The following is a 43,746-nucleotide window of genomic DNA, read 5'->3' on the forward strand; positions in this document are numbered from 1 at the left end:
AAAAGCTCCATGTTATAGCCGTATTTTTTGTATATCGCCATGATAAGCTTGAAGTGTATAGGAAGCATATCAGGTATAAGTATAGTGTATTCCTCACGTCTTGACTTGTCAAAATAAGACCTTTTCACTCTGTCCGAGCCTGCGTGTTTTATCTCTTTTTCAGCCATTACATTGCCTCCTTGTCCATTTTCTTCTCAGCATTTGCGCTGGCTTCTTTTTCCTCCAGTGCCGCCGCCAAAGACCTGAGTCTTATCTTAGCCGCACCGAGATTCGTTATCTCGTCTATCTTTAGCTGAGTGTAAAGCTTGCCCTTTTCTTCAAGTATCGCTCTTACCTCGTCTGTTGTAACAGCGTCGATACCACAGCCAAAGGATACAAGCTGAACGAGCTGCATATCATCATTCTCGCATACATACTCTGCCGCTCTGTAAAGCCTTGAGTGATAAGTCCACTGATTGAGTACGTCAAGTGGAGGTGTATCCACTTTCATCGCCACGCTGTCCTCGGTAATAACAGCAAAGCCAAGAGAAGCGATAAGCTTGTGTATGCCGTGGTTTATCTCAGGATCGATGTGGTAAGGTCTGCCTGCCAGAACGATTATTTTCTGACCCTTCGCCCTTGCCTCAGCGATTATCTCCTGCGCCTTAGCCTCAATATCCCTATGGTATCTCACCTGCTCAGAATAAGCCTTGTTAAGCACTCCAAGCACCTGCTTTGCAGTGATGTTATACTTTGAAAGCGCTCTTGCCATTGCCTTTGCAACGTGCTTTTTGATGTTTATGTCAAGATAAGGCATGATAAAATTATCATCATTCAGCTTGTCATTGTTAGCTTTAAGAAGCTCAGGATAATAAGCGACAACAGGACAGTTGTAGTGGTTATCCGACTGACCCTCGTCAGCATTGTAGCTCATGCAAGGATAGAATATAAAGTCCACGCCCTTGTCAAGGAGGCTCTCTATATGGCCGTGACAAAGCTTTGCAGGATAACATACCGTATCAGACGGAATAGTTTGCTGACCCTTGTAATATGTATCTCTCGTTGACTCCTCAGACAGCACCACCTCAAAACCAAGGCTTGTGAGCAGTGTTGAGAAAAACGGCATAAGGTCATAATAAGACAGTGCCAGCGGCAGTCCCACCTTTGCAATAGGTTTTGCAGGCTTGTTGTCAGCATAAGAGAGTATCTTGTTATACTTATACTCTATCATGTTTTCCGTTCTGTCGGTTATCTTTATGCCTGCACCCTTTTCACAGCGGTTTCCGGAAGTAAACCTTCTGCCGTCATTAAATTTTATTATAGTAAGGTTACAGTGCGCACCACAGCCTCCGCACTGAACGGCTCTTGAATTGTAAGCAAATTCTTCAAGTTGAGCCTTTGTAAGAACGCCTGACTTGCCGTCCCTGCCCTGAGATTTTTCTTTTGCGAAAAGCGCACAGCCGAACGCACCCATAAGTCCCGCAATGGCAGGTCTTATAACGTTTCTGCCAAGCTCCATTTCAAATGACCTGAGTACAGCGTCGTTAAGGAACGTTCCGCCCTGAACGACTATATTCTTGCCAAGCTCGTCAATAGACTTGGCTCTTATTACCTTGTAGACTGCGTTCTTGATGATAGACGAAGAAAGTCCTGCAGAGATATCCTCAACGGAAGCTCCGTCCTTTTGCGCCTGCTTTACAGATGAGTTCATGAACACTGTACATCTTGAGCCAAGCTCCACAGGTGCTTTTGCAAACAGGCCGAGCCTTGCAAACTCTGCAATGTCATATCCCATTGCACCTGCAAAAGTCTGAATGAACGAGCCACAGCCTGATGAACAAGCCTCGTTGAGCATAATGCTGTCGATAGCATTGTTTTTTATCTTAAAGCACTTTATATCCTGTCCGCCGATATCAATAATAAAATCAACGTCGGGACAGAAATAAGCCGCCGCCTTATAGTGCGCAACAGTTTCAACTATACCATAGTCAACTCCCAGACCTGCCTTTATAAGATCCTCACCGTAGCCTGTTACCGCAGAAGCCTTTATGTTAAGCTCAGGGGTAGCAAGATTGTATATCTCCTCCAGTTTTGAAGCGATTATATCCAGCGGCTGACCCTTGTTTGAGCAGTAGTGCTGATAAAGAAGCTTTCCGTCAGGTGTGATAAGCACAAGCTTTGTGGTTGTCGAACCTGCGTCTATGCCAAGATAAGCGTCGCCCTTGTAAGTTCTGATGTCTTCATATTTAAGGTCAGACTTCTTGTGTCTTTCCACGAAAGCATTATATTCCTCACGGCTTGCAAACAGTGGCTTGCCTACCACGATATTGTCAGTAGCCTTTGCGTTCACTATCTTGTCAAGGGCTTCGTCTATAGTCATTTCCTCCGCCAGCGTGTCAGCATGAAGTGCCGCACCGAAAGCCATATAGCATGAAGAATTTTCAGGAAGTATAGCGTGTTCCTCGTCAAGGTTCAAAGTAGTTCTGAATGCCTTTCTCAGTGCACTGAGATATGTAAGCGGACCGCCAAGGAAAAGCACCTGACCGCCGATCTTTCTGCCCTGTGCCAGACCCGAAACTGTCTGGTCAACAACAGCCTGAAAGATAGACGCAGATATGTCCTCTTTTCTTGCGCCCTGATTAAGAAGCGGCTGAATATCAGACTTTGCGAAAACACCACATCTTGAAGCGATAGGATAAGTCTTTTCAGCCTTAAGAGCAAGGTCGTTCATCTCGTCAGGGGTAACGCCCAAAAGTCCTGCCATCTGGTCGATAAAAGCACCTGTTCCGCCTGCGCAAGAGCCGTTCATACGCTGTTCAACGCCCCCTGTGAGGAAGATTATCTTAGCGTCCTCACCGCCAAGTTCAACCACAACGTCAGCCTTTGGATACTTCTTGTTTACAGCGATAAAAGCAGAAAAGACCTCCTGCACGAAAGAGATACCGCTTGCCTCAGCGATGCCAAGACCTGCCGAGCCTGTTATGGCTATCCTGAACTTGTCCTCAGGATAAAGCTCTCTGATAGCACGCAGCTGCTCAGCCACCGTTTCCCTGACCTTTGAAAAGTGTCTTTCATATTTGTTATAAATAAACTCGCCATCGTCAAGAATTACCGTCTTGACCGTGGTCGAACCTACGTCTATGCCTAAATCATAAATCTTGCCCATAGTAAAAACCTCACTGATTCTCGTTTGTACATTCTTAGTTATTATATCACACTTTTTCGCAAATTACAAGCTTTTTATATTAACAAATATGTATGCGTTCAGCTCAAAAGCCATTTAAAAACCAAAACGGGCGAACGTCCGTCACCCCCACTCTGTAGTAAAACATTGTAGAGGAGAACAGTGTTCGCCCGTGTGATATTCATTTTGTATCTATGCTTATTCCTGCTCTAAAAGGCAATCAGTAAGATTAAGGTCATAGAGATTGTTGTAGGTAGGCTGCTGAACAGGCTCACCTGCAAGTCTGTAGAACTGCTCTGAGCCGTACTTCTTGATGAAGTTTGTGGTGTGGCAATTTACTTTCAGCTCCTCGATAAACTTCTTCATAACATTGCTGTCAGCGCCATAAGCATTCTCAAGGAAGTCAAAAGCATATTTCAGACCATTCATAGACTGCTGTGTAACGTTGTTTGCGCCATGGAGCAGATTGTTGAAGGAGTTCTGCAAAATAACAGTACAGCGGTTTTTGTTATCTCTTCCCTCGTTCGTACACTTATCAAGATAAGCTTCAAGATTGTGAAGAATCCAGTGCTGTATCTTCTTGTTTGACGGCGAGATGTTTCTTGCTCTTACCGCCTTGTCAAGGCTCTTGTTGCAGTCCATGATGTGTTCACTGATTATCTGACGGCATGAAAGACCATTGTTTATCTTCACAAGGATATCTTCCATTCTCGGGTGGATAAGTCTTATCATCTTCTCCATTTGGATACAGCTTCTCATCGTGTATGTGATGCCGTCCATAAGCAGATTCATAAGAGCCACAGCCTCCTCAGTGCCTGCCGCTCTTGCGTCAGCAATGTTCTGAGCAGTTATGCCGCCCTCGAGGATAGCGTCAACGTCATATTTCTCACGATAGTAGTTGAATCTGTCATAATATTCCGCAAAGCCCTTTGAGAACTCTGGGTTCTGTACATACTGAGCAGCCAGAGCGTGGTCAACAAGGATACCGCTCTCCTCATAAAGCTGCATCATTTCAGAAAGGTCCTCCCAGCCACGGGCAGTAACAAAGCGGTAGTTGTTCTTATCGCTTGCGTCTACCATATAATAGTGGTCAGGGTGAAGCTCAAGATATGATATGATAGCAGGGTGAACGCCTGCATAGTAAGCATATTCCTTCCAAACGCCAAAATCAGGCTGACACTCGACTCTCTTAACACGGTCGAGAGTAACGATATCGAACTCAGAAACAGACTTGTTGAACTCAGGCGGGTTACCTGCCGTAACAACTACCCAACCTGCCGGAACCTGATGAAGTCCGAAAACCTTATACTGCAAAAACTGGAGCATTGCAGGAGCAAGGGACTCGGAAACGCAGTTGATCTCATCGAGAAAGAGAATACCCTCTTTAATGCCAGTGGCTTCGATAGTGTCATAAAGAGTAGCCACGATCTCACTCATCGTGTACTCGGATATCTGCACGTCAGCACCGGTGTAGTTTCTATGTACAATAACAGGAAGACCGAGGGCAGACTCTCTTGTGTGGTGGGACATCGAGTAGGTAACAAGGTTTACGCCGGTTTCCTGAGCTATCTGCTCCATGATAGCGGTCTTACCGATACCAGGTGCGCCAAGCAGGAACACAGGTCTCTGATGTTCTATGCTAATTCGGTAATCGCCAAATTCGTCTTTAATGAGATAGGCTTGTATTGCATTAAGTATCTGTTGTTTTGCGTCTTTAATATTCATAGTCATTTCTCCTCAGTGCAGTCTGAAGCTGTGAACAAAAAGCACTGCACAATTAAATAATCTTACCATTTTATTATAGACTATCTCCAAATTAAAGTCAATAGTCATCACAAGTTTTGTCAGCTTACACAAACAATTGAAAATATTTTAGTTATTCTGTATCAAAGTCATAAAATTTAACTGTTAAAATATTGATATCAGAACAGAATTTTCAACAGACTTTTAAATTTTTTCAAACGTTTTCGCCCATACCCAGCCGACCTCAAAACCTCACTGCTCACTTGGTTTTGACATCTCCCAAACAATGTGCTATAATAATAAGGTATAAAATTTTTCTCTCGGAGGTCTGATCTATGCTTTATGAAATAAAAAATGATAAACTCTCTGTCTCAGCCGACACTTTCGGTGCTGAGCTTCACTCTATCAAACTGGACGGCAAAGAATATCTCTGGCAATGTGGTGACGCTTGGAAACGCTACGCTCCTATCCTCTTCCCGTTCATATGCTCCCCTAAAGACCGCACCTACAAGGCAGGCGGTCAGGAATATCACATGGCTGCAAACCACGGCTTCGCCCGTGACAGCGAATTTGCTTTCTCAGGCAGCACAAAAAATTCACTGAGCTTTACCCTCAAAGACAATGACGTGACACTTGCTCAATACCCATATCACTTTGAGCTTGAAGTCACCTACTCCATAAAAGGTTCAAAAGTCACCGTCACAAACACAGTAAAAAACACTGATGAAAAGGCTATGTACTTCTATCTCGGCGGTCACCCTGCTTTTATCTGCGATATCCAAGGTGGCAAATGCACAGTTGAGTACGAGAAAAACGAGCATATAGTTCAGCCTATCCCAAACGGCGAGAGGACTATCCTTGACGGTGAAAAGACTATCACTCTAACAAGAGAGCTTTTCGACTATGACGTTATCATGAAAGACCACCCTGTTTCAAAGGCTATCACCCTGAAAAAGTCTGACGGCGGTTTCGTAAAGCTGTCATTCCCACATTCTGACTGCATTGCCGTATGGACTTCCACGGGCGACCCTAACGCTCAGTTTATCTGCCTTGAGCCTTGGACTAGCGTGCCCGTTTACGAGGACGACGCTTTCGAGGATATCGAAAACAAGCCTCACGCTATCAAGCTTGCACCTGATGCCGTTTACACCTACAGCTACACCGTGGAGGTGGGCTGATGAGAGCGGTAATACAGAGGGTCACAAGTGCAAAAGTTGAGGTCGAGGGCAAGGTCACAGGCGAGATAGAAAAGGGCTTTCTGATACTTTTCGGAGTAGGTCAGGAGGACACTGAGACTGACTGCGACAAGCTTGCAGACAAGATATCAAAGCTTCGCATTTTCGCTGACGAGAATGACAAGACAAATCTTTCTATAAATGATGTTGGCGGAGATATTCTTTGCGTTTCACAGTTCACCCTTTATGCAGATTGTCACCACGGCAACCGCCCGTCATTTATCTATGCAGGCAAGCCTGATGAAGCCAACAGACTTTATGAATACTTCTGCAAGGTCTGCGGTGAAAAAATTACAGGCAAGGTAGAAAAGGGCGTTTTCGGTGCAGACATGAAAGTTTCACTGCTCAATGACGGTCCTTTTACTATCATTCTTGAATGCAGAAACGGAGAGATAATCCCATGAACATACAGATATTCGGCAAGTCAAAATCCTTTGACACCAAAAAGGCCGAACGTTATTTCAAAGAGCGTGGAATAAAGTTCCAATCTGTTGACCTGCCTACAAAGGGGCTTAGCAAGGGCGAGCTTAACTCAGTGCTTGCGGCTGTCGGCGACATCGACAAGCTTATCGACCCAAAGGCAAAGGGAGAGCAGGCAATGCTCATAAAATATCTTGGAAGCACCGAGGAAAAGATAGAAAAGCTTCTTGACTATCCCGAGCTTTTTGCCGCACCTATCGTAAGAAACGGCAAGAAAGCCACAGTAGGCTTCTGCCCCGAGGTGTGGAAAAGCTGGGAATAGCTCTAGATGAAAATACTGTGAAAATTGCCGATATTCGTTGAAAGAGGCTTGAATTTGTGGTATAATACCATATGGAAAAGTATTTTCAGAAAGAGATGTTTTAAATGGTAATTGATTTTCACGTTCACGCCTTTAATCCAAAGGTAGCGGAAAAGGCTGTTGAAAAGCTTCAGGCTCAAAGCGGCATAACCCCTTTCACAAGAGGCACTGCGGAGGAAACTATACAGCGTTTTGACGAATGGGGCATTGACAAGGGCGTGCTGTTATCAGTGGCGACAAAGCCTGCTCAGCAGAGAGTTATAAACGATTGGTGTGCCCAACAGGACGGCGGAAGATTTATAAGCTTCGGTGGAATACACCCTGACGCTGAGGACTATGAGCAGGAGATAGCCCACATAAAGGAGCTTGGACTTCACGGCATAAAGCTTCACCCTGATTATCAGGGCTTTATGATAGATGATGAGCGCATGGACAAGATATATGACGCCATTGAAAGAGCCGACCTGCCTGTTATATTCCATTCGGGCTATGACTGCGTTTCCCCTGACCTTATCCACTCCACACCTGAGAGGGCGCTGAACATGATAAAAAAGCACCCTAAGCTCAAGGTCATTCTTGCACATCTTGGTGCAAACATGATGTGGGAGCAGGTGCGTGACGTTTTGGCAGGAGTTGACGGTGAAGTTTATTTTGACACCGCTTTCACAAGTATGTGTCCTGACGAGCTTATGCAGGCTATCGTTGAAAAGCATGGGGCTGACAGGATACTTTTTGCAAGCGACTGCCCTTGGGACAGTTCCTACCTTATAAAAGAAAAGATACTGCGCTTGAACATTTCCGAGGATAACAAAGATAAAATTCTCGGTGGCAACGCAGAAAGACTTCTTGGCTTAAAATAAAATTGTGTAAATTCTGAAAAGAGGATATAAAAAATGAGATCAAAACTGCTTGCGGCTGTGCTGGCTTGTTCTACGGTTTTCGGGCTTGCGTCATGTGGGGCAATGCTTCCAGAAAGCTCCTCCGAAACGGAGACCACCACGGGTACTGCCGCCCAGAGAGTTATAGAGACCACAAAGACCGCCACAATGGGTGACGATTATGACGAGGACGATGAGGATTACGAGGGCTACACCACCACCACTTCTGTGACGGCAGGCACACTTGAAAACCCTGACGTGAGCATTGACGAGGGCTACGACCCTGACATAATCGCAACGGCAACAAAGAGAACGACCACCACAACAACCACAACATCTGCCGAAACAAAGGCGACTAAAAAGACCACCACCACAAAGTTCAAAAAGGACGCACTTTTCCCTTTGGGCGATGATGTGAAATACCCTGATTCTATCCCATTTCTTGTAAAGTCAGACACCTCTTATCTTAATCTCAGATACGGTCCGTCAAAGAAATATGACGTGATAGAAAAGATACCTGACGGCAAGACCATAAACGGCTACGGCGAGAGAACAGACGGCGACGGAAACATATGGGTATATGTAAAATATAACAATAAAAGCGGCTGGGTAATGAAAGAGCTTCTCAGCGGCACTGAATAAACGGAGGACAAATAATGGACAGCTTCAAAGAACAAATAGTTCGCAAGATCCCCACAAAGAACGATAAGATACAGAAAATTTTCATCATGATAGCAAGCGTGGCACTTGCCGCACTGTGCTTCATTTTCCCATTCGGCACGCAGTTTTCTGTAATAGGCATTTTTCTTGCCGCCGCCGCACTTTATGGCGGTTATTATCTTACAACAAAACTCGATGTGGAGTATGAATACATTTTCACAAACGGAGAAATAGACGTTGACAAGATAACGGCTCAGCGTTCAAGAAAGCGCCTTATCACATTCCGTTGCGGCAGTGCGACAGATTTCGGCATTGCTGACGAGAATTTCTCTGTGCCAGAGGGCGCAACACAGGTCCTTGCCTGCGCTTGTGACGATAGCCTTACAGACTACTACATAACATTCAACCACAAAAATCTCGGGCTTACAACTGTTATCTTCACACCTGATGATGATATGCTGGAGCTTATGAAGCCTGCGCTTCCGAGAACACTGAGGAAATAAAAATGAAAATATTTGTCGGAACTGATCTTATTGAGATCGAACGCATAAAAAAAAGCTGTCAGAGCCGACGTTTCTGTGAAAGGGTTTACTCCGAAAAGGAGCTGACCCTTTTTTCACAGAAGAAAAACCCATACGAATCCATGGCGGCGAATTGGGCGGCTAAGGAAAGCTTCGCAAAGGCTTTAGGCACTGGGGTCGAGGGCTTCGCCTTGAACGAGGTGTCATGCTTGCGTGACGAGATTGGCTGTCCTTATCTGGAGCTTACAGGGAATGCGCTTTTGGCGGCTGAAAATAGGGGGCTGACCTTTGCGGTGTCACTTTCCCACATCAAGGATATCGCTTCGGCAGTGGTGATAGCTTATGAAAAGGAGGATAAAAATGGATAGGATATTGACAGTGGAGCAAATGACATTTTGCGAGCATGAGGCTGAAAAATATGGCGTGAGCCTTGCTCAGCTCATGGACAATGCGGCGGCACAGCTTGCGGAGGTCATTGCGAGCAACTCAACTGCGTCCTCAAAGATAGTACTTCTTATCGGCAAGGGCAACAATGGCGGTGACGGACTTGTGGCGGCAAATTTACTTGTGGAACAAGGCCTCAAGCCTGCGGTGTTCCTATGCTGTGGCGAGCCTGACACTGACCTTTCTTCGGCAGCGTATGCTAGGCTTGATAAGAGCGTAGAGGTGCTGAAAGCTGAAAATGCGCTGGATTTTATCGAGGGTGCTGACGTGCTTGTGGACTGCATTTTCGGAACGGGTTTTCATGGAAGCCTGCGTGAAAATATCCTGCCAGTGTTCAGAGCTTGTGAAAAATGTGAAGGCATGAAGATAGCCTGCGACCTGCCGTCGGGAGTAAATGCACGGAATGGTCAGGCTGACAAGCTGTCGTTCAAGACTGACGTGACAGTGACCTTTCATCGTGGCAAGCTGGGTCTTTATTTACAGCCTGCGGTGGACTTTTGCGGTGAAATTCTGGTAAAAGATATCGGTATTGACGAGCGTTGCGAGAATACCCTATACCCTGTTATAACGCCTTTTGACGTGGTAAAAGCAAGGGCGGCACTGCCTTTTAGACCTGCTGACGGACACAAGGGCACGTTCGGCAAGGTGGTGAGCGTGGCAGGCTCAGAGAGCTATATAGGTGCGGCAGGGCTTTCAGCAATGGCGGCAATGCGAACAGGCGTGGGACTTTTTGAGCTTTGCACTGCAAAAAGCGTAGTCAACTCCCTGTCGGCTGGTATGTATGAATGTACATACTCGGCAATGAAAACCGACAAGGACGGCTTTATGGTGGCTGAAAATGCGGAGACGATACTGAAAAAGTGCAAAAAGGCAAGCTGTTTGCTGATAGGCTGTGGGCTTGGTCACACGGCTCAGACCGAGAAGCTTGTGGCGGAGCTTATAGAAAATGCTGAGATACCTATAGTTTTGGACGCTGACGGAATAAATTCACTTTGTCCGAATATAGATGTACTGTTGAAGAAGAAAAGTACAGTTATCCTCACCCCTCACCCTGCGGAGCTTGCAAGGCTTTGTGGCGTGACTGTGGGCGAGGTCATGTCGGACAGACTTGGGTTTGCATATAGGCTGTCGGAAAAATATGGCGTGATGGTGCTTGCGAAGTCAGCTGACACCTTTGCGGTGGGCTGTGGAAAAGTTTATCTTTGCACCGAAGGCACAACTGCTCTTGCAAAGGGTGGCTCAGGGGATATGCTTGCAGGCATTGTTTCATCCTATGTAGCTCAGGGGTGCAACGCTCTCGATGCGGCGGCACTTGGGTCGTTCACACTTGGCTCGACGGCACTACTTGCAGGATACAAAAAATCTGAGCGTGGAACCATTGCAAGAGATGTTATTGACGCTTTGCCACGATTTTTGTATGACCTTGAAAATGCCGACTAGGCTGTACTAAAAACAAAGACCTTCTTCTTATGAAGAGGGTCTTTTCTAATGGAGGGCAAAATGAAAAGAACAAAGGCATTTTTTCTCACGATTTTGGCGGTAATGGGCTTATGCTCATGCGGTGAAAGCACCGAAGTCAAACCCGTAAAGCTGGCAGAGGATTACAAGACACCGGCTGAATTCACCATTGACGGCACGGAATACGTCGCAAGCTTCACCCGTGGGGGCGCAGATATGTGGGAGTGTGAGATAACTGCGCCAGAAACTGTCAGCGGTATGGTGATAACCTGCTCAGGAGAAAGCGCACGACTTGAATACAAGGGTTTGACCTACGAAACTGACCGAGGAAACATTCCCGAAAGCTCCGCTGTAACAATGACCGCCGCTGTGCTTGACAAGCTTATTTCGCAGAAAGGCGTGACGTATCTCAAAAATGACAAGGGAGAAATCACCGCCACGGGTCAGATAAAAGGGCAGGATTTTTCGGCTAAAATCAATGGCGGAAAGGTAAAAAGCTTGAAGATATCAGGGGAGGTAAGCGTAAAATTCACATAAAAAAAGGTGCAGAGAAAATCTGCACCTTTCTTATGTATGGAAATGAATTATTTACCAAAGTTTGCGCAAGCGATAACGTTACCGTCCTCGTCCTCAAATCTGAGGTCAGCAATGTAGAAATCAGCTTGGTTTGGAATGCCCCATCTCATAAGTGAAACATACTGTGGTTCAGTTGAGTTTACAAATGTAGCACCGTCCTTGATACCAGGTCTCATTGTAAGCTCATAGGAACCCCACTCAGATGTCCACTCAGCCTCGCCGAAGTCATAGAGGTCGTTCCAGCTGTTTTCGCCTTCACCTGTTGTAGGCTGTGTAACGAATGCGCCCATGAAGTTACCAGGAACGAGTGATTTTGTGCCGTCGTCACCAGTGAACTCGCCAACTGCCTTTGTAACTACGTCAGCCTTGATAGTGAAGATCTTCTCAAGATCAGCTTCATGACCCTCAAAGAACTTCTCCATGTGGAACTTGATCTTAGGGATCTTGTAGTTGCCATTATCCTGATCGAGAACCTCGACCTTGAGCATTGGAACACCTGCAAGTTCCTCAATAGAGAGATTTACATGAGACTCATCGTTCTCGTAATCCTTCTCAGCGAAAGGTTCAACGATAGAAGCAACGTCCATATCCTTCTTGAAATATACAGAAGCCTCTTCATAGTTCTTCAGAGTAGCTGGCATTTCGGAAATATCCTTTGCAGCCTCACCCTCAGACTCTGTGCCGGAAGCGGCTGTTGAATCAGCTGTTGACTCAGGAGCAGCTGTTGTTGTAGTAGCCTCTGTTGTTGTAGCAGCTGTAGTTGTTGTAGTAGTTTTTGCCTCAGCCTTTGATGAAGAAGAATCATCAGAGCTGCCGCAAGAAGCGAACATAGCACTTGTAAGTGTAAGTGCAAGAGCGCAAGCTAAAAACTTTTTCATTTTAATAACCTCCGTTTAATTGTCATGCTATACACATAGCCTGACCTATATTTACTTTTGTATTATAACACAATTGTCACATATTTTCAATATACTATTTGCACAATTTAAGCGCATGATTTCATATGTTTTGCACAGAAATCGTTTACAAATTAGTGCAGGTTACACAAACGAACAAAAAAACAGAGCCTTCCGAATGACAGAAAGCTCTGTATAAATTCACTTATTCAAGTGTGTTATCTGTGAGAGATTACTTTCTCTTAGAGATAACGATAGCTGCACCAGCAAGTGCTACGCCAGCGAGTGCAAGACCAGCTGTTGCGCCTGTAGCTGCTGTTTTGTCAGAAGCTGCTGCTGAAGAAGTAGCTGCTGTGCTTGTTGTGCCAGCCTTTGAAGATGTAGCTGCTGTTGAAGTAGCTGCTGCAGAAGATGTCTTAGAATCGTCCTTCTTGGAGTCAGTCTTAGAATCTGTGCCTGAAGCTGTTGAATCAGTTTTAGAGCTTGACTCCTCAGCTACTGGCTTCTTCTGAACTTCCTTCTTGTCCTTGTTAGAACCAGCCTCGTAGATAGCATTGCCGTCAGCGCCAAGAACCTTAACGCCTACAACGTCGATGCCCTTAAGGTCAGCTGCCCAGTTGTTGATACCAACTGCTGCATAACCCTTTTCCTCATCGTCAACTGCGTCAAAGAGAGGTGTCTCGCTCTTGTACTCAAGAACGTATGTACCTTCCTCGTCTGTTGTGTAGCAGAGTGTGTCCTTTGGCTTCTCATCGTCAACCCAAGAGCCGCCAGCCCAATCCTTAGCGTTCCAGCCGTTCTTTGTGTCGTTGAAGTTGATGGATCCGCCGCCGCCGATTGTGTTCCAGTCGTTGTTGTCAACCTTGATAGTGAAAGATGCACCGTAAACAGCTGTGATATCAGTGATACCGTCCTTAACTACGTTGCCCTCAGAATCATCGCCTCTAAAGAAAATTGCGAAAAGGTCATCCTGAGTCTGTCTGCCGATTGCAAGAAGGTCATCGCTTACGTTGAGCTTTGTGCCTGCTGCTGATGCTGGGATCATTGCCATAGAAGCTACGATAGCTGCTGCTGACATACCAGCGAGAATCTTAGAAATTTTCATCGTTAATCTCCTCCATATGAATATAGTTTTATGAATTGTCATTCAATTCTAGTCTTATTATAGCAGACTTTTTCCCTAAAATCAAGGGGTTTTCACGTTTTTTATTCCAAAAAGTGTTGAAATTTCTAACAATATTGTCACACTTCTTTTGTGCATTAATCACAGAAAACGTTATCATTTCTTGCTTTTTACAACAATTGTCAGTCCTATCTGTCATTGAATCTCTGCAAGAACTGCTTGGTTCTTTCGTTTTGCGTCTGACCGAAAACTTCCTCCGGAGTACCCTCCTCCACGATATAGCCATCGTCCATAAAGATAACATGGTTTGCCACATCACGGGCAAATGCCATTTCATGGGTGACGATAACCATGGTCATTTTCTCTTTGGCAAGCTCTTTTATTACCTTTAATATCTCCCCTGTAAGCTCAGGGTCAAGGGCGGAGGTCGGCTCGTCAAAGAAAAGTATCTGCGGTTTCAAAGCCAATGCTCTTGCAATAGATACACGCTGCTGCTGACCGCCTGAAAGCTCGCATGGATAAGACTTGCCTTTAGTTTCGAGTCCCATTTTTTTCAGAAGCTCCTCACAGTTGGCTTTTGCCTCGGCTTTTGGCTGTTTAAGGACATGGAGAGGGGCTTCCATTATATTCTGATTTACAGAAAAGTGCGGAAAAAGGTTGAAGTTTTGGAACACCAAACCGATCTTCAGCCTAATATCTCTCAGCGTTTTAGAAGGAGCGTACACCGCTTTGCCGTTTTCCGTTCGGAACATATTCACGCCGTCAACGTTTATCTCTCCGCCGTCTGCTTTTTCAAGCTGGTTTATACAGCGCAGAAGCGTTGATTTACCGCTGCCCGACGGACCTATTATTGCGACTACCTCGCCCACCTCAACGTTAAAAGAAATATCTTTGAGCACCCTAAGGCTGTCAAAGCTTTTGGAAATATTTTTCACTTCAAGAATAGCCATATGAGTTCTCCTTATTTATAATAGTCGAATTTCTTTTCTATAACGGCAAATGCTACCGTCACGATAGCGTTGAGCACAAAATAGAATGCGCCTGCGATAAAAAGCGGTGTTATTGAGCTATACAGGTTCATCTGCTGTTTTGCCTTCATTGTTATCTCAGCAAATGCGATAACGTTTGCGAGAGAGGTATCCTTTACAAGGACGATGACCTCATTCGATGTGGCAGGGATAACACGCTTTGTGACCTGCGGCAGAATTATCCTAAAAAATGTCTGCATTTTTGTCATGCCGAGCATTGAAGCCGCTTCGTACTGACCCTTTGGGATAGCCTCGATACCGCCTCTGAATATCTCTGCAAAATAAGCCGCATAGTTAAGGACAAATGCCGTAACAAGGGCGATAAACATATAGTTCTCGTTGTTTTTTATATTGGTAAGCACGTCATATACACCGCCTGTTTTGCCCTGCTTTGCGGCGCTTGCGATAATAAGCGGCACTGCATAGTAGATAGCGATTATCTGAAGCATGAGCGGCGTGCCACGCATGACAAGTATATAGAGATTTGTCAGCCACGAGATAGGCTTGAAGCGGCATTTTTTCAGCATTGTCACAAGCACTCCCACAGGTATGGATAGCACGATAGTCCATGCAAAAAGCTTCAGGGTATTAGGCAGGAACTCCAGCAGGATCTCCGTGACCTTTTTTACTTCCTCAAAAGTCATAAATATTCATTCCTTAACAAAATATTACGATAACACGTCACCGTATCAGCGTATTAATACATTATACTACATATTTTGCGACTTGTCAAACGGAAAGAGTGAGGAGTGAGGAATGAGGAGTGAGGAATGAAGGTATCGCCTGCGGCGATGATTTTTTTATTGCGAACTGCGTTCGCACAATTAACTCACCAACGTTCTTATTAACTTACCTCTTGGAGTATCTCAAACTACAGCTATGCTAATTCCTCATTCCTCATTCCTAATTCCTAATTCCTCATTTGTCATTCCTCACTCCTCACTTTAAATCAGTTCTCTTCGTTTTTCAAGGCAAGAACAGAATCACGGACTTTCGCCATAAGTTCCTCAGGGCTTTCCCCGTTTGGATATATCGGTTCGCCGTAAACGACTTTGACCTTATATTTGCTAAGACGCTTCCAGTTGAAAAGCCTTGGGAGCTTTCTGTCTGGCGGGAATATCTCGTGTCCGCCTTTGATGTAGGCTGGTACTATAGGTACATTGGCTTCGATAGCAAGAACGGCTGCACCGCTTTTGAACTTGCCCATTTCACCGGTTTTGCTTCTTGTACCCTCCGGGTGAACCAGCACACCCCATTTCTGACCAAGCTTTTTACGCAGAGCCGCCATTGTTTCATCTACTCTTCCGCCCCTGTCAACAGGCACCATACCGCCTACTCTTACAATAAGTCGGCTGGCTAAACTGCCGTTAAAAAGCTCTTTTTTCGCCATACAGCAGAATTTTGCAAAACGCTCGTATCTGAAATTCAGGGTGAGGAAGATAAAATCGAAGTTTGAAACGTGATTTGCACAGATTATATAGCCGTCCTTATCAGGTAGATTTTCCTCGTTTGCGACCTTGACCTCATAGAAGGCTGTCACAAGATTTCTGTAAAAGCGGTAAATACGATAGTCTATCTTTTTCTTGTCCAGAGGATAGAGCATTGATTTCACTGTCTGGGGCTTTATGCGGTTTGGGTTTTGAACGAGGGAGATAAGCTTGCCCACTGTCATGTTCTTATCCATACAGCCGTCAACACGCACACCACTGAACTCCTCTATCTCCAATGCAAGCTCGATAGCTGAGAGGGAGTCTATGGTGAACTCCTGCAAAAATTTTGTACTGAGCTTGACTTCATTCGGCTGAACGTGTGCTATTTTTGCCACGGCGTTTCTCACCATTGACGGGATATCCGACGGGTCGATACTATTTTTCGCCTGCTTTGTAAGGCTGTCAAGGTCATCCTCCATGACCATTTTCTTCAGCAGATAACGCTTTGGCTTGCCGATAGCCGTTCTTGGTATAGAATCCACAAAATGTATGCCGCTTAGCTTCATTGCCTGACCTGCGGAGGAGCTTATCTCTTTTAGCTTTTCTTCCGTCTGCTCACGCTTATCCTCAGCACAGACCACAAAGGCGTGCACCTCGTCATAGCTTCCCTCTTTCGCAGGCACTCCGCAGACCACAAGCTCGTCAACGCTCTCGATGCCCCTATAAACCTGTTCGATATCGTCAGGGGCGGCTTTTTTGCCTGTGGATAGTACGATATTTTCTTTGCATCTGCCGAGAATGACAATATTTTTATGCTTATCGAACTTTGCAAGGTCGCCTGACTTGAACCAGCCGTCAGGATTGAAAGCTTCATCTGTGGACTTTTTGTCGCCATAGTAGCCTATCATCATATAAGGTGACTTTATGAGAAGCTCACCGCTGCGGTCGATTTTAACTTTTATATCAGGATATGGCTTGCCGCAGGTGTCAGCATAGACGTGCTTGCCATATGTGCCGATAGTTGGTATGCTCGTTTCGGTCGCACCGTAGTTGTTCACAATATTAAAGCCTGTGCCATAGAAGAAATCAAATGTATCCTTTGACATCGGCGAGCCTGCGGAGCAGAGAAATCTAAGCTCACCGCCCAAGGCTTTGTGTATCTTTGCGAAGATCTTTTTGCCGCTGTTTATGCCGTAGATCTTACGCTGATGAAGTGCAACAGGAAACATTTTCTTGAAAAGTGCTGAAGATACTTTGCCCCCGTTGATCTGCTGCATTATCTGGGTTTTTAAAAGCTCATAGACCTTTGGCACGCCCGGGAAAACTGTAGGCTTGAAGTTTTGGAAGCCTGCGGAAAGACCATTTGCGGAGAGAGACTCAATAAAGCACACTGTTCCGCCTGTGAGGAGAGGGGCTAAGACCTGTGCAAAAAGTCCGTAGATATGGCTGTTTGGCAGTATTCCGAGATAGCGTTCGTTATCGGTTATGCCGTTGCACTCGCAGACCATTTTGCAGGAATTTATCTGAGAATCGTGGGTGTGCATTATGCCTGAGGCTGTCCTTGTCGTACCGCTTGAAAAGATTATCACTGCGATATCAGGATCGCCTACTTCACCTTGGCGGAGTATATTTTTCCCTGAACCGTCAAGTCTGTCAAGCTGGTTTTGGATATCGAGAACTGGGATATTTTTCACGCTTGTAAGCTTCTTTGCCGCCTTTTGAGAAGCGACAACGCACACGGGCTGTGACTTTTTCACCAGTGCGACAAGCTCTGCCGCAGGAAGTGAATAATCCAGAAGGACGGCTGTGGCATTTAGCTTTGCACAGGCGAGAAATGCGATATTCCACTCAGGTCTGCCCTCAGAGGCGATACAGACCCTATCCCCTGCCACAACGCCCATGGCTTTAAGGCGGCTGCAAAAAGCATCAGCCTGCTGCAAAGTTTGTCCGAATGTATATTCCTTTGTTTCACCCTCGTCATTCATCATCACGAGAGCGGTCTTGCTATAGCGGTTTATTGCCGTTTTTCTAAATTCGTTATAAATGTTCATAGCAGTTTCCTTTCCGCACCTCAGACTTTCTGAGAGCTGCCTTTCATTGTATGTTCAAGTGCCGCAACAGCTTTTTCTGAGCTGTCAAGGAGCATATGAAGATTTTCTTCTCCCAAAGCGTCAACAAACACGGTGAAATATTTTTCAAGACGCTGCCGCTTTTCTTCAATGGATTTTTCACCTTTTGGGAGCAGTTTCACCTGCACACGGCGTTTATCCTCAGGGTCACGCACAAGGCTGACAAAGCCTTTTTTCTCCATTGTGCTGAGAACAGAGGTCACACGCTGACGTGATATCATAAGGTCACGGCTTATATCTGAGGGGTAGACTATGCCCTCGGCTGTGCTGAGATAGACTATCACTTTGCTTTCGCCCTGAAAAAGCTCTGCAAGGTCGTCCATATATCCTGTTTCAAAAAATCGTCTGAAAACTTCTCCAAAACGCTGGGCTGTTTTATCGTTCATTGTTATTCCTCCAAATGTCAAGGCGGTTGATTGTCAACACTGTTGATTATACACCCTGTTGATGAATTTGTCAAGTGCATGGCTTGTTCTGGTACAAATGCCCTTGACAAAATGCCTATATCATACTATAATAATATGGTATAAATCTTTCGGCAAATGCCGAAACACCGAAAGGAGGATATGCTTTTCAAAGGTCGAAAGGCATGATCTGGATATGATTAAGGATGTACAGGAAAAAATTCTTCAGTTAAAGAAAGAAAACGATATTTGTATACTTGCGCACAGCTATCAGGCTAAGGAGATAGTGGAGGTAGCAGATATTACGGGTGATTCATACAAGCTAAGCGTTGAGGCGCAGAAGGTCTCAAACAAAAACATACTTATGTGCGGAGTGCATTTTATGGCTGAGGCGGCAAAAATGCTCAACCCTGACAAGAACGTATATCTTGCAAATCCATCGGCAGGCTGTCCAATGGCAGAGCAAATGGAACCTGAGATGATAGAAATGATAAAGGCGCAGGAGCCTGACAGAAAGGTAGTATGCTACATAAACACCACAGCCGCACTCAAGAGGGTTTGCGACGTTTGCGTTACTTCCTCGTCTGCGGTGAAGATAGTAAAGAACATGGACGCTGACAAGATACTGTTCATTCCTGACTGCAATCTTGGTGCATTCGTAAAAAAAGCCTGTCCTGAAAAGGATATAAAGCTTTTGCAGGGCGGATGTCCTGTTCATGCGTCGGTAACAAAGGCTGACATGATAGCGGCTAAGACGGCTCACCCTGATGCACTGGTGCTTTGTCACCCTGAGTGTATCCCTGCTGTAAGCGAAATGGCTGATTATGTTGGTTCGACTTCTGGCATAATGAATTTTGCGGCTGAGTCTGACGCAAAGGAGTTCATCATAGGCACTGAGATATCTATTGCTGAGCATTTGCAGTACAGATTCCCTGAGAAGGAGTTTTACATACTCTCAAAGAAGATACTTTGTCCTAACATGAAGCTCACGACCCTTATGGACGTTTACAAGACTTGCGAGGGCATTGGCAACGGCGGCGGTTTTGAGATAAAGATGACAGACGAGGAGATAACCTCTGCAAGAAGATGTATCGACGAAATGATACGTCTTGGGGGCTGATATAATGGATAATTACACCATAAAGATCGCAAAAGGGCTTGCAAACAACGCAGACGCCATACTCATACGACAGCAGGTATTCGTTGAGGAGCAGGGCTTTGTGAACGAATTTGACGATATCGACACTGAGGCTTATCATGCTGTTATCTACACAGGAGGATATCCCATTGCAACAGGCAGGCTGTTTGACGAAAATGGCGAAGCGCACATTGGACGTATCTGCGTGAGAAAGGCATATCGTGGCAGAGACCTTGGCAGAATGGTAGTGGAAGCCCTTGAAAAGCAGGCTGAAAAAGTGGGCTACAAGGAAGTCGGCTTATCGGCTCAAACGAGAGTACAGCAATTTTACGAGAAACTTGGCTACAGGGCATATGGTGATGTTTACAAGGACGAATATTGTCCGCATATTGCAATGAAAAAGATTCTTTCAGGGGAATAGATATGAAAAAGGACGACTTGGGGTCGTCCTTTTTTTGTGGCGTTTAATGAACAAAACAGTTTGTGATTGAAACGAACGAGAGTGGCGGGACGTCGAGGGCGCCGTCCCCTACACAAAAAAATTGCGCCGCGCCCCTACATAAATTTATTGATAAAAAACGATAATAATATAAATTTTTGTAGGGGCGAACAGCGTTCGCCCGTTTACCGCAAGATTGCCCACCGCTCGCAAGATATCAATTCGCCCCACAAAAATTGCACATAATTTGCGCACAAAAAAAGGACGGAATCGCTTCCGTCCTTGATTTTTTTAGCTATTTACTGTTCCCATGATAGCGTCAATTATTTCAGGGAAATACCAGCCGCCTTCGGATCTGTTGAGAAGTCCGAAGTTCTCGCCGTTTCCTATTCTTGTTCCGTTATCCCACCAACAGCATGGTACGCCATACTGCTTTGCAGTGCTGAGATAATCCTTTACGCACTGAACTCTTGCTTCTGTATTATCCTTGTTTACAGAGCCGAACTCACCGATTATTACAGGTATTCCCTTGCTGAGGAACACTTCATTGATATCAGTAAAGAGTGTTGTGATAGAAGAGTCGATACTTGTATACTGGTCTGTGCCTGCGGTATCGAGAGCGAATGAATATGGAAGATAAGCGTGGATAGAAACTATTATCTTATCGTCGCCCTGCGGAACTTCCAAAGCTTCCATGTTCTGTTTTGATGATGAAGCAGCATATGGTGTTACCATTATACATCTGTTAGGGTTGTTTCCACCGGAAGCACGGACAGTTTCAACGAATGCCTTTGCGTACTGATTTACGACCTCTCTTGACTCAGCGTCGCCTATCCACTCGTTGCCCTCGCCTCTAAGTCTAGGCTCGTTCACGCCCTCGAAGATCAGGTGCTCGTCATAACCCTGAAATCTGTCGCATATCTGTTTCCAAAGGGCTTTGAGCTGCTCTATATCCTTATCGGCACGGTCTTTCTTAGGCATATACCACTCTTCGTGGTGGGTGTTGAGGATAACGAACATTCCGTTGTCGATACCGTAATCAACTATTTCCTGAACTCTGTTCATCCATGCTTCGTCAACTGTATAGTTCTCGTCCATGTGAGTACCCCATGAAACAGGAAGTCTGAACACGTTGAAGCCTGCGTCCTTGACCTGGTCTATCATCAATTTTGTGGTTTCCACATTTCCCCAGGAGGTTTCAGCGTCAAGACCTGAGCCGCCTGTGGCGTCCATGGTATTGCCAAGATTCCAGCCCACTTTCATCTGAGCCACAAGGTCTTTTGCAGTGGTCACTGTCATAGGGTCATTGGTATGCTTCTGAGTATTTTCTGTAGCTGAGGAATCGTTCTCAGCCTTTGAGGAGCTGTCCGAACTGCCGCAGGCCGTCATCATTGATACGCCCATTGCAAGGGAAAGCACTGCCGCAAGTAGTCTTTTGATTTTCATATTTTGGTTTTCCTTTCTCACCATATAAAATAATAACATTTATATTTTAGCTCATTAATGTGGATTTGTCAATAGGAATGATAAAATTAGATAAACGCACAAAGTTCTGTTGAAATGTGACTATATATACAAAATTTGTTTTTTGTTATTCATATTGCACATTGACATTCATGATTACAAAATGTATAATTTAAACATAGGGTATTTAATTTGAAAATTATATGGGGGTACAACTATGAAAGCTAAACACGTTGGTATAATAATATGGGTAATTGTTGCCGTTGCATTTATATTTTGTTTTTGGTATTTTGGCATAAAGAACATAGTTTCTTCTGATGAACCTGAAGATGATGAAAGCGGGATAAATACCTTTAACTACAGCTGTCCCCATGACGATACCTATCAGGAACCAACGCTGAATATGGGAAAATATTATCCAAACGGAGATACAAGCAAAGATTATTTTATAATAGGAGAAAACAACACTCTGAAATACAGCGGAGATTCGGAATATCTTTGCAATAAGCTGTTTACGTTTTATGACGAGACCGCAAAGCAGGATACGATAAAAATGTGGTCTGAAACCAGAACATATACTATTAAAACCTATCACGAAGCAAGAGATCAGATACTAATTGAATTTGACTATGGAAAACATGAAAATGCTTTCGCTTTAGCATTTAATTATGTTGATGAAAACACATTTGTCGCCGATGAAACTTACATTCGTGTTCCCGACGATTCTGCCGCTGAATCGGAATCTTATTCCGACGATGTTTCGGTAAATGAAAGCAAAATTTCATAGTAAAAAAACTTCAATGGCGAAAAAACGTCATTGAAGTTTTTATTTATGTTTTATGTTTCAGCCGGCTTTTCCGGAATTATCGGGGTAAGCTTTCCGTCACGGAGAAATTCTATATAATCTTCTATGGAATTGATAGGCTCGTCAGTTGCAACACCGCTGATACGGCTGTCCTCCACCCACAGGTGGTGATTATCCGTACCGCCTGTTTGCTTAAAGCCGAACTGTTCGGCATACCATTTTGCACGCTGATTATAGACCTCTTTGCCATTGCCACTGTTATAGACCTCAACGCCGTCTATCCATTTCGGCAGGAGCTTTATTTCATGGATATACCAATCTGCCTCACGAAAAGGGTGGGCATGGACTAACACGCCCCCTGCTTTATGCACTCTGTCAGCAAACTGATAGAAGCTTATGTCGCTAAGGTTATCGTTAGCAAGGAGGAAGTCCTTGTCGATACCATAGGTCAAAAGGTCTGCACCGAAGTAGGAATACTCCAGTCCGAAAAACACTTTCAGACCTATCTTGTCACCCACTTCTTTGGCATTCTCATAGCCCTTGCAGAACCTGTTCACTCTGTCCTCCCAACTGTCAAAGTTGGTGACAGCACAGTTGCCGTTGAAAAAGTGGTCGGTGACGATGATCCCGTCATAGCCTAGGGCTTTATAACGCCTTGCCTGCTCTGCTCCGCTTGCAGAGGCACAGGCGCTTCCCTCGGCGGTATGCAGGTGTGTTTCATACTTGAACATCAAAAGTCCACGCCTCTATTGATGACCTCCATGCACATTCTGCCGTTATGATATGGGCATTTCCATGGACCTACTATCTCTTTCCAATCGTGGGGTTTATGGTCATAGGAAACCTCGGCATACCACTCTGAGCCTTCTCTCTTGTCGATTATCTCAGCCTTGATATACTCCCACACACTTCTTGCACTTTCAAGGAACTTCTTTTCTCCGCTGTGCTGATAAGCGTTGATGAAGCCAACAACAGACTCTGCCTCTACCCACCATACACGCTTCTTGTCTATCTTATCGTTCTCACGCTCGTTGTTCAGTGCGCCGTTATCAAGGGCGATATTCTGAATGTTATGAGAGATCTTAAGATCCATTTCAGCAAACTGCTTTTTAAGCTCCTCGTCCCCCAAAGTATCGCAGGCAAGATCCATGAGCCATGTTGCTTCGATATCGTGACCAAATGAATGGATATCTCCCACAAGGTCGAACTTTGTGTCAAAGAAAACTTTCAGTGCGTTTGTTTCAGGAGTATAAACAATATCTCTCATCTGACCAAGCTGAAATTTAAGCCTTTTAGCAACTTCCTCGTTGTGGTCTGCCTTATAAAGCTCGGTATAAGCTTCGATAAGGTGGAGGATAGCGTTCATTGTCTTATCAGCATGCAAGCCATTCTCAGAAAGAGCGTCATTTGATACCAAGTTCCACTGTCTGTCGAAAGCTTCTCTGTAGCCGTACTCATCGAGAGTGTTGTTCTCGATGTCGTGGAAAAGCTTATATGCAAGCTCAAGAGCTTCTTTATCTCCGCTTGCGTTATAGTAGCATGACAGTGCATAGATAGCAAATGCGATGTTGTATGTATGCTTCATAGTGTCGGCAGGCTCGCCCTTATAGTTCATCATCCAATAAACTCCGCCGTACTCATAGTCGATACAGTGGTTTTTGATAAACTCGTAAGCGTGGCGTGCGTTGTCAAGAAGTGTCTTATCGCCCAGAGTGATATACGCTTTTGAATAGAACCAAAGTATTCTTGCGTGGAGGATAACGCCCTTATCAGCCTGCTTATCCAGCTTGAGGTCATAGCTCATAAAGCCGTAAAATCCACCGTTCTCATCATCTCTCAGCTTATTCCAGAAGGGAATGATATGTCCTGTAAGTTCCTTTTTGACTTCTTCAATTATCATCGTAAAAACTCCTTTTAAAATATATTGTCTACGATTTTTCTATTTCAACATTTCTTTAATTTTTCTATTTCAATATTTTCCTTGCCTCAACATAAAATCTCTTATCCTCGGCATGACCCATGGAGAACGTTTTTCTTGGCAGTGCGCCGTCAACGATAACTGTAGGGAAAAGCTCTTCCTTGCCCATGTCAGGGAGCATAAAGCCTATGGAATTTTCCTTTGCGGAAAGTTCTCTTATGACCTCTGCACCGTGGATATAGTCCACCTTGCCGCCTTTTTCCTTGATATAGCTGTCAAGGAAATTCTGCAATGAGCCAACAGTGAGCTTTGAAGTCGGCTTATGTATATAGAGAGTCTTTTCCTCGCCGTTGTCGCAGACAACTATTGCCTGCTCTGCCTTTTCCTCAGAAAGCTCAAGAGCCGCTGTCATTTCGCTCATAAGAGCCTTTGTATCAACGTCTGTAACTATTCTATGGATAGCTTCAAATTCAAGTGCAGGCGAATGAAGGTTCACTATCTCCACAAGGGCATATCTGCAAAGAGCATCGCTCATGTCCTTATGAGGGTTCTCTCTCTTCTGTTCCTCATAAAATTCCTTTGCAGTAGCAAGAGAATGGTTGCCGTCACCCATAGCGTAAACGAGCGGTGAAGTTTCCTTAAGACCATACTTTGTATTGAAAGCGTCGATATCACCAAGCTTTTCAAGTGCGGCTATTATCTTTTCCTGCATAGGCTTGTCAATAAGATAGCCTGCGATATGACCACCCTTTTTCATAAGGTCAAAGTCATAGAGTTTTTTCATTTCTCCCTTGTGAGCTTCAAGCGGCTCAACAACGCTTTTTTCTGTATCGTCAACGAGTATCATGATATGCGGCAGCTCAACAGGTGCGCCACGTCTTACCTTTATTCTAGGCGGTATTCTCTCCACAACTGTGGCTTCTGTTGCTCTTACGGCAGACTTCGAGCCTTTGCGGTAGTCATACTCTTCAAGGTCGATAGCGCCAACAATGCCCGCTCTGACCTTTCCGTCAGACTGTGTTCTTTCAACGTATATCATAGCGTCCTTATACTCTTCAAAAACGCCCTCGCTGATATAGCTGTCCATATTCTTATGTATGTCGACTATTCTTTCATCAACGTTATCGTCCTCCAGATAGACCTCAGGCAGGATAAGGTTAAGTGCGCTTTTTGCACCCTCTGTTATCTTTTCCACGTCAGCCCAATACTCAGGCTCAGAGGTATACTGGTCGCAGGCAACTACTGCCCATTTTGACATATCGGCGTTCTTAGGCAGAAGTATATCTGCGCTTTTAAATGCTGTTGACATTTCACTACACTCCTATTATTCTTATATCCAAAACAGGACGGCTGTTTTCACCGTCCTGCATATTGTTTTTATTTTTCAGAACTGTCAGAGCTATTCTCTGCCTGCTCGGCTTCGTCAGCCTGTACACCGTTTCCGGCACCGCAGCAGTTCTTATACTTCTTGCCGCTTCCGCATGGGCAAAGATCGTTCCTGCCCGGCTTCTTAGCCTTTCTTACGGTCATGTTATGATGCTCGCCCGGCTTGAGAACGTCCTCTCTCTTTGGAGCGGCGCTGTTCTTCCTTACCTGAATGGTGAACAACATTCTTACAGTATCCTCACGGATAGAAGCTACCATATCGTCGAACATATCCATACCTTCCATACGATACTCGACTACTGGGTTTTTCTGACCGTATGAACGCAGACCGATACCCTTTTTCAGCTCGTCCATATCGTCGATATGAGCCATCCACTTTGTATCCACAACTTTAAGCAAAACGACTCTCTCTATCTCATGGAGAAGTTCCTGACCCAAGTCTTCCTCACGCTTTGCGTATATCTTCAAAGCTCTGTCTTCAAGAAGGTCAACGATATCCTTCTTTGTTATCTCGTCAAGCTCCTGTGGGGTATAGTTGAAGTCGTCCTCAACTGTGATTATGCCCATAAGTCTGTCCTTAAGACCCTGCAGGTTCCAGTTATCCTGAACGTCCTCGTCAGTGATATACATATTTACGGAATCCTCAACAAACTCCTTTATCATGCCGAGAATGTTGTCATGGAGATCTTCTCCGTCAAGCACCTGCTGTCTTTGCTTATAGATTATCTCACGCTGTGTGTTCATAACGTCGTCGTAGTTAAGGACGTTCTTTCTGATGTTGAAGTTTCTGCCCTCTATCTTCTTCTGTGAGGACTCGATAACACCTGTGAGCATTTTTGACTGGATAGGAGTATTCTCGTCAACTTTAAGAGTGTCCATCATGGCTGTTATTCTCTCGCCGCCGAAAATTCTCATAAGGTCGTCTTCAAGGGAAAGGAAGAATGTGCTTTCGCCAGGATCGCCCTGACGGCCTGAACGTCCTCTCAGCTGATTGTCGATACGTCTTGACTCGTGTCTTTCTGTACCGATGATATAAAGTCCGCCTGCTTCTCTAACCTTTTCTGCAAGCTCCTTTACCTCGTCAGAATACTTTGCATAGAGCTTCTTATACTCTGCTCTCGCAGCCAGAACTTCTTCGTCCTGAGTGTTTGAGAAGCCTGCTGCCTCGACAGCCACTTCCTCAGAATAGCCCATTTTCTGGAGGTCTGCAAGGGACTTATACTCAGCATTACCGCCAAGCATGATATCAGTACCACGTCCTGCCATGTTGGTAGCGATAGTAACTGCACCGTATTTACCTGCCTGTGCAACTATCATAGCCTCACGGTCATGGTGCTTGGCATTAAGCACTTCATGCTTGATGCCCTTATTTTTCAGCAGTCTTGAAAGATACTCTGACTTCTCAACGGAAACAGTACCAACAAGAACAGGCTGTCCCTTTTTATGGCACTCTATCACCTGCTCGATAACAGCGTTGAACTTGCCCTTTTCTGTTTTGAAAACAACGTCCGGGTGGTCAATTCTGATAACAGGCTTGTTTGTCGGTATCTCGATAACGTCGAGCTTATAGATCTCTCTGAACTCGTCCTCCTCAGTAAGAGCAGTACCTGTCATACCTGACAGCTTGCCATACAGACGGAAGTAGTTCTGATATGTGATAGTAGCGATAGTCTTTGACTCTCTTGCTATCTCAACGCCCTCTTTTGCTTCGATAGCCTGATGCAGACCGTCATTGAAACGTCTGCCCTGCATGATACGGCCTGTGAACTCGTCTACGATAAGAACTTCTCCGTCCTTAACAACGTAGTCGATATCCTTTTTCATAACGCCGTTTGCCTTGATAGCCTGATTGATGTGGTGGGCAAGGGTCATATTGTCAGCGTCCATAAGGTTTATAACGTTGAACGCCTTTTCCGCTTTCTTAACACCGCTCTTTGTAAGAGTTGCGGTCTTAGCCTTTTCGTCGATGATATAGTCGCCGTCCAGAAGGTCGTTATCTGCCTTATCGTCCATTTCAACAACTGTAACAGGCTTCAGGGTCTTTGCAAATCTGTCGGCAAGTGAATAAAGCTTTGTTGACTTGTCGCCCTGACCTGAAATGATAAGCGGAGTTCTTGCTTCGTCTATGAGGATAGAGTCCACCTCGTCCACGATAGCGAAAGCGTGCTCTCTCTGAACCTTATCTTTCTTATAGATAACCATGTTGTCACGGAGATAATCAAATCCGAACTCGTTATTTGTACCATATGTAATATCAGCGTTATAAGCTTCCCTCTTCTGCTCCTTGTTCATGCCCGTAAGCACAACACCGATAGAAGTGTTCAGGAAGTGGAACACCTTGCCCATTTCCTCAGACTGGAACTTAGCAAGATAGTCATTTACTGTTACAACGTGAACGCCCTTTCCTGTAAGGGAGTTAGCATAAGCCGCCAGACAGGCAACGAGAGTTTTACCTTCACCTGTTTTCATTTCGGCGATACGTCCCTGATGAAGAACGATAGCACCGATTATCTGAACAGGGTAAGGCTTTTTGCCAAGCACTCTGAACGCAGCTTCACGGCAAACCGCAAGAGCGTCAGGAAGAACGTCATCAAGAGTTGAAAGCTCGTCCAGCCTGCCTCTCAGAATGGCAGTCTGTCCGCCCAGCTCCTCGTCAGACATATCGGCATACTTACTTTCAAGCTCGAGTACCTTATTCTTTATAGGCTCGATCTTGGCAAGCTCTTTTTTAGAATAGTTGCCGAATATTTTATCAAATAATCCCATGTTTCAATCCACCTTTATTTATTCTCCTGCCAGAATTTATGACAGGAAAAAGTTAAAAAATATACTATGCTATAAATACACTATTATATTATACAATATCCCCTTTTAAAAGTCAAGCAATTTATGTGACGTTTTACAAACAAAAAACGACGGACAGTGTTTTCTCACCGCCGCCGTACCAATGGACTATTTCTGCATTAGCCTGTATTCGCTGATACCTGTCAGCACTGTAAACGCCACCTGACGCTGATAGTCCTCATTCTCCAATTTCTGAGCCTCCTCAGGGTTTGAAAGAAAACCGCACTCTATCATAACCGCAGGATTTTTGGTATTATTAAGCAGATAAAGCTCGTCGCCTACCGGCTTAGTTTCTCTGGTATTGTCAGGCTGTAAAAGGGAAACGAACTGCTTTTGCATCACTTCCGCAAGCTTTTCACCCTCGGCATTGTCTTTAGAATAGAACATCTGCGCACCGCTGTAGCGGCTGTCGGTAAACTGATTTTGGTGTATGGAAACTGATATGCCCTCGGAATATTTCGAGAATATGGCAAGGCGGTTTTTCATATCGGACTTTTTCTGCTCCCCAAGCCCCTCTGTGCCTTTGTCATAGATAGAGATATCGCTTTCACGGGTGCAAACAACATCATAGCCGAGAAGCTTCAGACCGTCACGGAGACTTTCCGCCACCGCAAGGTTTATCCCCTTTTCAGGCGTGCCGTCAACGGATACACAGCCTCCGTCCACACCACCGTGACCTGGGTCGATGACCACCACAGGCTTATCCATGGTCGTTTTCACCGCCCCACCTGTCATGACGGCTTCGCCGTTGTTTTTGCCATACCAGCACACTGCCGCAAAGCCTGCTATCACCACACAGCACAAAATATTCTGCAATCTTCTGAACATATATCCGCCCTCCTAGTTTTTGTCCTTTGTACAAGTTATGCGGACAAAGGACGGCTTATGCCAAAAAAATCACCGCACCACGAGAGGGTACGGTGATAAAATATTCAGCACGCAGATAATATGCCAATATACGGGTGAACGCTGTTCACCTCTGCATATATTAGGCTGAAAAGACTATTTCTTTTTACGCTTTGCACATATCGCCAAACCTGCTCCAGCGGCTATTATTGCGGCTGTAACGCCTGCCGCCGCACCTGTTGACGGATTTGTTGACGAATCGGTATTATAATTCTTTGAAGCCTGAGAGCCTGCTGTTTTGTCAGGGATAGAGATATCATTTGAAGTGTTCTTCTTTTCTACATATGTAAAGCTTGCTCCGCCCACAACGTCCCCAAGCTTATAATCGTCATATGACTCTGCAAGGGTGCCTTCATTATTAGGGACTTTGTTTTCGCCCATGGTGCTTATTGTTACAGAAAGCTCATCATAGTCGCTGTTAAGCTTTGCAAGATACGCCTGAAACTCCTCTGATGTGGCTTCCTTTCCCTCGATGGTGTATGAAGTCACGCCTTTTTTGCTGTCATATTCTGCGGTGCAGATATCAGCGGTGAGACATTCACCAAGACAGCTAAAAAGCTTTCTCACTGCGTAATGCTCCTTGCCGTCCTCTGCATATCTATCCTCTGAGAGATATGTTTTTTCGCCAGTCTGCTTGTTTACATAAGGCTTGAATCCGAAGCCGTTCTCACCGTCGCCATGGTCGTTCGACACATTGGTATCCGCCAAAAAGCCTGCATTGCCCATACCGATAACGTCATAAAGCCTTAAAGCAGTACCTTCATCTAAGAGGTCTGCAATACCGCCGATAACAAAGTCAGGAACGCCGTCAAAGTTTAAATCCTCAAACCAACTGTTATAGCTCCAATCAACATCACTAGCAATTTCATAAGGAGCGTCAGCCATTATCTCTTTAAGAAGATCGAACACCTCGACTATTACGCTTATCATATCGTCCTTTGTGTTCTCCGCCGTCATGACAACGCAGTTATACTCGTTATACATTTCCAGAAGCTTATCAGCGTCAGCCTGTGCAGTTTCATCTGATGTCAGCTCTGTATTTTCCACTTCAAGAGGGATAAATCTGCTGAGGGTGGATTTATAGTTATAATACTCGCTCTCGCTGACCTCTTTGCCGTCTGTTTTGTAAACAGTGCTGTCAGTTTCCAAATCGTATTCTTCCGAGCAAAGCTCCTTTTCAGTAACGCCTTTTTCAGGGTCAAAGGTCATAGTTTTTATCTTATCGTTACTTGAAAAATATGATACCTCCCCTGTATAAAGATCTCTGTAAGGCATATAATCAAAGCCCATAAATCCCGGAAAATACTGTCCGTTTGCAACAGTGTCATCTATCTTTATCTCCTTGCCGTCCTTGGTAAGAATAGAATAATGTCTGTCGCCGTCAGCCATTTCGCCGCCTATTATAAACTCAGGCACACCGTCAAAATCCAGATCCATGAACCATGAGCCATAGTCGAAGTAGATCTTATCGCCGTCTGCAACACTGTCCATACTCTTTAAAATATCAGGCAGCTTGCCGTCTATGAAATTGACGAAGTCTTCTCCTGCGTCCTTATCAAGAACATAGGAAGCGTCTGCCGAAGCTGTAGTGAACATCATGCTCGCTGACATAATGACCGCAATTGCCGCCGCACTTATCTTTTTTATCATACATATCACCCCACAAAATAGTTTTCATACATATATCTACTTAATATTTCATACATATATCTACTTAATATATAACATATATCAAATAAAAAGTCAAGAAAAAAACTGACCAAAGCACACACTTTAGTCAGTTTATCACTTTTTAGGAAAGGGTATTTAGCAATGTTGTATTATTGCAGGTCGCCTCTGTTAAATTCTGAAAGCTCAAGACCATCGTTTCTTTCAAGAGCCCAGCGGATATTCCACTCGCTTGTGAAAAGAAGCAGATAGTTGTCACGGAAGTCCTTGACAAGCTTTGTGTCACTTGAAAGCTTCAATGTCTTAGGGTCGATATCCTTGTTATCTATCCAGCGGATATAAGAATAAGGCAGACCCTCTTTGAAGAGGTCAACGTTGTACTCATTTTTCATTCTGTATTCAAAAACTTCAAGCTGAAGAACGCCCACAACGCCCACGATAACTTCTTCCATACCGCTGTCAGGCTCATGGAAGATCTGGATAGCACCCTCTTGTGCGATCTGTGTTGTACCCTTTACGAACTGCTTTCTCTTGAGGGTATCCTTCTGACGGACTCTCATAAAATGCTCAGGTGCAAAGGTCGGGATAGACTCGAACTCGAACTTTTTCTTTGGCGAGCAGATCGTATCACCGATAGCGAAGATACCTGGGTCAAACACACCGATTATATCTCCTGCATAGGCTTCGTCGATTATCTCTCTTTCCTGAGCCATTATCTGCTGAGGCTGAGAAAGTCTGAGTTTTTTATTGCCCTGAACGTGGAGAACTTCCATATCCTTATCGAACTTGCCTGAGCAGATACGCAGGAATGTGATACGATCACGGTGAGCCTTGTTCATATTCGCCTGAATTTTGAACACGAAAGCCGAGAACTCAGGGTCGAACGGATCTATGATACCGGCAGAAGAATTTCTCGGAGTAGGAGAAGTTGTCATTTCGAGGAAGTTTTCCAAAAACGGCTCAACGCCGAAGTTTGTAAGAGCAGAGCCAAAGAACACAGGCGAAAGCTCACCCTTTCTCACCTTTTCAATATCGAACTCATAGCTTGCGCCATCGAGAAGCTCGATATCATCGCAGAGAGTTGAGTGGAGATCCTCGCCGATAAGGCTGTCAAGTGACGGGTCGGAGAGGTCGACTTCTGTAGCTGCCACCTGATGCTGTCCACCGCTTGCCTCAAAAGAGATTATATGCTTTTTATCTCTGTCATAAACGCCCTTAAACTCTTTGCCCGAGCCGATAGGCCAGTTCACAGGATAGGTCTGGATACCAAGCTCAGACTCTATCTGCTCCATAAGATCGAAAGGATTTCTCGACTCACGATCCATTTTATTTACGAAAGTAAATATAGGGATATGGCGCATAACGCAGACCTTGAAAAGCTTTCTGGTCTGATTTTCCACACCCTTTGAAGCGTCTATTACCATTACGGCTGAGTCTGCAGCCATAAGAGTACGGTAGGTATCCTCAGAGAAGTCCTGATGTCCGGGAGTATCCAGGATATTTATACAATAATTTTTATACTGAAACTGCATAACAGAAGAAGTAACAGAGATACCTCTTTGTTTTTCTATTTCCATCCAGTCTGAAACAGCATGGCGGGAGTTCTTTTTACCTTTTACAGCACCTGCCTGAGCTATCGCACCACCATAGAGCAGAAATTTTTCCGTAAGAGTTGTTTTACCTGCGTCAGGGTGGGAAATTATCGCAAAAGTACGGCGGCGTTTGATCTCATCTTCAAGCTTACCCAAAATTATTCCTCCATATTTCATTGCATTTTTAAACATACCTTGTTAGTATAGCACAGTATCGCTTAAATTGCAAGAGATTTTTTATGAAGAAAGCGGCGTTTGTAGAATGAGGAGTGAGGAATGAGGAATTATGGTATCGCCTGTCGGCGATAAATTTTTTGTAGAGGCGACCGCTGGTCGACTGTTTCTTGTTTGCAAAACTTGCGTTATCCCCCATATTTGGCTTCAAGTTCTACTGCCGCAAAATCGCTTCGCTCGGTGTTGGCTACCCCACTCTGTTCGGCGCTGTCATTCCTCATTCCTCATTTCTCATTCAGCCCCACTCGGTGCGGCTATGTCATTCCTCACTCCTCACTCCTCACTTAACTTCGTTCCTCACTTAAACAGCCGTTGACATTCTCCACAAACTATGCTAAAATCAAATTATAAGCAAACAACTGTCAAACCTACAAAGGAGGCTGTTTTATGAAAGATCTGCTCGAACTTATGAAAACCAGAAGAAGTGTACGAAAATACAAGCCTGACATGATACCTCAGGACGTTCTCGACCGCATCATAATAGCAGGAACTTATTCCGCCACAGGAAGAAACTTGCAGTCGCCTATTATCATTGCTGTCACCAACAAGGAAATGCGTGACAAAATTTCTGAGATGAACAGAAAGATAGGCGGCTGGGCTGAGGGCTTCGACCCGTTCTATGGTGCGCCTGTTATTCTTATTGTACTAGCTGACAAATCCTGCCCGACTTACATTTATGACGGAAGTCTTGTTATGGGCAATCTTATGCTTGCCGCTCACAACGAGGGCGTTGGAAGCTGCTGGATACATCGTGCAAAGGAAGAATTTGAGTCTGAAGAAGGCAAGGAAATCCTCCGCAGCCTTGGCATCGAGGGCGAATACGAGGGCATCGGTCACTGCGCACTCGGCTACACTGAGGGTGAATATCCCGAGGGTCACGAGAGAAAAGACAATTGGGTATACTATATCAAATAATCCTGACAAACTATCTTAACAAAAAACGGAGCGGTCAAAGCCGTTCCGTTTTTTTGTTCTTATTAATGAGCTGTCACGTCAGAAAATTCTATGCCGACCTGCTTGCCCTCATATGTTGCGGAATACTCGAACGTTGTGCCAACAACTGTCGCCTTGCCATTGCTGTCTATCTTGAGCTTGCACTTCGGAAGCTTCTGGATATAAAGCTGTTTTGTTTCCCCAGGATAGTTGTTGTCATATATCTGAAGGATATATTTTCTGTGGCAATCAGAATCCTGAATAAGTCCGATAGCGTTCACTGTATGAGTATCGTCTATAGTTGTAACAACTGGTATGCCAAGGCTGAGCTGGTCTTCAAGCTTTTCAAAGCCCTTGCTGTCGTTGTTAAGGTTATACTCTGACGAAGAATCGTCCCACTGGAGGGCGTTAAGTCTGTAGAGTGCCTTTGCGAACTCTGCGTCATTTGAGGAATAGCCACCCTTTATTTTGTCAATGCCGTTTGCTATATCCATATCAAGCAGTTCGACCTTTTTCCAGCGGAGATTGCCGCCTGATATTTTCGTAACGTCCTTTACCCAGCCCTTGTTCTTGCTGTCATACTTATAGTCATCATTAAGGGTGAGAATATCCCCTGTGCATGAATAATCGAGATACTTTGTAACGTCTGAATATGTGCCTGCGAAAAGGTCTGAGGTTATCTTGCTAAGCGGCACTCTTTCGTCATACTGTTTACCGAAGTCTGTTCCGCTTATGTCATAGCCTGCGGCATTCACCTTTATGTCGCTCTTATCTGACGGAGCGATATCCCCAAGAGAAGTCTTTACGTTTCCGAGATACCAATCTCTTGCCATAACAGCCATGCCGAAGTCAACGCTTGCGGTAGTTGTTGTTCTGAAATTCTTGAATGAGAAGCCGTTCACCTTTGGGTCAAAGCCTGTGTTGTAGAGCGAATAACCTCTTACATTATCGTCAGCGTTTGTGTATGTAACAATATCATAGTTCAGTGTAGTAACTATCTGCTTGTAAACGTCATTGAGGGCGTTTGCGTCGGAAGCCGAGTAATATTTTCCACCTGTGGAATAAGCAAGCTTCTGAAGCCAATCTCTGTCAACATCTCTGCCAAGACCAACTGTAAGAACGATTATGTCCTTATCCTTTGCGGTATTTGCAAGGCTTGAAACGCTTGCAGGATTTGGCTCGTCAGACTCGCCGTCGGTGAGCATTACAATGATATTCCTGTATTTTCCACCGGAAGTTGTCTTGAACTCGTCCATGCACTTTTTAAGAGCCGTCTGGCTGTGAGTGCCGTTAAATATCTCTTTCTCAGACTTTATCTTATCGAGAGCTTCCGTAAGCTTCGTCTTATCATCAGTGAAGTCTACCATCTTTTTGTAGCTTCCTGTGAACTTGCAAATGCCGACCTGATAGTGGCTCTCAAACTTGTCGATAAGATTCTTTGCAAAGTCAAGACGCTTGAAGTCAACATCATTCTCAGAAGAAGTTACACACTGCTCCTTTGGATACATAGAGCCGGAGTTATCAACGAGAAAGCAGATCCTTGTTGTGGCTTCGTCGTTTACAGTTTTCTCAACGCCTACCACATAAGTGCCAAGCTCTGTAAGAGAAGCAGAAACTGTCTTTTTGCTCTTGTCTGCCTTTGAATCCACCTTTGTGTAAAGGGTCGAACGTGAATCAAATCTCAGCACTGTAAGATCATCAAATGAATATCCCATTTTACTCAGCTTTGCAGTGTCGATATCGAAAGTTATCTTTGCCGAGTTGAACTTATAGTCAGAGTAAGCGTCATAAGCCTTTGTGACGATACTTGCATTTGAAGAGATACCAAAGAGGTCAAGCTCAACGAGGGTCGCACTGGCAGCGTTTGCGTCGCCCTTTATTTCAAGGCGGCAGTCTCCTGCATTTTTTTCCACTGTAAGCTCTCTTTCAGCGTCATTGGTCTTTCCGTCAGACTTTGACTCTCTCGGATTTGTGCCTGCCATAAGCTCATAGCCGTCAAGAAGACCGTCGCCGTCAGTATCGGCTTCAATAGGGTTCGTACCTAGCTTTGTCTCATCGCCGTCGCTTATTCCGTCATTGTCAGTATCCTCGCTTTGAAGGTTAGTGCCATGACGTACCTCATCGACATTCTTTATGCCGTCACCGTCCCAGTCCTGATCGTCAGAAAACTCCGACTCCTTGAAGGTAGTGCTTATATCAAGCTTTGTTATGACCGATTTCGCCATGGCGATACGGTTATTTTCCCTTATTTTCAGACCCACGACAACGCAGGCAGCCACAAGGAACGCAAGCACTATACACAGCACCAGCAATGCTATCTTCTTTTTGCGCTTTCCTCTGTTCATGCTCTGAACAAAATCATTCGTATCAGAAAAATTTGCTTTCATAAATATTAATTCCCCTTATCAGATCACATATTTCACGATATTAATATTCTAGCATATATGTACCTCATTTGCAAGCAAAATAGTCTAGAATAATTCACAAAATAAACTGTTCTTTTTTGTTTACAAACAGTATATCTTACCAAAACATTAACAAGATAATTCTTTTATTATTAACCTAAAATAAATTAAAACCTTCTTTTTCCACAAAAAAAGGGGCAGCCCCTCTCGGAACTGCCCTTTGGCATAATACTATCACTCTTCTGTAACAGTATTATAGATAACGTTCACAACGAAGTCCTTGTCATAATCTACCTGCAAGATAGAATCAGGCTCAAGCTCGTCCGCAATGATCTTCTTTGCAATAAGAGTTTCGATACGTCTTTGGATAAACCTCTTGAGAGGTCTTGCACCGAAGTTCTGATCGTAGCCCTGATTTACGATAGCTTCCTTAGCGGCGTCTGTTACCTCTATGCTTAGCCTCTTGTCTTCAAGACGCTTGCCAAGCTCTGCAAGCATAAGGTCAACGATCTTGTATATCTCTGTCTTCATAAGAGGCTTGTAGTAGATTATATCGTCAAGTCTGTTAAGAAACTCAGGTCTGAACTGCTGTTTCAGCAGAGCGTCCACCTTGTCCCTTGCCTCCTGAGATATCTCGCCCTCAGGTGTGATGCCCTCAAGGATATAAGGAGAACCAAGGTTTGAAGTGAGGATTATGATAGTGTTCTTGAAGTCAACCGTTCTGCCCTGTGAGTCTGTGATACGTCCGTCGTCAAGCACCTGCAAAAGGATATTGAAAACGTCAGGGTGAGCCTTTTCGATCTCGTCAAGGAGAACTACTGAATAAGGCTTTCTTCTTACAGCCTCGGTGAGCTGACCGCCCTCCTCATAGCCTACATATCCCGGAGGCGCTCCGATAAGACGGCTTACGCTGAATTTCTCCATGTACTCCGACATATCTATACGAACGATATTGTTCTCGTCGTCAAACAATGCCTGCGCAAGAGTTTTTGCAAGCTCTGTTTTACCAACGCCAGTAGGGCCAAGGAACAGGAACGAACCTATCGGCTGATTTGGATTTGCAATACCGGCACGAGATCTCATGATAGCCTCAGACACACGCTCAACGGCTTCGTCCTGACCGATAACTCTCTCGTGGAGGATATCAGGCAGGTGGAGAAGCTTCTCACGCTCGCCCTCCATAAGCTTTGCAACAGGGATACCTGTCCAGCGGCAGATTATCCTTGCGATCTCTTCCTCTGTTACCTTATCTCTTAGCAGAGTGTTCTTTGTCTTTGACTTCTCTGCCTTTTCTTCTTCCTCGGCAAGCTGCTTCTGCAAGTCAGCCATTCTGCCGTATTTCAGCTCTGCAAGCTTGTTAAGGTCATATTCACGCTCTGCTCTCTCGATATCCTTTGAGCACTGCTCGATATCCTCACGGAGCTTCTGCACCTTAGAGATAGCAGACTTCTCATTCTCCCACTTAGCTTTCATCTCATTGAACTGCTCACGCATTTCTGAAAGCTCTTTCTGCACCTCATGGAGATGTTCAACTGCAAGCTTATCAGTTTCCTTTTTAAGGACAGTTTCCTCTATCTCGTGCTGGAGTATCTTACGTCTTATCTCATCAAGCTCTGTAGGCATTGAGTCCATTTCCGTTCTGATGAGTGCGCAGGCTTCGTCCACAAGGTCGATAGCCTTATCAGGGAGAAATCTGTCTGTGATATATCTGTTTGAAAGAACAGCCGCCGCAATAAGCGCCTGATCCTGAATTTTTACGCCATGGAACACTTCGTATCTCTCTTTAAGTCCACGAAGTATAGAGATAGTGTCCTCAACGGTTGGCTCGTCTACCATAACAGGCTGGAAACGTCTTTCAAGAGCGGCGTCCTTTTCGATATACTGACGGTACTCGTTAAGAGTCGTTGCACCGATACAGTGCAGTTCGCCCCTTGCAAGCATAGGTTTCAGCAGGTTGCCTGCGTCCATTGCACCGTCTGACTTGCCTGCGCCAACGATATTGTGAAGCTCATCTATAAAGAGGATTATCCTGCCCTCAGACTTCTTTATCTCCTCAACGACAGCCTTAAATCTCTCCTCAAACTCGCCTCTGTATTTTGCGCCTGCGATAAGCGCACCCATATCAAGTGAGAAAACCTGTCTGTCTTTCAGGCTGTCAGGAACATCTCCGCTGACGATACGCTGAGCAAGACCCTCTGCAATGGCGGTCTTACCAACGCCAGGCTCACCAATAAGGCAAGGGTTGTTCTTTGTTTTTCTTGAAAGTATCCTTATAACGTTTCTTATCTCGCTGTCCCTGCCGATAACAGGGTCAAGCTTGTTCTGTCTTGCAAGCTCCACAAGATCCTGACCGTACTTTTTCAGCACGTCATAGGTTTCCTCAGGGTTCTGGCTCGTTACCTGAGCGTTTCCTCTTACAGCTTGAAGAACTTTCAGAAACTTTGTTTTTGTTACCCCAAAGGTCTTGAATATTTCCTTCAAAGCGCTGTTTGGGCTGTCCATTATGCCCATAACAAGATGTTCAACTGAAACGTATTCGTCCTTCATTCTTGAAGCTTCCGACTCGGCTTCCGCAAAAGCCTTGTCAAGGTCGCTTGAAATGTATACAGAGTCCTGCGCACGTCCGCCTACCTGTACCTTAGGTATATCATCAACTGCTCTTGTAAGAGCCGCCTCTATATTTTCAGGGGCGATATCCATTTTTACAAAAAGCTGCGGCACAAGACCGTTTTCCTGTGAAAGCAAAGCCAGCATAAGGTGCTGCTGGTCAACAGCCTGATTTGAGTTTCTTGAGGCAATGCTCTGCGCTTCCTGCAAAGCTTCCAATGATTTCTGTGTCAATTTCTGAGCGTTCATAAAATTACCTCCCTTATCATCTTAAAAAGATATATGCTCACAGCAGGCGGAATGCTCCGCCCACCGTTTAAAGAACGACAACGCCTTTTTTCAGATATCTTTCATACATTTCAGATACCTTTCTTGCCGCCGTTTCAGGTTCTGCAGCGTTGTCAAAGTAAAGCTGAATACAGCTGTCCATACAGCTTATATAATCACCGATAGCGTTCGCTATATCCTCGTCGGTCAGCTCCGACTGAGGCGGTGCGTAAAAATCTCTTGTAAATCTGCCCTCGGCTGTTTCATAAGGCACGCCAGTAGTGAAAAGATACGAAAGATATTTTTCCTCGAGCCTTGCCCACAGCTTAAAGAAGCTGTCAAGCATTGAAATGAGCTGTGTGCTCTGAGTTCTGAAAGATACTTTCAGCCTGCCCACCTTTCCGTGAAAATCTCGGCTCAGCTCTATGCTGTATCGTATGGTCGGCTTATATTTATATCTCAGTGGACTTTTTATAGACATCATAGCGTCAGAGGGCTGATTAAGGGTCTGAAACCTGCTGTCCATAAGCTGTTCTATTTTAGAGAATATCTCACGCATTCTTTTTTCAGGGGTGAGAAGCTGAACACGCTCTGCCAAAATCTGATTTATCAGATTTGAACGGCTGGTATTCATGGAATATGCCAGTCTGTCGATAGCCTCCACCACATCGTCTGCAAGCACCAGACTATACACGCTCTTGTTCACTTTGCTCTCATTCCTTTCTTTAAGGCGTCGCCTTTTATCACTGTACTTATTATACCACATTCTAATAATTTGTCAATGGGATTATATAATTTCAATTACAATTTATATAGATATACAACAAAATGTATGTTCTGCACCTCTAATTTGTGCAGTTTTATTGAAAACTTGTCAAAAGTGTGATATAATAACAGATGCCAAGTTGGAAAGGCGTGATAAAAATGCTCAAAGGCGTTATATTTGATATGGACGGACTAATGATAGATACGGAAAAGCTGCTCACAAGGTTTTGGTGTGAGGCGGCGAATCATTACGGCTATCCAATGACAAAGGAACACGTTCTGGGCATACGCTCTCTTGCGGCGAAGTATGCTATCCCACATCTGAAAGGCATTTTCGGAGAAGATTTTGATTACTACAAAGTTCGCGCAAAGCGTATCGAGCTTATGAACGAATTTATCAGGCAAAACGGCATAGAAAAGAAAAAAGGGCTTGATGAGCTTCTTGACTATCTTGACAGCACAGGGCTGAAAAAAGCCGTTGCCACTGCCACCGACTTACAGCGCACCACGCTGTATCTCAGCTCTATAAATATCATTGACAGATTTGACAAGCTTATCTGTGGAAACATGATAGAAAACGGCAAGCCTGCCCCTGATATTTATCTCACCGCCGCAAAGGAGCTGGGGCTTGACCCTGGCGAGTGCATTGCCCTCGAGGACTCACCAAACGGCATACGCTCCGCCCACGCCGCAGGCTGCAAGCCTGTTATGGTACCAGACCTTTCACAGCCTGACGAGGAAACAAAAAAGCTTCTGTATGCCTGCTGTGATGACCTTTCCAAGGTAATAGGTGTGATACAAAAGCTTTTAAGATGAATATTCTGCCAATTCATGTAGGGGCGAACATTGTTCGCCCGCTTTTTGTAAAAACCCTATAAAAATTGATACAATGTTACACGAATTGACACAAACGCTACATAGGGATAGTAAAACCGATAGCTTTATCACTTCGACGGGCGAACGCTGTTCGCCCCTACACTGACTACACTGATTTGCAAAATAAAATACAAAAATGCGGATACCTCCACGATATCCGCATTTATTTTTTATCCTGTCTAATTAATCCTCGACCTCAGAAACAGAAGACGTGTCAGTGTCCGTCTTGCTGTCCTTGTCTTTATTATCAGAAGCCTTGCCGCCCAGATACTTTTCATAAATAGCTATCTGATCCTCAACAGCCTTCAGCTCGTCCTTAGACTTTGTTGTAACACAAATATATTTGTGTCCGTTATCATCAAGTATAGTTGAAAGGGTGTACTTTGCTTCGTCGGTGAAGCCTGTCTTTCCGCCCTCGATGCTTATGCCGTCGTCAGCCTCGCCGTCACCGTCACAATCCACATAGTAGCCCTCAATTCTCTGTGCAACAATGCTTGTAAGCTCGATACCGTCCTTGTGCTGTTTTGTCTTTGAAGTTGTGTACTTTGTTGCTGTAAGCACTTCACGGCAAGTTTCGTTATCCATAGCCGCCTTTGTGATAACTGCAATATCCTGCGCTGTGGAATAATGATTCTTGTTGTGCAGACCGCTTGCATTCACAAACTTCGTGCCGGTAAGACCAAGCTCCTGGATCTTAGCGTTCATAAGCTCAACGAACTTCTCCTCTGAGCCTGCAACTGCGTTTGCGAGACCTGTTGTGCCGTCAGCACCGCTCACAAGGATAGCTGAATAAAGCAGGTCTTTCATTGTAACAGTTTCTCCGGCTTCAAAGCCTGCTCTTGATGCGTTGTCCTCGATAAGAGGGTCGATATCATCGCTTGTGAACTTATATGTAGCGTCCATATCCTGAATATTCTCTGCGGCTACAAGAAGCGTAAGCATCTTTGTAAGAGAAGCAGGATATACCTTTTTCTCGTAATTATAACCTGCAACTATCTCGTTTGTGTCAGCGTCAACAAGTATAGCTGAGTTTGCTGTCATACCCTTTATATTTATATCCTGATAATTTGCAGACTTCACAGGATAATTGCTCACAGGCTCTTCCACAACTGATGAAAGGTCGTCAACCTCTGAAACCTCCTCAGAAGAGCTTTCCTCAAGTTTGCTGTTCACCTTAACAACTGCGTCTGCCACCTTGCTTGCCTGAATGGTATATCTTCCTGTCACCACCAGTGCCGCCGAGCCAACAGCCACAAGCATTATAACTATAAGCACAGCAACTATAGCTGCGCCACCCTTTTTGTTTGTCCTCTTCATTTTTACAACAATTCCTTTCCTGGTGCTTATACTGCACCTATCTCCTCTTTTTCTTCCTTATGACCATATTTCGCTTCATACTCGTTAAGAGTATCGTGACAATATTTAAGTATATCTCTTCTCGTCACAATACCTATAAAAACTTCCCTGTCATCAATAACAGGCACAAAGTTCTGATCCATTGAAAGAAGTATCAGATCCTCGATAGTAGAATAAACATAGACGGGTTTCATTCTGACACGTCTTGTTATCTCGCTTATCTTATATTTTTCCAGCTCACGCATATCCTGAATGCCATTATTGAGCATGAACCACAGAAAGTCGCCCTCTGCAAGGGTCTTTACATATCTGCCCTCACGGTCGATAACAGGCACAGCGGTAAAGCCGTGATTTTTCATTTTCTCAAGAGCCTGCCTTGCTGTGTTGTCATCATAGACAAAATCCACGCAAGCCTTCGGCTTCAAAAACTTTAGTATATTCATTTATATATATCCTCTTGTAAGCATACGTTTTTATGCGGTAAAGACCACACTTATAATTATACCAAAAAAACGCATACAAGTAAAGCATAGAGAGGGCATTTTCCGCCCTGCGTTTTCAACAAATCTCCACGCTGAAATTGTGCATTTTGACTTACTGCTGTGCAGGCTTGTAGCCGTATGTGTAAACAAGGCTCACAAAGCTGTCATAGGATATGGTCTTAAGATCGTCCGTCTGATATCCCCCTGCACTGAGATCGTCTGTTGTAACGCCTGCTTTGTTGAAGATACCCTGACAATAGCCAAGCCTCTGATCCTCTGACATACTGTCAAAGTCCACAAGACTTGTCGCCTGAGATACGTCAAACAGGCTGTCGTCAGCGTCCCCCGAAAGCTCGTCAACAGTGTATTCTGAAACTGTATCATCTGAGCCTTCAATGGTAAAGGTCTGCGTGTATTTTTTTAAGCTTCCGTCAGATTTATCAAAATACAGGTCGATAGCAGTAATGTATGTGTCGCCCGTATAAGTGTACTCCTCGATATCGAAATCATCAGCCTCATCACTGTTTATATGACCATAGGTTCTCGGCAGGTTTTGCTTGACTATGCTTTCAAGAACGCCGTCAAGCTCCTTCACGTCTGACTTGTGATAAACACCGGTCACGTTATCGTAATCATATCCTGCTCCGTCAACATAGATAAATCCGCTGGTGCCTATATCCGATGTGACTTTCAGATAGATGTTTCCGCCCTTTTTGGCTCTTACTACCTCCTGCTTTGAGCCGTCGGCCTCTGTGCAGGTCGTTTTCAGAGTGTAGTCACCGTCAAAGATCGCAGCAGTTTTTTTAATAAGCTCACCCTGCTCGTTCAATACCTTACTATCCGCATCACTCTCGTCACCCTTGCTGTCCTCAGACTTTTCGCCGTCTGCATTGTCGGCTGTTGAAACGTTCGCCTTGCTCTCTGTGACAGAAGAGCTGTCCTTACTATCCTTTGAACAGCCCGCTGCACACAAGCATACCACGCAAGCACAGAGAGCCGCACATATTCTCTTTATAACCATATGTAAATATCCTTTCAGACCATGTACTATATTTCTTTTCCAAGGCAATATTGCCCTTAACATTATACACCTCTCAAACTTTTATGTCAAGAGATAAGGCAGAGTGTAAAGATCGGTGCGTGTAGTGCTACAATAGATATTGGACAAAATTAAGAAAAAAGAAAAGAGAGA

At 44.7% G+C, this 43,746-nt stretch carries 37 protein-coding genes (1 of these 37 cut by a window edge); 14 read left to right on the forward strand and 23 right to left on the reverse strand.

Features of this window, described 5'->3' with window-relative positions; genetic code table 11:
• The 3 genes from DWW81_RS08245 to DWW81_RS08255 form a co-directional block, all read right to left on the reverse strand.
• On the reverse strand, window positions 1-167 hold the beginning of the coding sequence (locus DWW81_RS08245) for a 2-hydroxyacyl-CoA dehydratase (protein WP_117897327.1). Its footprint begins 1,099 nt before the window's first position; the window shows 167 of its 1,266 coding nt (coding positions 1-167); the start codon lies at window positions 165-167; its stop codon lies off the left edge, out of view.
• Window positions 167-3,145, reverse strand: coding sequence for an acyl-CoA dehydratase activase-related protein (locus DWW81_RS08250; protein ID WP_117897328.1), 2,979 nt, complete (start codon window positions 3,143-3,145; stop codon window positions 167-169). Before DWW81_RS08250 ends, DWW81_RS08245 begins: the two co-directional genes overlap by 1 nt.
• A 216-nt stretch (window positions 3,146-3,361) precedes the next feature.
• Window positions 3,362-4,888: a MoxR family ATPase gene (locus DWW81_RS08255; protein WP_117897329.1), complete on the reverse strand. Its 1,527-nt coding sequence runs from the start codon at window positions 4,886-4,888 to the stop codon at window positions 3,362-3,364.
• A gap of 353 nt (window positions 4,889-5,241) precedes the next feature.
• On the opposite strand from DWW81_RS08255, the gene DWW81_RS08260 reads away from it, so the two are divergent.
• The 9 genes from DWW81_RS08260 (at window position 5,242) to DWW81_RS08300 (ending at window position 11,420) form a co-directional block, all read left to right on the forward strand.
• Window positions 5,242-6,084, forward strand: a complete 843-nt coding sequence (locus tag DWW81_RS08260; protein ID WP_117897330.1) for an aldose 1-epimerase family protein — start codon at window positions 5,242-5,244, stop codon at window positions 6,082-6,084.
• On the forward strand, window positions 6,084-6,545 hold the full coding sequence (gene dtd, locus DWW81_RS08265) for a D-aminoacyl-tRNA deacylase (RefSeq protein WP_117897331.1): 462 nt from the start codon (window positions 6,084-6,086) through the stop codon (window positions 6,543-6,545). Before DWW81_RS08260 ends, dtd begins: the two co-directional genes overlap by 1 nt.
• Entirely contained in the window at window positions 6,542-6,883 is a 342-nt protein-coding gene (locus DWW81_RS08270) for an ArsC/Spx/MgsR family protein (RefSeq protein WP_022287732.1), read from the forward strand. The genes dtd and DWW81_RS08270 overlap by 4 nt, the downstream gene beginning before the upstream one ends.
• A gap of 104 nt (window positions 6,884-6,987) precedes the next feature.
• Window positions 6,988-7,782: an amidohydrolase family protein gene (locus tag DWW81_RS08275; protein WP_117897332.1), complete on the forward strand. Its 795-nt coding sequence runs from the start codon at window positions 6,988-6,990 to the stop codon at window positions 7,780-7,782.
• Window positions 7,783-7,815: 33 nt separating this feature from the next.
• Window positions 7,816-8,442 (forward strand): SH3 domain-containing protein, encoded by a 627-nt coding sequence (locus DWW81_RS08280; RefSeq protein WP_117877321.1) that lies wholly within the window; start codon window positions 7,816-7,818, stop codon window positions 8,440-8,442.
• A 14-nt stretch (window positions 8,443-8,456) separates the two neighbouring features.
• Window positions 8,457-8,963 carry a DUF6106 family protein gene (locus DWW81_RS08285; protein ID WP_117857854.1) on the forward strand — a complete coding sequence of 169 codons (507 nt, stop codon included), beginning with the start codon at window positions 8,457-8,459 and terminating at the stop codon, window positions 8,961-8,963.
• 2 nt (window positions 8,964-8,965) lie between these two features.
• A complete protein-coding gene (gene acpS / locus DWW81_RS08290; RefSeq protein ID WP_117897333.1) occupies window positions 8,966-9,349 on the forward strand; it encodes a holo-ACP synthase in 384 nt (127 codons plus the stop codon).
• The gene (locus DWW81_RS08295) at window positions 9,342-10,865 is read left to right on the forward strand and encodes an NAD(P)H-hydrate dehydratase (RefSeq protein WP_242989587.1); all 1,524 of its coding nucleotides are present in this window, start codon (window positions 9,342-9,344) and stop codon (window positions 10,863-10,865) included. The genes acpS and DWW81_RS08295 overlap by 8 nt, the downstream gene beginning before the upstream one ends.
• A gap of 60 nt (window positions 10,866-10,925) precedes the next feature.
• Window positions 10,926-11,420 (forward strand): hypothetical protein, encoded by a 495-nt coding sequence (locus DWW81_RS08300; protein ID WP_147338973.1) that lies wholly within the window; start codon window positions 10,926-10,928, stop codon window positions 11,418-11,420.
• A gap of 47 nt (window positions 11,421-11,467) precedes the next feature.
• On the opposite strand, the gene DWW81_RS08305 is transcribed toward DWW81_RS08300, so the two are convergent.
• From DWW81_RS08305 to DWW81_RS08335, 6 genes are all read right to left on the reverse strand, one after another.
• A complete protein-coding gene (locus tag DWW81_RS08305) occupies window positions 11,468-12,337 on the reverse strand; it encodes a hypothetical protein (protein ID WP_117897335.1) in 870 nt (289 codons plus the stop codon).
• A gap of 250 nt (window positions 12,338-12,587) precedes the next feature.
• Window positions 12,588-13,460 carry an NPXTG-anchored protein gene (locus DWW81_RS08310; RefSeq protein ID WP_117897336.1) on the reverse strand — a complete coding sequence of 291 codons (873 nt, stop codon included), beginning with the start codon at window positions 13,458-13,460 and terminating at the stop codon, window positions 12,588-12,590.
• Between the two features lie 206 nt (window positions 13,461-13,666).
• Window positions 13,667-14,428 (reverse strand): amino acid ABC transporter ATP-binding protein, encoded by a 762-nt coding sequence (locus DWW81_RS08320; RefSeq protein ID WP_117897337.1) that lies wholly within the window; start codon window positions 14,426-14,428, stop codon window positions 13,667-13,669.
• A gap of 11 nt (window positions 14,429-14,439) precedes the next feature.
• Window positions 14,440-15,150 (reverse strand): amino acid ABC transporter permease, encoded by a 711-nt coding sequence (locus DWW81_RS08325; RefSeq protein WP_041337372.1) that lies wholly within the window; start codon window positions 15,148-15,150, stop codon window positions 14,440-14,442.
• 305 nt (window positions 15,151-15,455) lie between these two features.
• On the reverse strand, window positions 15,456-17,987 hold the full coding sequence (locus tag DWW81_RS08330) for an AMP-binding protein (protein WP_117897338.1): 2,532 nt from the start codon (window positions 17,985-17,987) through the stop codon (window positions 15,456-15,458).
• 20 nt (window positions 17,988-18,007) lie between these two features.
• A complete protein-coding gene (locus DWW81_RS08335; RefSeq protein ID WP_117897339.1) occupies window positions 18,008-18,451 on the reverse strand; it encodes a MarR family transcriptional regulator in 444 nt (147 codons plus the stop codon).
• Between the two features lie 214 nt (window positions 18,452-18,665).
• Here DWW81_RS08335 and nadA point away from each other — a divergent pair, with 214 nt between their 5' ends.
• On the forward strand, window positions 18,666-19,589 hold the full coding sequence (gene nadA / locus DWW81_RS08340; protein WP_117897340.1) for a quinolinate synthase NadA: 924 nt from the start codon (window positions 18,666-18,668) through the stop codon (window positions 19,587-19,589).
• 4 nt (window positions 19,590-19,593) lie between these two features.
• Window positions 19,594-20,028, forward strand: a complete 435-nt coding sequence (locus tag DWW81_RS08345) for a GNAT family N-acetyltransferase (RefSeq protein ID WP_117897341.1) — start codon at window positions 19,594-19,596, stop codon at window positions 20,026-20,028.
• Window positions 20,029-20,337: 309 nt separating this feature from the next.
• Here the strand turns inward: DWW81_RS08345 and DWW81_RS08350 are convergent, their stop codons facing one another.
• Complete coding sequence (locus tag DWW81_RS08350; RefSeq protein WP_117897342.1) at window positions 20,338-21,492, reverse strand: glycoside hydrolase family 5 protein; 1,155 nt, start codon at window positions 21,490-21,492, stop codon at window positions 20,338-20,340.
• 235 nt (window positions 21,493-21,727) lie between these two features.
• Between DWW81_RS08350 and DWW81_RS08355 the strand changes: the two genes are divergently transcribed.
• A complete protein-coding gene (locus tag DWW81_RS08355; RefSeq protein WP_117897343.1) occupies window positions 21,728-22,297 on the forward strand; it encodes a hypothetical protein in 570 nt (189 codons plus the stop codon).
• Window positions 22,298-22,347: 50 nt separating this feature from the next.
• Here DWW81_RS08355 and DWW81_RS08360 read toward each other — a convergent pair whose 3' ends face one another.
• The 7 genes from DWW81_RS08360 to DWW81_RS08390 all read right to left on the reverse strand — a co-directional run bounded on the left by DWW81_RS08360 (window position 22,348) and on the right by DWW81_RS08390 (window position 32,785).
• Window positions 22,348-23,046, reverse strand: coding sequence for a PHP domain-containing protein (locus DWW81_RS08360; RefSeq protein ID WP_117897344.1), 699 nt, complete (start codon window positions 23,044-23,046; stop codon window positions 22,348-22,350).
• On the reverse strand, window positions 23,046-24,215 hold the full coding sequence (locus DWW81_RS08365; RefSeq protein WP_041337365.1) for an AGE family epimerase/isomerase: 1,170 nt from the start codon (window positions 24,213-24,215) through the stop codon (window positions 23,046-23,048). Before DWW81_RS08365 ends, DWW81_RS08360 begins: the two co-directional genes overlap by 1 nt.
• Before the next feature lie 64 nt (window positions 24,216-24,279).
• Entirely contained in the window at window positions 24,280-25,542 is a 1,263-nt protein-coding gene (locus tag DWW81_RS08370; RefSeq protein ID WP_117897345.1) for a DUF1015 domain-containing protein, read from the reverse strand.
• A 68-nt stretch (window positions 25,543-25,610) separates the two neighbouring features.
• Entirely contained in the window at window positions 25,611-28,385 is a 2,775-nt protein-coding gene (gene secA / locus DWW81_RS08375) for a preprotein translocase subunit SecA (protein ID WP_117897346.1), read from the reverse strand.
• Between the two features lie 186 nt (window positions 28,386-28,571).
• Complete coding sequence (locus tag DWW81_RS08380; RefSeq protein WP_117897347.1) at window positions 28,572-29,291, reverse strand: N-acetylmuramoyl-L-alanine amidase; 720 nt, start codon at window positions 29,289-29,291, stop codon at window positions 28,572-28,574.
• Between the two features lie 174 nt (window positions 29,292-29,465).
• Window positions 29,466-31,019 (reverse strand): NPXTG-anchored protein, encoded by a 1,554-nt coding sequence (locus DWW81_RS08385; protein WP_117897348.1) that lies wholly within the window; start codon window positions 31,017-31,019, stop codon window positions 29,466-29,468.
• A 170-nt stretch (window positions 31,020-31,189) separates the two neighbouring features.
• Window positions 31,190-32,785, reverse strand: coding sequence for a peptide chain release factor 3 (locus DWW81_RS08390; protein ID WP_117897349.1), 1,596 nt, complete (start codon window positions 32,783-32,785; stop codon window positions 31,190-31,192).
• 465 nt (window positions 32,786-33,250) lie between these two features.
• Here DWW81_RS08390 and DWW81_RS08395 point away from each other — a divergent pair, with 465 nt between their 5' ends.
• Window positions 33,251-33,778 carry a nitroreductase gene (locus tag DWW81_RS08395; protein ID WP_117863428.1) on the forward strand — a complete coding sequence of 176 codons (528 nt, stop codon included), beginning with the start codon at window positions 33,251-33,253 and terminating at the stop codon, window positions 33,776-33,778.
• Between the two features lie 62 nt (window positions 33,779-33,840).
• On the opposite strand, the gene DWW81_RS08400 is transcribed toward DWW81_RS08395, so the two are convergent.
• From DWW81_RS08400 to DWW81_RS08410, 3 genes are all read right to left on the reverse strand, one after another.
• A complete protein-coding gene (locus tag DWW81_RS08400; RefSeq protein ID WP_117897350.1) occupies window positions 33,841-36,183 on the reverse strand; it encodes a vWA domain-containing protein in 2,343 nt (780 codons plus the stop codon).
• 252 nt (window positions 36,184-36,435) lie between these two features.
• The gene (clpB, locus tag DWW81_RS08405) at window positions 36,436-39,057 is read right to left on the reverse strand and encodes an ATP-dependent chaperone ClpB (RefSeq protein WP_041337359.1); all 2,622 of its coding nucleotides are present in this window, start codon (window positions 39,055-39,057) and stop codon (window positions 36,436-36,438) included.
• Window positions 39,058-39,124: 67 nt separating this feature from the next.
• Window positions 39,125-39,841: a hypothetical protein gene (locus DWW81_RS08410; RefSeq protein ID WP_147339774.1), complete on the reverse strand. Its 717-nt coding sequence runs from the start codon at window positions 39,839-39,841 to the stop codon at window positions 39,125-39,127.
• A 131-nt stretch (window positions 39,842-39,972) separates the two neighbouring features.
• Between DWW81_RS08410 and DWW81_RS08415 the strand changes: the two genes are divergently transcribed.
• A complete protein-coding gene (locus DWW81_RS08415) occupies window positions 39,973-40,656 on the forward strand; it encodes an HAD family phosphatase (RefSeq protein WP_242989588.1) in 684 nt (227 codons plus the stop codon).
• 243 nt (window positions 40,657-40,899) lie between these two features.
• Here DWW81_RS08415 and DWW81_RS08420 read toward each other — a convergent pair whose 3' ends face one another.
• The 3 genes from DWW81_RS08420 to DWW81_RS08430 form a co-directional block, all read right to left on the reverse strand.
• On the reverse strand, window positions 40,900-42,033 hold the full coding sequence (locus DWW81_RS08420) for a serine hydrolase (protein WP_117897352.1): 1,134 nt from the start codon (window positions 42,031-42,033) through the stop codon (window positions 40,900-40,902).
• A gap of 26 nt (window positions 42,034-42,059) precedes the next feature.
• Complete coding sequence (locus tag DWW81_RS08425) at window positions 42,060-42,515, reverse strand: CBS domain-containing protein (protein ID WP_117863422.1); 456 nt, start codon at window positions 42,513-42,515, stop codon at window positions 42,060-42,062.
• Window positions 42,516-42,666: 151 nt separating this feature from the next.
• A complete protein-coding gene (locus tag DWW81_RS08430; protein ID WP_117897353.1) occupies window positions 42,667-43,575 on the reverse strand; it encodes a hypothetical protein in 909 nt (302 codons plus the stop codon).
• Between the last annotated feature and the right edge of the window lie 171 nt (window positions 43,576-43,746).

Source organism: Ruminococcus sp. AF17-1AC, assembly GCF_003461385.1.
In the GTDB taxonomy this organism is placed as follows: domain Bacteria; phylum Bacillota; class Clostridia; order Oscillospirales; family Ruminococcaceae; genus Hominimerdicola; species Hominimerdicola aceti.

Coding starts and splice junctions, on each gene's coding strand:
- DWW81_RS08250 (WP_117897328.1), bottom strand. CDS start 3,145: ATGGGCAAGATTTATGATTTAGGCATAGACGTAGGTTCGACCACGGTC.
- DWW81_RS08255 (WP_117897329.1), bottom strand. CDS start 4,888: ATGAATATTAAAGACGCAAAACAACAGATACTTAATGCAATACAAGCC.
- DWW81_RS08260 (WP_117897330.1), top strand. CDS start 5,242: ATGCTTTATGAAATAAAAAATGATAAACTCTCTGTCTCAGCCGACACT.
- dtd (WP_117897331.1), top strand. CDS start 6,084: ATGAGAGCGGTAATACAGAGGGTCACAAGTGCAAAAGTTGAGGTCGAG.
- DWW81_RS08270 (WP_022287732.1), top strand. CDS start 6,542: ATGAACATACAGATATTCGGCAAGTCAAAATCCTTTGACACCAAAAAG.
- DWW81_RS08275 (WP_117897332.1), top strand. CDS start 6,988: ATGGTAATTGATTTTCACGTTCACGCCTTTAATCCAAAGGTAGCGGAA.
- DWW81_RS08280 (WP_117877321.1), top strand. CDS start 7,816: ATGAGATCAAAACTGCTTGCGGCTGTGCTGGCTTGTTCTACGGTTTTC.
- DWW81_RS08285 (WP_117857854.1), top strand. CDS start 8,457: ATGGACAGCTTCAAAGAACAAATAGTTCGCAAGATCCCCACAAAGAAC.
- acpS (WP_117897333.1), top strand. CDS start 8,966: ATGAAAATATTTGTCGGAACTGATCTTATTGAGATCGAACGCATAAAA.
- DWW81_RS08295 (WP_242989587.1), top strand. CDS start 9,342: ATGGATAGGATATTGACAGTGGAGCAAATGACATTTTGCGAGCATGAG.
- DWW81_RS08300 (WP_147338973.1), top strand. CDS start 10,926: ATGAAAAGAACAAAGGCATTTTTTCTCACGATTTTGGCGGTAATGGGC.
- DWW81_RS08305 (WP_117897335.1), bottom strand. CDS start 12,337: ATGAAAAAGTTTTTAGCTTGCGCTCTTGCACTTACACTTACAAGTGCT.
- DWW81_RS08310 (WP_117897336.1), bottom strand. CDS start 13,460: ATGAAAATTTCTAAGATTCTCGCTGGTATGTCAGCAGCAGCTATCGTA.
- DWW81_RS08320 (WP_117897337.1), bottom strand. CDS start 14,428: ATGGCTATTCTTGAAGTGAAAAATATTTCCAAAAGCTTTGACAGCCTT.
- DWW81_RS08325 (WP_041337372.1), bottom strand. CDS start 15,150: ATGACTTTTGAGGAAGTAAAAAAGGTCACGGAGATCCTGCTGGAGTTC.
- DWW81_RS08330 (WP_117897338.1), bottom strand. CDS start 17,987: ATGAACATTTATAACGAATTTAGAAAAACGGCAATAAACCGCTATAGC.
- DWW81_RS08335 (WP_117897339.1), bottom strand. CDS start 18,451: ATGAACGATAAAACAGCCCAGCGTTTTGGAGAAGTTTTCAGACGATTT.
- nadA (WP_117897340.1), top strand. CDS start 18,666: ATGATTAAGGATGTACAGGAAAAAATTCTTCAGTTAAAGAAAGAAAAC.
- DWW81_RS08345 (WP_117897341.1), top strand. CDS start 19,594: ATGGATAATTACACCATAAAGATCGCAAAAGGGCTTGCAAACAACGCA.
- DWW81_RS08350 (WP_117897342.1), bottom strand. CDS start 21,492: ATGAAAATCAAAAGACTACTTGCGGCAGTGCTTTCCCTTGCAATGGGC.
- DWW81_RS08355 (WP_117897343.1), top strand. CDS start 21,728: ATGAAAGCTAAACACGTTGGTATAATAATATGGGTAATTGTTGCCGTT.
- DWW81_RS08360 (WP_117897344.1), bottom strand. CDS start 23,046: ATGTTCAAGTATGAAACACACCTGCATACCGCCGAGGGAAGCGCCTGT.
- DWW81_RS08365 (WP_041337365.1), bottom strand. CDS start 24,215: ATGATAATTGAAGAAGTCAAAAAGGAACTTACAGGACATATCATTCCC.
- DWW81_RS08370 (WP_117897345.1), bottom strand. CDS start 25,542: ATGTCAACAGCATTTAAAAGCGCAGATATACTTCTGCCTAAGAACGCC.
- secA (WP_117897346.1), bottom strand. CDS start 28,385: ATGGGATTATTTGATAAAATATTCGGCAACTATTCTAAAAAAGAGCTT.
- DWW81_RS08380 (WP_117897347.1), bottom strand. CDS start 29,291: ATGTTCAGAAGATTGCAGAATATTTTGTGCTGTGTGGTGATAGCAGGC.
- DWW81_RS08385 (WP_117897348.1), bottom strand. CDS start 31,019: ATGATAAAAAAGATAAGTGCGGCGGCAATTGCGGTCATTATGTCAGCG.
- DWW81_RS08395 (WP_117863428.1), top strand. CDS start 33,251: ATGAAAGATCTGCTCGAACTTATGAAAACCAGAAGAAGTGTACGAAAA.
- DWW81_RS08400 (WP_117897350.1), bottom strand. CDS start 36,183: ATGAAAGCAAATTTTTCTGATACGAATGATTTTGTTCAGAGCATGAAC.
- clpB (WP_041337359.1), bottom strand. CDS start 39,057: ATGAACGCTCAGAAATTGACACAGAAATCATTGGAAGCTTTGCAGGAA.
- DWW81_RS08410 (WP_147339774.1), bottom strand. CDS start 39,841: ATGTGGTATAATAAGTACAGTGATAAAAGGCGACGCCTTAAAGAAAGG.
- DWW81_RS08415 (WP_242989588.1), top strand. CDS start 39,973: ATGCCAAGTTGGAAAGGCGTGATAAAAATGCTCAAAGGCGTTATATTT.
- DWW81_RS08420 (WP_117897352.1), bottom strand. CDS start 42,033: ATGAAGAGGACAAACAAAAAGGGTGGCGCAGCTATAGTTGCTGTGCTT.
- DWW81_RS08425 (WP_117863422.1), bottom strand. CDS start 42,515: ATGAATATACTAAAGTTTTTGAAGCCGAAGGCTTGCGTGGATTTTGTC.
- DWW81_RS08430 (WP_117897353.1), bottom strand. CDS start 43,575: ATGGTTATAAAGAGAATATGTGCGGCTCTCTGTGCTTGCGTGGTATGC.